Source organism: Microvirga rosea, assembly GCF_020595095.1.
Lineage (GTDB): Bacteria > Pseudomonadota > Alphaproteobacteria > Rhizobiales > Beijerinckiaceae > Microvirga > Microvirga rosea.
The window spans coordinates 681,175-737,228 of sequence record NZ_JAJDOP010000001.1; the positions used below are offsets into that span (position 1 = coordinate 681,175).

At 62.6% G+C, this 56,054-nt stretch carries 53 protein-coding genes (2 of these 53 only partly in view); 27 read left to right on the top strand and 26 right to left on the bottom strand.

All coding sequences use genetic code 11. The annotated features are described in order from the left end of the window. Both LJD17_RS03245 and LJD17_RS03250 read left to right on the top strand, forming a co-directional pair. A protein-coding gene (locus LJD17_RS03245; protein WP_227382694.1) for a YciI family protein crosses the window boundary here: on the top strand, nt 1–35 show its 3' end. The gene continues 253 nt to the left of window position 1, outside the view; the window shows 35 of its 288 coding nt (coding positions 254–288); its start codon lies off the left edge, out of view; its stop codon occupies nt 33–35. Nucleotides 36–73: 38 nt separating this feature from the next. Then, entirely contained in the window at nt 74–706 is a 633-nt protein-coding gene (locus LJD17_RS03250) for a DNA-3-methyladenine glycosylase I (RefSeq protein WP_227382695.1), read from the top strand. A 180-nt stretch (nt 707–886) separates the two neighbouring features. Here LJD17_RS03250 and LJD17_RS03255 read toward each other — a convergent pair whose 3' ends face one another. Genes LJD17_RS03255 through denD form a run of 3 tightly spaced genes read right to left on the bottom strand, consistent with a single transcriptional unit; the run spans nt 887 to nt 3,420 of the window. Continuing rightward, entirely contained in the window at nt 887–1,645 is a 759-nt protein-coding gene (locus LJD17_RS03255) for an SDR family oxidoreductase (protein ID WP_227382696.1), read from the bottom strand. A 23-nt stretch (nt 1,646–1,668) separates the two neighbouring features. Next, nucleotides 1,669–2,418, bottom strand: a complete 750-nt coding sequence (locus tag LJD17_RS03260) for an SDR family NAD(P)-dependent oxidoreductase (RefSeq protein WP_227382697.1) — start codon at nt 2,416–2,418, stop codon at nt 1,669–1,671. Nucleotides 2,419–2,436: 18 nt separating this feature from the next. Beyond that, nucleotides 2,437–3,420, bottom strand: a complete 984-nt coding sequence (gene denD, locus LJD17_RS03265; RefSeq protein ID WP_227382698.1) for a D-erythronate dehydrogenase — start codon at nt 3,418–3,420, stop codon at nt 2,437–2,439. Between the two features lie 406 nt (nt 3,421–3,826). On the opposite strand from denD, the gene LJD17_RS03270 reads away from it, so the two are divergent. From LJD17_RS03270 to LJD17_RS03285, 4 genes are all read left to right on the top strand, one after another. Next, entirely contained in the window at nt 3,827–4,879 is a 1,053-nt protein-coding gene (locus LJD17_RS03270) for an ABC transporter ATP-binding protein (RefSeq protein WP_319799667.1), read from the top strand. A gap of 72 nt (nt 4,880–4,951) precedes the next feature. Next, nucleotides 4,952–6,271, top strand: coding sequence for an ABC transporter substrate-binding protein (locus LJD17_RS03275; protein WP_227382699.1), 1,320 nt, complete (start codon nt 4,952–4,954; stop codon nt 6,269–6,271). A 155-nt stretch (nt 6,272–6,426) separates the two neighbouring features. Then, nucleotides 6,427–7,278 carry a carbohydrate ABC transporter permease gene (locus tag LJD17_RS03280; protein ID WP_227382914.1) on the top strand — a complete coding sequence of 284 codons (852 nt, stop codon included), beginning with the start codon at nt 6,427–6,429 and terminating at the stop codon, nt 7,276–7,278. Beyond that, on the top strand, nt 7,278–8,177 hold the full coding sequence (locus tag LJD17_RS03285) for a carbohydrate ABC transporter permease (protein WP_227382700.1): 900 nt from the start codon (nt 7,278–7,280) through the stop codon (nt 8,175–8,177). The genes LJD17_RS03280 and LJD17_RS03285 overlap by 1 nt, the downstream gene beginning before the upstream one ends. Before the next feature lie 21 nt (nt 8,178–8,198). On the opposite strand, the gene LJD17_RS03290 is transcribed toward LJD17_RS03285, so the two are convergent. Then, nucleotides 8,199–9,380 carry an aminotransferase class V-fold PLP-dependent enzyme gene (locus LJD17_RS03290; protein WP_227382701.1) on the bottom strand — a complete coding sequence of 394 codons (1,182 nt, stop codon included), beginning with the start codon at nt 9,378–9,380 and terminating at the stop codon, nt 8,199–8,201. A gap of 14 nt (nt 9,381–9,394) precedes the next feature. Next, nucleotides 9,395–10,255 carry a tryptophan 2,3-dioxygenase gene (gene kynA, locus LJD17_RS03295; RefSeq protein WP_264478229.1) on the bottom strand — a complete coding sequence of 287 codons (861 nt, stop codon included), beginning with the start codon at nt 10,253–10,255 and terminating at the stop codon, nt 9,395–9,397. Nucleotides 10,256–10,411: 156 nt separating this feature from the next. Between kynA and LJD17_RS03300 the strand changes: the two genes are divergently transcribed. Together LJD17_RS03300 and LJD17_RS03305 are read left to right on the top strand one after the other, a co-directional pair. Beyond that, nucleotides 10,412–11,218, top strand: a complete 807-nt coding sequence (locus tag LJD17_RS03300) for an MBL fold metallo-hydrolase (RefSeq protein ID WP_227382703.1) — start codon at nt 10,412–10,414, stop codon at nt 11,216–11,218. A gap of 70 nt (nt 11,219–11,288) precedes the next feature. Further along, entirely contained in the window at nt 11,289–11,609 is a 321-nt protein-coding gene (locus LJD17_RS03305; RefSeq protein WP_227382704.1) for an HlyU family transcriptional regulator, read from the top strand. Here LJD17_RS03305 and LJD17_RS03310 read toward each other — a convergent pair. The 6 genes from LJD17_RS03310 to LJD17_RS03335 form a co-directional block, all read right to left on the bottom strand. Beyond that, on the bottom strand, nt 11,606–12,568 hold the full coding sequence (locus LJD17_RS03310) for a DUF5996 family protein (RefSeq protein WP_227382705.1): 963 nt from the start codon (nt 12,566–12,568) through the stop codon (nt 11,606–11,608). The genes LJD17_RS03305 and LJD17_RS03310 overlap by 4 nt on opposite strands. Nucleotides 12,569–12,685: 117 nt before the next feature. After that, complete coding sequence (locus LJD17_RS03315; RefSeq protein ID WP_227382706.1) at nt 12,686–12,895, bottom strand: hypothetical protein; 210 nt, start codon at nt 12,893–12,895, stop codon at nt 12,686–12,688. Nucleotides 12,896–12,990: 95 nt separating this feature from the next. Next, a complete protein-coding gene (iolB, locus tag LJD17_RS03320; RefSeq protein ID WP_227382707.1) occupies nt 12,991–13,794 on the bottom strand; it encodes a 5-deoxy-glucuronate isomerase in 804 nt (267 codons plus the stop codon). A 12-nt stretch (nt 13,795–13,806) separates the two neighbouring features. Further along, on the bottom strand, nt 13,807–14,691 hold the full coding sequence (gene iolE / locus LJD17_RS03325; RefSeq protein WP_227382708.1) for a myo-inosose-2 dehydratase: 885 nt from the start codon (nt 14,689–14,691) through the stop codon (nt 13,807–13,809). A 24-nt stretch (nt 14,692–14,715) separates the two neighbouring features. Then, nucleotides 14,716–16,563, bottom strand: a complete 1,848-nt coding sequence (iolD, locus tag LJD17_RS03330) for a 3D-(3,5/4)-trihydroxycyclohexane-1,2-dione acylhydrolase (decyclizing) (RefSeq protein ID WP_227382709.1) — start codon at nt 16,561–16,563, stop codon at nt 14,716–14,718. Between the two features lie 73 nt (nt 16,564–16,636). Next, on the bottom strand, nt 16,637–18,550 hold the full coding sequence (locus LJD17_RS03335; protein ID WP_227382710.1) for a bifunctional 5-dehydro-2-deoxygluconokinase/5-dehydro-2-deoxyphosphogluconate aldolase: 1,914 nt from the start codon (nt 18,548–18,550) through the stop codon (nt 16,637–16,639). A 145-nt stretch (nt 18,551–18,695) separates the two neighbouring features. Between LJD17_RS03335 and iolG the strand changes: the two genes are divergently transcribed. Further along, nucleotides 18,696–19,685: an inositol 2-dehydrogenase gene (gene iolG, locus LJD17_RS03340; RefSeq protein WP_227382711.1), complete on the top strand. Its 990-nt coding sequence runs from the start codon at nt 18,696–18,698 to the stop codon at nt 19,683–19,685. Between the two features lie 84 nt (nt 19,686–19,769). Here iolG and LJD17_RS03345 read toward each other — a convergent pair whose 3' ends face one another. Beyond that, nucleotides 19,770–20,618, bottom strand: coding sequence for a MurR/RpiR family transcriptional regulator (locus LJD17_RS03345; protein ID WP_227382712.1), 849 nt, complete (start codon nt 20,616–20,618; stop codon nt 19,770–19,772). Nucleotides 20,619–20,903: 285 nt separating this feature from the next. Here LJD17_RS03345 and LJD17_RS03350 point away from each other — a divergent pair, with 285 nt between their 5' ends. The 4 genes from LJD17_RS03350 (at nt 20,904) to LJD17_RS03365 (ending at nt 24,980) form a co-directional block, all read left to right on the top strand. Continuing rightward, nucleotides 20,904–21,845, top strand: a complete 942-nt coding sequence (locus LJD17_RS03350; RefSeq protein WP_227382713.1) for a sugar ABC transporter substrate-binding protein — start codon at nt 20,904–20,906, stop codon at nt 21,843–21,845. Between the two features lie 75 nt (nt 21,846–21,920). Next, the gene (locus tag LJD17_RS03355; RefSeq protein WP_227382714.1) at nt 21,921–23,072 is read left to right on the top strand and encodes an ABC transporter permease; all 1,152 of its coding nucleotides are present in this window, start codon (nt 21,921–21,923) and stop codon (nt 23,070–23,072) included. Beyond that, entirely contained in the window at nt 23,072–23,857 is a 786-nt protein-coding gene (locus LJD17_RS03360; protein ID WP_227382715.1) for an ATP-binding cassette domain-containing protein, read from the top strand. The genes LJD17_RS03355 and LJD17_RS03360 overlap by 1 nt, the downstream gene beginning before the upstream one ends. Nucleotide 23,858: 1 nt before the next feature. Then, entirely contained in the window at nt 23,859–24,980 is a 1,122-nt protein-coding gene (locus LJD17_RS03365) for a Gfo/Idh/MocA family protein (RefSeq protein ID WP_227382716.1), read from the top strand. 166 nt (nt 24,981–25,146) lie between these two features. On the opposite strand, the gene recQ is transcribed toward LJD17_RS03365, so the two are convergent. Continuing rightward, a complete protein-coding gene (gene recQ / locus LJD17_RS03370; protein WP_227382717.1) occupies nt 25,147–26,949 on the bottom strand; it encodes a DNA helicase RecQ in 1,803 nt (600 codons plus the stop codon). Beyond that, the gene (locus tag LJD17_RS03375; RefSeq protein ID WP_227382718.1) at nt 26,946–28,241 is read right to left on the bottom strand and encodes a TIGR03862 family flavoprotein; all 1,296 of its coding nucleotides are present in this window, start codon (nt 28,239–28,241) and stop codon (nt 26,946–26,948) included. The genes recQ and LJD17_RS03375 overlap by 4 nt, the downstream gene beginning before the upstream one ends. Before the next feature lie 116 nt (nt 28,242–28,357). On the opposite strand from LJD17_RS03375, the gene LJD17_RS03380 reads away from it, so the two are divergent. Genes LJD17_RS03380 through LJD17_RS03390 form a run of 3 tightly spaced genes read left to right on the top strand, consistent with a single transcriptional unit; the run spans nt 28,358 to nt 30,911 of the window. Continuing rightward, nucleotides 28,358–28,816 (top strand): CAP domain-containing protein, encoded by a 459-nt coding sequence (locus LJD17_RS03380; RefSeq protein WP_227382719.1) that lies wholly within the window; start codon nt 28,358–28,360, stop codon nt 28,814–28,816. 60 nt (nt 28,817–28,876) lie between these two features. Next, complete coding sequence (locus tag LJD17_RS03385) at nt 28,877–30,655, top strand: SLC13 family permease (RefSeq protein WP_227382720.1); 1,779 nt, start codon at nt 28,877–28,879, stop codon at nt 30,653–30,655. Nucleotides 30,656–30,710: 55 nt separating this feature from the next. Then, nucleotides 30,711–30,911 carry a hypothetical protein gene (locus LJD17_RS03390; protein ID WP_227382721.1) on the top strand — a complete coding sequence of 67 codons (201 nt, stop codon included), beginning with the start codon at nt 30,711–30,713 and terminating at the stop codon, nt 30,909–30,911. Between the two features lie 51 nt (nt 30,912–30,962). On the opposite strand, the gene LJD17_RS03395 is transcribed toward LJD17_RS03390, so the two are convergent. Further along, entirely contained in the window at nt 30,963–31,229 is a 267-nt protein-coding gene (locus LJD17_RS03395) for a hypothetical protein (protein WP_227382722.1), read from the bottom strand. Between the two features lie 297 nt (nt 31,230–31,526). On the opposite strand from LJD17_RS03395, the gene LJD17_RS03400 reads away from it, so the two are divergent. The 4 genes from LJD17_RS03400 to LJD17_RS03415 all read left to right on the top strand — a co-directional run bounded on the left by LJD17_RS03400 (nt 31,527) and on the right by LJD17_RS03415 (nt 36,633). Continuing rightward, entirely contained in the window at nt 31,527–32,495 is a 969-nt protein-coding gene (locus tag LJD17_RS03400; protein ID WP_227382723.1) for a DMT family transporter, read from the top strand. A 164-nt stretch (nt 32,496–32,659) separates the two neighbouring features. Next, entirely contained in the window at nt 32,660–33,772 is a 1,113-nt protein-coding gene (gene ribA, locus LJD17_RS03405) for a GTP cyclohydrolase II RibA (RefSeq protein WP_227382915.1), read from the top strand. A 203-nt stretch (nt 33,773–33,975) separates the two neighbouring features. After that, a complete protein-coding gene (locus LJD17_RS03410) occupies nt 33,976–34,695 on the top strand; it encodes a DUF4198 domain-containing protein (protein ID WP_227382724.1) in 720 nt (239 codons plus the stop codon). 246 nt (nt 34,696–34,941) lie between these two features. Continuing rightward, entirely contained in the window at nt 34,942–36,633 is a 1,692-nt protein-coding gene (locus tag LJD17_RS03415; RefSeq protein ID WP_227382725.1) for an L-lactate permease, read from the top strand. 76 nt (nt 36,634–36,709) lie between these two features. Here the strand turns inward: LJD17_RS03415 and LJD17_RS03420 are convergent, their stop codons facing one another. The 6 genes from LJD17_RS03420 to LJD17_RS03445 all read right to left on the bottom strand — a co-directional run bounded on the left by LJD17_RS03420 (nt 36,710) and on the right by LJD17_RS03445 (nt 43,464). Then, nucleotides 36,710–37,879 carry a M20 aminoacylase family protein gene (locus tag LJD17_RS03420; protein WP_227382726.1) on the bottom strand — a complete coding sequence of 390 codons (1,170 nt, stop codon included), beginning with the start codon at nt 37,877–37,879 and terminating at the stop codon, nt 36,710–36,712. Between the two features lie 89 nt (nt 37,880–37,968). Then, complete coding sequence (locus LJD17_RS03425) at nt 37,969–39,180, bottom strand: peptide ABC transporter permease (protein WP_227382727.1); 1,212 nt, start codon at nt 39,178–39,180, stop codon at nt 37,969–37,971. 149 nt (nt 39,181–39,329) lie between these two features. Continuing rightward, nucleotides 39,330–40,214 (bottom strand): 3-hydroxyisobutyrate dehydrogenase, encoded by an 885-nt coding sequence (gene mmsB / locus LJD17_RS03430; RefSeq protein ID WP_227382728.1) that lies wholly within the window; start codon nt 40,212–40,214, stop codon nt 39,330–39,332. Continuing rightward, the gene (locus tag LJD17_RS03435; protein WP_227382729.1) at nt 40,211–40,663 is read right to left on the bottom strand and encodes a DUF4267 domain-containing protein; all 453 of its coding nucleotides are present in this window, start codon (nt 40,661–40,663) and stop codon (nt 40,211–40,213) included. Before LJD17_RS03435 ends, mmsB begins: the two co-directional genes overlap by 4 nt. A gap of 11 nt (nt 40,664–40,674) precedes the next feature. After that, entirely contained in the window at nt 40,675–41,829 is a 1,155-nt protein-coding gene (locus tag LJD17_RS03440) for an isobutyryl-CoA dehydrogenase (protein ID WP_227382730.1), read from the bottom strand. Between the two features lie 138 nt (nt 41,830–41,967). After that, on the bottom strand, nt 41,968–43,464 hold the full coding sequence (locus tag LJD17_RS03445; RefSeq protein WP_227382731.1) for a CoA-acylating methylmalonate-semialdehyde dehydrogenase: 1,497 nt from the start codon (nt 43,462–43,464) through the stop codon (nt 41,968–41,970). Nucleotides 43,465–43,568: 104 nt separating this feature from the next. Here LJD17_RS03445 and LJD17_RS03450 point away from each other — a divergent pair, with 104 nt between their 5' ends. From LJD17_RS03450 to LJD17_RS03460, 3 genes are read left to right on the top strand one after another with little or no spacing between them, the layout of a single operon-like run. After that, nucleotides 43,569–44,495, top strand: a complete 927-nt coding sequence (locus LJD17_RS03450) for a LysR family transcriptional regulator (RefSeq protein ID WP_227382732.1) — start codon at nt 43,569–43,571, stop codon at nt 44,493–44,495. A gap of 30 nt (nt 44,496–44,525) precedes the next feature. Then, the gene (gene tal / locus LJD17_RS03455) at nt 44,526–45,497 is read left to right on the top strand and encodes a transaldolase (protein WP_227382733.1); all 972 of its coding nucleotides are present in this window, start codon (nt 44,526–44,528) and stop codon (nt 45,495–45,497) included. Nucleotides 45,498–45,500: 3 nt separating this feature from the next. Beyond that, a complete protein-coding gene (locus LJD17_RS03460) occupies nt 45,501–46,073 on the top strand; it encodes a cysteine hydrolase family protein (protein WP_227382734.1) in 573 nt (190 codons plus the stop codon). Nucleotides 46,074–46,091: 18 nt separating this feature from the next. On the opposite strand, the gene LJD17_RS03465 is transcribed toward LJD17_RS03460, so the two are convergent. From LJD17_RS03465 to LJD17_RS03480, 4 genes are all read right to left on the bottom strand, one after another. After that, nucleotides 46,092–46,349: a YjhX family toxin gene (locus LJD17_RS03465; RefSeq protein WP_227382735.1), complete on the bottom strand. Its 258-nt coding sequence runs from the start codon at nt 46,347–46,349 to the stop codon at nt 46,092–46,094. 450 nt (nt 46,350–46,799) lie between these two features. After that, nucleotides 46,800–48,479, bottom strand: a complete 1,680-nt coding sequence (locus tag LJD17_RS03470) for a thiamine pyrophosphate-binding protein (protein ID WP_227382736.1) — start codon at nt 48,477–48,479, stop codon at nt 46,800–46,802. An 81-nt stretch (nt 48,480–48,560) separates the two neighbouring features. After that, nucleotides 48,561–50,126, bottom strand: coding sequence for an L-piperidine-6-carboxylate dehydrogenase (gene amaB / locus LJD17_RS03475; protein ID WP_227382737.1), 1,566 nt, complete (start codon nt 50,124–50,126; stop codon nt 48,561–48,563). Between the two features lie 225 nt (nt 50,127–50,351). Then, nucleotides 50,352–51,464, bottom strand: coding sequence for a saccharopine dehydrogenase family protein (locus LJD17_RS03480; protein WP_227382738.1), 1,113 nt, complete (start codon nt 51,462–51,464; stop codon nt 50,352–50,354). A gap of 116 nt (nt 51,465–51,580) precedes the next feature. Here LJD17_RS03480 and LJD17_RS03485 point away from each other — a divergent pair, with 116 nt between their 5' ends. Both LJD17_RS03485 and LJD17_RS03490 read left to right on the top strand, forming a co-directional pair. Further along, complete coding sequence (locus LJD17_RS03485) at nt 51,581–52,009, top strand: Lrp/AsnC family transcriptional regulator (protein WP_227382739.1); 429 nt, start codon at nt 51,581–51,583, stop codon at nt 52,007–52,009. Continuing rightward, the gene (locus LJD17_RS03490) at nt 52,006–53,211 is read left to right on the top strand and encodes an NAD(P)/FAD-dependent oxidoreductase (RefSeq protein ID WP_227382740.1); all 1,206 of its coding nucleotides are present in this window, start codon (nt 52,006–52,008) and stop codon (nt 53,209–53,211) included. Before LJD17_RS03485 ends, LJD17_RS03490 begins: the two co-directional genes overlap by 4 nt. 6 nt (nt 53,212–53,217) lie before the next feature. On the opposite strand, the gene LJD17_RS03495 is transcribed toward LJD17_RS03490, so the two are convergent. Next, on the bottom strand, nt 53,218–53,895 hold the full coding sequence (locus LJD17_RS03495) for a hypothetical protein (RefSeq protein ID WP_227382741.1): 678 nt from the start codon (nt 53,893–53,895) through the stop codon (nt 53,218–53,220). A gap of 208 nt (nt 53,896–54,103) precedes the next feature. Here LJD17_RS03495 and ugpB point away from each other — a divergent pair, with 208 nt between their 5' ends. Continuing rightward, nucleotides 54,104–55,414, top strand: coding sequence for a sn-glycerol-3-phosphate ABC transporter substrate-binding protein UgpB (gene ugpB / locus LJD17_RS03500; RefSeq protein WP_227382742.1), 1,311 nt, complete (start codon nt 54,104–54,106; stop codon nt 55,412–55,414). 121 nt (nt 55,415–55,535) lie between these two features. Then, on the top strand, nt 55,536–56,054 hold the 5' portion of the coding sequence (gene ugpA / locus LJD17_RS03505) for a sn-glycerol-3-phosphate ABC transporter permease UgpA (protein WP_227382743.1). Its footprint extends 363 nt past the window's final position; only the first 519 of its 882 coding nucleotides appear in the window; it begins with the start codon at nt 55,536–55,538; its stop codon lies beyond the right edge, outside the window.

A 56,054-nucleotide genomic window follows, 5' to 3' on the forward strand; every position in this document is an offset into this window, starting at 1 on the left:
TCACCGACGAGCGGCTGAGCTTCCTCGTGAACTGAATGCGCCGCCCACTCACCGGCAGAAAGACAATTGATCCATGAGCAAAACGGTCCCAGGGCCGGACGGCCGGCCGCGATGCCGCTGGTGTAGCGCCGCACCGGAGTTTTTCGCCTATCATGACACGGAATGGGGGTTTCCGGTCGGTGATGATCATCGCCTCTTTGAAAAGCTCTGCCTCGAAAGCTTCCAATCTGGGTTGAGCTGGCGCACCATCCTGGCCAAGCGCGAGAATTTCCGTGCGGCATTCCACAACTTCGATTTCAACAAGATTGCGCGGTTTACCGAACGGGATGTCCAGCGGCTGCTGAAGGACGAGGGGATCGTTCGGCACCGCGGCAAGATCGAGGCAGTAATCAACAACGCCAAACGGGCGCAGGAGCTTGTCAATCGGGAGAGCTCGCTGGCCGCTTATGTGTGGCGCTTTGAACCGGGCACCGGCGAGGCAGCCACGCCGCAGACGGCCTCGACCTCGCCCGCATCGATTGCGCTTTCGAAGGATTTCAAGAGACACGGCTGGAAGTTTGTTGGTCCCACAACCGTCTATGCTTTCATGCAAGCCATGGGCCTCATCAACGACCATGCCGAGGAGTGCTCAATCCGGCCCAAAGTCGAGCGCGCGAGAGCCGCGTTCGCGCGGCCAGGGAGCGTGCCGAAGACAATGTCCCGTTAGGCGCCTCCTCGCGTAGGACGTGGCGCCAAGGTTTGCTTTTGGCGCAACACGGACCTCGACCCACCGAAGTCGAAGCACATGTTCGAACCGTGCCGGGTGAGCCGTTCCTTTTTCACAGCAAAGCCTGACGTTACGACAGGTTGAGCCTCTCAGCGTGACGGTTCGAGTCCAGCCAGAGGTTTAACCTCGACCGACAAACGGCATCTTCGTGGCCATCACCGTCATCGTCAGAACGTTGGCCGTCAGAGGCAGGCCGGCCATATAGACCACCGCGTCCGCCACGTGCTCGGGGTCGATCGTCGGCTCCGCGGCGGTGGAGCCATCCGCTTGCAGGACGCCGCTCGTCATCCGGGCCGTCATATTCGTCGCGGCGTTGCCGATATCGATCTGGCCGCAGGCGATGTCATAGGCGCGGCCATCAAGGGATGTGGATTTGGTCAGGCCCAGGATCGCGTGCTTGGTCGCCGTATAGGGGGCGGAATGGGGCCTTGGAGCGTAGGCCGAAACAGACCCGTTGTTGATGATCCGCCCGCCCCGCGGGTCTTGAGCCTTCATGATTCGAAAAGCCTCCTGAGTGCACAGGAACGCCCCGGTCAGATTGGTGTCGACGACATTTTTCCATTGCTCGAAGGACAGGTCCTCCAGGGGGATTGCCGGCGTGTTGATTCCCGCATTGTTGACGAGAAGATCCAGACGCCCGAAGCGCTCCTTGACGGTTTCGAAGAGCCGGGCGACCGAGGCCTGATCCGCAACATCCGTCGGCACCACGAGGGTCGTCGCACCGGAGGTTGCAAGGTCTTGAGCCACGCCGTCGAGCGGATCCTTGCGTCGACCGGCAAGCACCACGCTGAAGCCCGCATTGGCCAGCCCCTTGGCGATTGCTTTTCCGACTCCGGTTCCGGCCCCCGTCACAAGAGCGATTTTCGCCTGTTCAGCCATGGATGATCCTCTTCGACAGCCCATCAATAAGTCGCGCGCCCGCCGGACACGTCGAACACCCCGCCCGTCGTGAAAGAGCATTCTGCGCTGGCGAGCCAGCAGATCAGCGCGACGACTTCGTCGACCTTGCCGAACCGCCCCATTGGAATCTTGGAGAGCATGAAATCGATGTGCTCCTGCGTCATCTGATCGAAGATTGCCGTATGCACCGCCGCGGGCGTCACGCAATTCACCGTGATGTTCTTCTTGGCCAATTCCTTGCCGAGGGACTTCGTCAGGCCGATCACCGCCGCCTTGGAGGCGCTGTAGGCGGAGGCGTTAGGGTTTCCCTCCTTGCCGGCGATGGACGCGATATTGACGATCCTGCCATATCCGCCCTTCAGCATCTCCGGCACAACGGCTCTGTTGCAGTAGAAGAGCCCGTTGAGATTGACGTCGATCACGCGTTGCCATGCGGCAACGGGATATTCCCATGTCGTGGTGTTGGGCCCGGTGATGCCTGCGCTGGCGACCAATATGTCGACGCCGCCGATGGCCGATACGGTTTCTTGCAGCGCTCTCTCGACTGCGGTTGGATCGGCGATGTCGACCCGGATCGCTGCCGGGAAGGGGCCGCTGGTGCGCTGCGCGGCCTCCAGAGCCTCGGCGCCCGCATCCCAGATGACGACCTTTGCACCTTCCGCGGCCAGCCGCGCGCAGACGCCGAGCCCAATGCCTGAGGCGCCGCCCGTCACAACGGCTTTTCGTCCCTCGAAGCGTCTGTCGCCGCCCATGGCTGCTTCCTTGCTGTTTCAGGTGACAATCGTTCCACCGAGCTCATCCTCAATGTGGATCCGGATGATCTCGTCAAAAGTCTCTTCCGCTTTGAATCCGAGGTTTTTGGCCCGCTCCGCGTCGAAACGACGGGGCCACCCTTCCACGATCCGCATGATGGTCGGATCGGGCTCCCGCCGGATCCGCGCCGCCACCTTTTCGCCGGCAATGCGGCGCAACGCGTCGATCTGCTCCGCCACGGTCACGGAAACCCCCGGCATGGTGAGACTGCGCCGGGATCCCAGTTGGGCTCCCGAGAGAGACGCCGCATGAATGAGAAAATTCACGGCCGAGCGCGGCGAGGCATGGGTATGTCGCACGTCATCAGGCACAGGGAGCACTGCGTCCTGTCCGCTCAGGGGCTCACGGATAATTCCTGAGAAGAACCCCGAGGCTGCCTTGTTCGGCTTGCCCGGGCGAACACAGATCGTCGGCAGGCGAATGCCCACTCCGTCGAGAATGCCTCGCCGGGTGTAATCGGCGAGCAGCAGTTCTCCGATGGCCTTTTGCGTGCCGTAGCTGGTGAGAGGCGTAAGGAAGAACTCATCGCCGATCGCATCGGGAAAAGGAGCGCCGAAGACGGCAATCGAGGACGTGAAGACGACGCGCGGCCGATAATCATCACCTGCGGCCCTGATCGCCTCGAACAACTCCCGGGTCCCATCCAGGTTGATCCGGTAGCCTTTCTCGAAATCGGCCTCGGCTTCACCGGAAACGATGGCCGCCAGATGGAAAATGATATCGGGGCGGCTCTCGATCAGGGCCTTTGCCTGTCCGGGCGCCGAAAAATCGGAGGTTTCTGTCGTGACGGAAAATGGCGCATTCGTCGGAGGCGCAGGCGCAACCACGTCGTGGAGAATGAGCCAGGAGATGCTGCGGCCGCCCACGTGTCCATCCCGTACCAGCCGCTCGGTGAGCTTGCGGCCGACCATGCCGGCGGCACCAAGAATGAGAACGTTCATCGACAAGCTCCCGTATGTGGAGGCAGTCTGACCGGCACGCCGGGGCTTGGCAATAAGTCTTGCGCAGCCGACCAAAGTCTAATGCCGCTATCGAGCGGCGTGGAGCGACGGTCACAGGCGCACCTTCCCCCGCATCGTTGTTTCCATTCAGGAAAATGTGTTCACGTTCTTCTGTTCGCCGGGACGCAACCCGTGACTTGATCTTCCTCACGTCCTGCAGGAATAATACTATTAATGATATCCGAGCTCGCGCCAGACGGGCCGGTTCGACAAACGGGGGCCGGGAGGAAGTGCATGGTTCAAGGCCGTGAAACGGCGTTGACGTGCCGGTTGCCTGGTATAGGCGGGCACCGGCTCTCTCATTCCGCAATGCACCTCCTCTCCTTTGGAACAGAGCAGGTGTCCCGTGGCTTCCGTTGACATTCGAGACGTTAGAAAAGCTTTCGGCACGACCCAGGTGATCCATGGGGTTTCCGTCGATATCCAGGATGGCGAGTTCGTCATTCTGGTCGGCCCTTCGGGCTGCGGGAAATCGACCTTGCTGCGCATGGTGGCAGGGCTTGAGAACATCAGCGGCGGCGAGATCCGCATCGGCTCGCGGGTCGTGAACAATGTCCCTCCGAAGGAGAGGGATATTGCGATGGTGTTCCAGAATTATGCCCTTTATCCGCACATGACGGTGGCGGACAATATGGCGTTTTCCCTCAAGCTGAAGAATGCGCCGCGGTCGGAGATCGACACAAAGGTCAATCGTGCCGCCGAAATCCTTGGACTGACCAAGCTTCTGGACCGCTATCCGCGCCAGCTGTCGGGTGGGCAGCGCCAACGCGTGGCCATGGGCCGGGCCATCGTGCGCGACCCGCAGGTGTTTCTCTTCGACGAGCCCCTGTCCAACCTCGACGCCAAGCTGCGCGTGCAGATGCGCACCGAGATCAAGGCGCTGCACCAGCGCCTGAAGACCACGACCGTGTACGTGACGCACGATCAGATCGAGGCCATGACCATGGCCGACAAGATCGTGGTAATGCATGACGGCATCGTCGAGCAGATCGGTGCGCCCCTCGACCTTTATGATCGTCCGGCCAACCTGTTCGTGGCCGGGTTCATCGGATCGCCCGCCATGAACATCCTTGAAGGACGGATCGGCGAAGGCGGATTCATGGTCGGCGACCTGACTCTTCCGGTGCAGAACGTCCCGTCCTCCTCGGTCGGGCGGCCTGCATATTACGGCATCAGGCCCGAGCACTTTCACCTTTCGGACCAAGGCATTCCGATCGAGGTCAGCGTGATCGAGCCGACCGGGTCGGAAACACAGGTCTTTGCCCGGCTCCAAGGGCGAGAAATTACGTGCGTCTTCCGTGAACGCATCAATGCCAAGCCCGGCGAGACAATCCGTGCTCAACCGGATCCTGCCCTGGTGCACCTCTTCGAGAAGGATACGGGACGACGCATCAACTGACTTCAAGGCCGCGACCCTGCCGGGAAGGCCGCGGCGTTTGTCAGAACTCCCGGGCTGCGGAGGAAAACGACGATGACATTGTCTAGACGTGACCTGCTTCTCGGGACTGCCGGCATCGCGGCGGGGGCGGCTGGGGCTCAGCTCCTGGGGACGGGACCGGCTTTCGCTCAAGCGGCGGCGCCATCCTATAAACCGGAACAGGGAGCATCCTTGCGCGTGCTGCGCTGGACACCCTTTGTCAAAGGTGACGAGGATTCCTGGCTGGCGAATACCAAGAAATTCACGGAAGCGACCGGCGTCGAGGTTCGTGTCGACAAGGAAAGCTGGGAGGACATTCGGCCTAAAGCCGCTGTCGCGGCCAATGTGGGATCGGGCCCCGATGTCATGCTCGTGTGGTTCGACGATCCATTCCAGTACCCGGACAAGCTTCTCGACGTCACCGACATCGCCAGCAGTTTCGCCAGCCGCTACGGCGGCTATTATCCCGGCCTGGAAGGCTACGCCAAGAAAGGCGACAAATTCATCGCCCTTCCGTTAGCGGCGATCGGCAACGGCATTCTTTACCGGGAAAGCATGCTTCAGCAGGCGGGCTGGTCGAAGTTCCCGGAAAAGACCGATGAGTTCCTGGAACTCTGCAAGGCCCTGAAGGCCAAAAGCAAGCCGGCCGGTTTTGCGCTCGGCAAGGCGGTCGGCGACGGCAACAACTTCGCACACTGGATCGTCTGGAGTCACGGCGGCAAGATGGTGGATGAAAGCGGCAAGGTCGTGATCAATTCGCCCGAGACGATCAAGGCGTTGCAATATGCACGCGAGCTTTATCAGACATTCATCCCCGGGACCGAAAGCTGGCTCGATATCAACAACAACCGTGTCTTTCTCTCGGGAGATATCTCGGTCACCGCAAACGGCGTCTCGCTTTACTACTCGGCCAAGACGGATCCCAAAATGGCGGAGCTGGCGAAGGATATCCGCTCGACGGTTCTCCCGACGGGTCCTGTCGGACAGCCTGTCGAATTGCATCAGACCACATCGGCCGTGATCTTCCAGTACACGAAGTTCCCGAATGCGGCTCGCGCGTATCTGCAGTACATGCTCGACAAACCGCAGATGGACGCCTGGATTACGGCCTCGAGCGCATATTGCTGCCCGCCCTTGAAAGGCCTGATCGAGAACCCCGTCTGGACCGCTGATCCTATCAACGAGCCGTATAAACGCGCGTCTTCGACGCTGCGCCCGAATGGGTATGCCGGCCCGCTTGGCTATGCGTCGGCAGCAACCATGGCCGATTATGTCATGGTCGATATGGTGGCGGAAGCGGCAACCGGGCAGCGGACCCCTGAGGAGGCCGCGAAACGTGCCGAGCAGCGGGCCAATCGCTATTACCGCGTCTAACGCGAGACCCAGGCGGCGCCAACCCGGCGTCGCCTGCCAACCCAGATAAACCGGAGGCGCTTATGGCCGGAGCCGCACTCACGCATAGGGAGACGCCTACCGTCGCTGTGCGCGAGCCTTTCCTGCAGCGCCGGGGATTTGTCGGTTTTCTGTTCATGCTGCCGGCAGCGGCATTTCTCCTGATCTTTCTGACCTATCCGCTCGGGCTCGGAGTCTGGCTTGGCTTTACGGATACGCGCGTCGGGCGGGCGGGTGTCTTCATCGGCCTGGAGAATTATCAGCTCCTATGGGAAGACAGCCTCTTCTGGCTCTCGGTTTTCAACACGATCCTTTATACGGTTGCCGCGTCGATCCTGAAGTTCGTTTTGGGACTGTGGCTCGCGCTTCTGCTCAACGAGCATCTGCCCTTCAAGGCAATCATCCGCGCGGTCGTGCTCCTCCCCTGGGTAGTGCCGACAGTCCTGTCCGCCATCGCGTTCTGGTGGATCTATGACACCCAGTTCTCGATCATCTCCTGGTCGCTGATGAAGCTTGGGCTCATTCAGTCCCCGATCAATTTTCTCGGAGACACGACCAATGCGCGCATCACGGTCATCCTGACGAACGTGTGGCGGGGCATTCCCTTCGTGGCCATCACGCTTCTGGCCGGGTTGCAGACCATCTCCCCCTCCTTGCACGAGGCCGCGACGCTCGACGGCGCCACGTCATGGCAGAGGTTCCGCTTCATCACCCTGCCGATGCTCTCGCCGTTGATCGCCGTGGTGATGACGTTCTCCGTCCTGTTCACCTTCACGGACTTCCAGCTGATTTATGTGCTGACGCGCGGCGGACCCCTCAACGCGACGCATCTGATGGCAACCTTGAGCTTCCAGCGCGCCATTCCGGGCGGGCAGCTCGGAGAAGGCGCCGCCATCGCGGTGGCCATGGTGCCGTTCCTTCTGGGGGCGATTCTGTTCAGCTATTTCGGATTGCAGCGCCGGCGGTGGCAGCAGGGCGGAGGAGACTGATGACTTATTCTGCTCGGCCTGCCGATCCCGCGCTCACCGACGAGAGCCTCGGCATGAGTTATCTGAACCGGCTCCCCCGCCGGATCGTAACGATTTACCTGCCGTTGGCCGTTTTCGTCTTCGTGCTGTTGTTCCCGTTCTACTGGATGACGATCACGGCCCTGAAACCCAATGCGGAGTTGACGAATTTCCGGGATTACAGCCCCTTCTGGCCTTCAAGCCCGACCCTGCAGCATATTCGCTATCTTCTGTTCGAGACGTCCTACCCCTCTTGGCTTCTCAACACGATGATCGTCGCGATAGGGTCGACCGTGCTGTCTCTCGCGGCGGCTGTCTTCGCCGCGTATGCTATCGAGAGAGTTCGCTTCCCGGGCTCCCGTTGGACAGGGCTCGCCATCTTCCTGGCTTACCTCGTTCCACCATCGATTCTTTTCATTCCTCTCGCGGTGATGATCTTCAAGTTTGGTATTTACGATACCAAGCTGGCGCTCATCTTCACCTACCCGACCTTTTTGATCCCATTCTGCACATGGCTGCTGATGGGCTATTTCCGCTCGATTCCCTATGAGCTCGAGGAGTGCGCCCTGGTGGACGGGGCTTCCCGGTGGCAGATCCTGCTCCGCATCATGCTACCCCTCTCCGTACCGGGATTGATCTCCGCGGGGATCTTCGCCTTCACCCTGTCGTGGAACGAATTCATCTACGCGCTCACGTTCATCCAATCATCCGAGAACAAGACCGTTCCGGTCGGCGTCCTGACCGAACTCGTCCGCGGCGATGTTTATGAATGGGGAGCCCTGATGGCGGGGGCGCTCCTCGGCTCGTTGCCCGTGGTGCTGCTCTACTCGTTCTTCGTCGATTATTACGTGTCATCCATGACGGGTGCCGTGAAGGAGTAGCGCCGGATGACAAACGGCGGATCAGGTTCCTGAAGCAGATGTGGCCGCCGCTGCGCCATTCCGATCGAGGCGGCGGATGAACTCATCCACTTCCGCAGCGGTCTGGTAAATTCCGAACCCGATGCGCAAACGGGTGCCGCGAACATCCGTTACGATGCCGAGGGCTTTCAGCCGATCATAGATTTGCGGCGCCTTCGATGTTTCGAACGTGAGAAAGTTGCCGCGTCGCGGATCGTCGAATGGGACCACGAGGGCATTTGCGGACAATCCGGTTCTCCCATCCAGGGATTCGAGTAGCCTGACTTGCAAAGACAGGACATGGTCGTGAATGGCGGAGATCGTTACTCCTGCCTCCTTCAGCCAGCGCATCACCGCATTGAAGCGGTAGAGTCCCGAAGGATCGAAGGTCGATCCCATGAAGCGCCAGCTGTCTTCGCTATAGGCGACTTGTCCGCCCTGAGCTTTCGCCAGATTTCCGAAGGCCGCGTACCAGCCCGTATCCCGTGGACGTGAGCCCCAGCCTGGCGGGCAGTGCATGAAACAGGCTCCCTCGCCGGCCATGGCATACTTGTAGCCACCCGCCACATAGAACGCACGCGCCGCGATGGACGACAGATCCGTCGGCCGCGCCATGAACCCGTGATAGCCATCGATAACCAGCATGGCGTCTCCTACGCCAGCAGCAACACGGTCGATATGGATTACGTACCCCGAATTGAAGAAAACCTGACTGACGAAAACGAGATCGAAGCCCTGCCGGGAGGCGGCGAGGAAGCGCTCTTCGAACGTCTCCAACGGCTGTGCCTCCACACGCGTGACCGTAACGAGCCCATCTTCTTCAAGGCGAGCGATCTGACGGCTGAACGAGTGAAATTCGCTGTCGGACGTCAAAACCCGAATCGGTTTCCCGGGCGCAAAACAAGACAGGATCCGTTTCAGGAACTCATGCGTATTCGGCGCAACCGCGACGGTTGCCGGATCGGGCAGGCGCAGATGATGAGCGACGTGACCCTGAAATTCTCCGAGAACAGCTCCCAGAACATGCTCCCATTTGTCGTCCATCAGACGGGCGGCGTCGTCCCACGCCTGCAATTGGGCTTCTCGCGTCACGTCCGGCCAGGGATGATGGCTGTGCGCTGCGAAATGCAAACGTCCCGGCTCCGCATGAAGGAAGCGGGAGAAATGATGGCGAAGGTCGAGCATGCGGCATCACCCTTTCAAAGCTTGGTTCTTACGGACCAGAGTTCGGGGAAAAATGACTTTTCCAATGCTCGCCTCAGATAAGCGACGCCCGCGCTTCCGCCGGTGCCTCGGCGCATGCCGATGATCCGTTCTACCGTCTTCATGTGGCGGAAGCGCCATTGCTGGAAAGCATCCTCAAGATCGACGAGTTCTTCGGCCAATTCATAGAGATCGAAGTGCTCCTCGGAATGGCGGTAGATCTCCTCCCAGACTGCCTCGACGGCAGGATGGGCGACATACGGTTGCGTGACGTCTCGATTGAGCACATCGCTGGGAATAGGATGCCCGCGCCGGGCGAGAAGGCGCAGAGCTTCGTCATAAAGCCCCGGCTCCCGATAAGCTTGCTCGAGCAGAGCCGCAGTTTCCGGTCGATGACGATGCGGCGCGATTTTCATTTCATCTTTGGCGCCGAGCTTGAATTCCACCAGGCGGTATTGCCAGGATTGGAAGCCCGAAGAGCGGCCCAGAGAGGGCCGGAACCGGAGGTAGTCGGACGGCGTCATCGTCGAGAGCACGGTCCAAGCCTGAATCAATTGCTCCTGGATCCGATTGATCCGGGCGCAGCATTTGAACGCAGGCTGCAGCTCATCGGCACGGATATGCCCCAAAGCCGTATCGAGCTCACGGTTGAGCAGCTTCAGCCACAGTTCCATGACCTGGTGTATGACGATGAAGAGCAGCTCATCATGCTCGCCGGTCAAGGGGGATTGGGCGAGCAGAAGCGTATCGAGCTGCAGATAATCTCCGTAGCTCATGCCGTCGGAAAAGTCGGTATGAATGCCTTCCGTCGTGGGGGAGGAATCATCTTGACCCGTCACCCGTTTCTCCTCTGACATGTTCATGGTCCTCTGTTTGAGGGGCATCCTATGAACTTGAAACCTGGATGTAAAACGGGCGCTTCCCATGGACCTGTCCGCAAGCGACGGGCGCTATCTTTGCAAGGGTGGACACGTTAGGATGCAACTCTTCATTGAAAACAAGCGACGATATTAATGCCGGTTTTTCTTTGCTCTGCCTGCGGGACCTCATTTCCGCCGCGCGATACACCTCCACCTGCCTGCCCGATCTGCGACGACGAGCGGCAATACGTACCGGCGGCGGGCCAGGCCTGGACAACGCGGGAAGCGATCGCCGCCAGTCACAGCAATGCATGGCGTTTGCATGAACCGGGGCTCTATAGCCTGCATACGTTTCCGGCCTTTGCCATCAACCAGCGCGCTTTCCTGCTTCAAACACCCTCCGGAAACATCCTTTGGGATTGCATTGCGCTCCTCGATGACGCCACCAAGGCCATTGTTCAGGCCCTCGGGGGCCTTTCGGCCATCGCAATCTCACACCCGCATTATTATACGACCATGCAGGATTGGAGCGACGCCTTCGGAGGCGTCCCGATTTATCTGCATGAGGGCGATCGGGAATGGATCATGCGTCCCTCCAAAACCATCGAAGCATGGAGCGGGGATACACGCGAGGTGCTCCCGGGAGTTAAGCTGATCCGGCTTGGCGGTCATTTCCCCGGCGGCACGGTTCTTCATTGGTCTCAGGCGTCCGATGGGGCGGAGATGATCCTCTCGGGAGACATCATTCAGGTTGCGGCGGATGTGCGGCGGGTCAGCTTTCTCTGGAGCTATCCCAACATGATGCCCTTATCGGCCCGGGAGGTTCTGCGGATCGGGGCCATTCTGGAAGAAGTTAACTACGAGCGTCTTTATGGCGCTTTCGCCGGAAAGGACATCAAGAGCGGTGCGAAGGCCGCCGTGACGCGGTCCATCAGGCGATATGTCGAGCTGCTGGCCTAAGGACACAATGGCGTGCTGATGATCATCCATGATATGACATCACCCGTGTCACAGAGGTTCAACCCGGCCGATGGCTTCCTTCTTATCCGATCTTTTCTCTCGTCTCGTCGGCAAAGGTTCGTCGCAAGATGGGGAAGGCCCGTCTGCTGAACCCGTTCTCTACAAGGATTATCGGATCCGGCCCGCTCCCTATTCGGCAAAAGGTCAGTTCCAGACCGCCGGCATCATCGAGAAGGACTTTCCCGATGGGGTGAGGGAGCACCGGTTCGTGAGAGCGGAGACGCACGCCAGCCGCGACGATGCGATGACGTTCTCGATCACCAAGGCCAAACAGATCATCGACGAGCAGGGCGACCGCATCTTCCCGGACAAGCCTGCCGCCACGTCTTAGGCCCGGACATGTCGAGGGCGGCCCAGGGCTCCAAAGGAGCATTCAAGGGTCTGGCGATCCCACTGCGCCGCCTCGGCGGCCGCCTCGTAGGTCGATTGCAGGAAGGACAACACGGCTTCATCCGGCTGTTCGGCTTGCCGGACGGCGTCGTATGGCAGGATGAACTCTCCGAGTTGCGTGTTGAAGGACGCTTCCGAAGGTTTCACCGATTTGTCCCTGAAGCCGGGAGGTTCGGGATAGGCGTAGGAGTAGAACGCCGCCTGTGGAAATGCATCGGAACCCGGCCAGAAGCCGGCGCTGCTCACCTCGTGTGAATAAGCCTCGCGGACAACGGCGTCCGGAAGTGACGGAACGCCGCCGGGATGCGGCGGTGCCTTGCGGCCGGAAAACCGCGTCACCGCCAGATCGAAGCTGCCCCAGAAAAAATGAACCGGGCTGCTCTTGCCGAGGAAGGCCGTGCGAAAGCGCTTGAACACGCGATCGGCTTGAATCAGCGCCCGCCAGAACCGATGGGCCGCCTCGGGATCATAGGCCCGGTGCTCCTCATCTGCGTCGAAGGGGATGGCCGGAACGACCTCGTTGGGGACCAGGTTGATTCGGGCCGTGAAGCCAAGTTCCCCAAGAGCCGCAAGATAGGACTTGTAAAAGGCCTTCACGCTTTGCGCCGCCAAAGGAAGCTGGCGCTGCTGGCCTGTGCTCGTACGAATGTGAAGAACCTGGTCGACGAAGTCGAACTCGACCTCCATGAGCTCGCCATCCACGTCGAACGGCGACGTGGTCAATCCCCGCGCCGATACATAGAAGACCACGTGCCAGGAATGGTTGAGCCATGGAGTCCGGGCCAGGCGCGTCTTGCCGACGATCTGCGTCCACAACTGAAGCGTGATGGCTGTGTCACGCCACTGGGAATAATCCAAAGCCGGCCAGCGAGAGCCTTCCCCTGATGATCTGATAGCCATGCACGCGATCCTTGTGAACGTTACCGGTCCCACGGGCATCCGCCCGGGGCCGTCATCCAAAGCTAGGGCTCAGGACACGGTTGAAGAAGGTCTTGACCGAAAGCGGTCCGCGCGATGTCAACGAAGGCCCTCCCGAACCGAGCCCGCAGCGCATGGCGTTGCGCCCATGCCGGGACCGCAGGCGACAGTTCCTTCCCATCGATCGGCCGTCACATGAGCCCGATCGCCCTGGACCTGCACGGTTGCCGTTTCGGCGGTGCCGTACACGGCGCAGCCGCTCGACAAAAGCGCGACCGCGCCGGCGAAAAGCCATCCAAGGCGTATCATGATGATATTCTCCCATGGGAATTCCATGCCGGTGGAAAGCCTTCACATGGGAATGTGAGCATATTTGGGTCGCAGGCGCTCAATCGTCCGCGATGTCAGGCCCGGGCGAGCATCCACTCATGGGCCGGGTCATTGTGGAACTTCCAGATCCGCTTCGGGCCCGCCATTACGTTCAGGTAGTAGAGCTCATAACCGTGCGGGGCGCCCACGGGATGGTACCCTTTTGGAACCAGCACAACGTCCCCGTCGCTGGCCGCGAGCGTTTCGTCGAGCGAACGGTCATCCGTGTAAACCCGCTGCAGGGCAAAGCCCGTCGGTGGGTTGAGCCGATGGTAATAGGTTTCCTCTAGCAGCGACTCGCTCGGCAAAGCATCGCGATCGTGCTTGTGGGGCGGATAGCTCGACCAATGACCGGAAGGCGTGATGACCTCGACCACCAGCAGGCTTTCCGCAGGCTCGGTCTCCGGCAGGATGTTGCGGACATGCCGGGTGTTCGTCCCCGCGCCCCGTGTTTCCTGGCCGACCTGTTCAGGCCGGATGACGCGAGCCGGCAGTTTTCCCTCGCCCGGCGCCGTGCAGACAGCCACCTCGCAATTGCCCTCGGCCGTCAAGGACCAGTGCGAGCGTGCCGGGGCATAAAGGGACCAGGGATCGGGCTCGAACGGGGACGAGCGCCCGCCGATGACGCCGAAATCCTGGCCTGAGGCCGACACGTGAGCACGGCCGGAGAGCATCACGATGCAAGCCTCCCGATCTCCTGTTTCCTGCCGCAGGCTTTGGCCCGCGCCGAGACGGAACACTTCAAATCCCACATATGTCCATCCCGCCGAAGCCGGCGTGATGGCGTGAATGCGGCCGTTGGAGTCGGGTTGCGACGGTTTGACCAGGAGGCGCGACATCGGTTTTCTCCTCTAGCGCAGCCCGGCTTCCTTCAGGAAGCGGGTGAGGTTGGCATAGCCCATTTTTGCATAGGTCAGGGGGTGAGCTTTTTTAGGGTCCTGCTCGGCTTCGATCACGACCCAGCCGCTGTAGCCGGGCAACTCCTTGAACACGGACACGAAATCCACCATGCCGTCGCCCGGAACCGTGTAGACGCCTTCGAGCACGGAATCGAGGAAGCTCCAGTTCCCTGCCTTTGACTTTTCCATGACGGCCTTGCGCACGTCCTTGGTGTGCACATGGCTGATGCGGTGGCGGTACCGGCGCGCAAGGTCGGCCGGATCAGCCCCGCCCCACGTGGCGTGGCCCGTATCGAGCAGGAGATGAGCGGCCTCGCCGGTGGCTTCCATGAAAGCGTCGATATCGGCCTGCGATTCCACAATGGTGCCCATGTGGTGATGGTAGACGAGGCGTACACCTTCCTTCAGGGTCTGTTCGGCGACCTGCGTGACCCGGCGCCCGAACTCGGCCCATTCTCCGGCCTTCATGACCGGTCGCTCTGACAGGGGCTTCGAGCGGTCGCCGTGGATCGCGTTCGAGGTTTCGGCGAAAACCAGGACATTGGACCCCATCGCCGTCAGGAGGTCGAGATGGGGACGAAGAGCCTTGAGCTCCGCATCCGCATCGCGGGTCAGGAGTTCGGCCGAGTACCAACCCGACACGCAGGCGAGGCCGAAGGGCGCGAGCGCCTTTTTCAACGGCTCCGGCTGGCGGGGAAACTTGTTGCCGAGTTCCATCCCTTCGAAACCGGCTTCCTTCGCCTCGGCGAGGCAGACTTCGAGCGGCGTCTCGCCACCCAATTCCAGCATGTCGTCGTTCGACCAGCCAATGGGATTTGCCCCGATTCGGATCGTCATACTCGTTCTCTCTCGTTGCTCTGATCAGTCGCCCACCCGCTGTGCGGCGAGTGCGGTTTCATAGGTCTTGCGCGCTTCGTTGACCTGGGGCCGCACCGATACCTCGGGCACGGCCACGTCCCACCAATGCCCGCCGGCATCGGTCGATTCCAGGGGATCGGTGTCAATCACGATCACCGTGCTGCGTTCAGCCTTGCGGGCATCCTTGAGGGCGTTCTCCAGCTCTCCGATTCCCTTGACCTTGATGGCCTCAGCGCCAAGGCTTGCGGCATGAGCCGCGAAATCGATATCCGGCAGCGTCACGTGACGGGTGTGCTGCAGCAGGTTGTTGAAGCTCTCGCCGCCGGTCGCCCTCTGCAGACGGTTGATGCAGCCATAGCCCCTGTTGTCGAGAAGAACGACCGTCAGCTTGAGGCCGAGCATCACCGAAGTGGCAAGCTCCGAATTCATCATCAGGTAGGAGCCGTCCCCGACCATGACGGTGACGTCGCGGTTCGGGTCGGCCATCTTCACGCCCAGGCCGCCGGCAATCTCGTATCCCATGCAGGAATAGCCATATTCCATGTGATAGCCGCCTGCCTGAGAAGCTTGCCAGTGCTTGTGGAGTTCTCCTGGCAGGCCTCCGGCCGCGCAGACCACCACGTCGCCTGGCGCAGCGTTGCGCTGGACAGCACCGATCACTTGCGCATCGGACGGCAACTCCGCGTTGGTCGGGTCCGTAAAGCGTGCGGCCTGGTCGAACCAGCGGGACTTTTCATCCTGCGCCTTTTTTGTCCATGCCTCGGGAGCCTTCCAGGAACCAAGAGCCTCACCCAGCTCCTCGAGACCGACTTTCGCATCCGTCACGAGACTCTTGGCGTTGTGCTTCGCGGCATCGAAGGCCTGCACGTTGAGAGCGACGATGCGACGGTTCGGGTTCTTGAACAACGCCCATGAGCCTGTCGTGAAGTCCTGCAGGCGCGTGCCGACGGCGATCACGACATCCGCTTCTTCCGCAAGGGTGTTGGCCGCACCCGTTCCGGTGACGCCGATAGCGCCAAGGTTTGCGGGCTCATCATGGGCAAGGCTCGATTTGCCGGCCTGGGTTTCACCGGCTGGAATTCCGTGCTTCGTCGCAAATGCCGCCAGAGTCTTTTCGGCGCCCGAGTAGAGGACGCCGCCTCCGGCCACGATGAAAGGCTTTTTGGCGTCACGGATGAGAGCCGCCGCCTCCGTGAGTTCCGTACGGTCGGCCCGAATGCGGCGCTGCTTCCAGACTTTTTCCGCAAAGAACGATTCCGGATAATCATAGGCTTCCGCCTGTGTGTCCTGACACAAGGCCAAAGTCACGGGACCACATTCGGCGGGATCGGTCAGCACGGCCATCGCCCGCTGCAAGGCCGGAATGATCTGTTCGGGTCTGACGATGCGGTCGAAGTAGCGCGATACCGGCCGGAAGCAGTCATTGGCGGTAGCGGTGCCGTCCGAAAAATCTTCGATCTGCTGCAACACCGGATCGGGACGGCGATTGGCGAACACGTCGCCGGGAAGAAGCAGAACCGGCAGGCGATTGACATGCGCGACAGCGGCGGCCGTCACCATGTTGGTCGCACCGGGCCCGATGGACGTCGTACAGGCCATCATGCGGCGACGGCGAGACGCCTTGGCGAAGGCGACGGCGGCATGCGCCATCCCTTGCTCGTTGTGGGCGCGATATGTCGGCAGCGTGTCGCGCACGGCGTGCAGCGCTTCCCCCATTCCGGCCACGTTGCCATGGCCGAAAATAGCCCAGACGCCGGCAAAGAGCGGCAGGATCTCTCCGTCGATGTCGGTTTTCTGCGCTGTCAGGAATCGAACGATGGCTTGTGCCATGGTGAGGCGGATCGTGCTCATGCAGGCTCCTGTTCAGATCGGCCGGTGTTCAAATGTGTGGAGGCAGAGCGTCGGCTCTGCCTGAAAACTCATGTCAGGCGGCCTTGGCGCGGCTGGCGACACGCTGCCATGCATCGACAAGGCGCTGGAAACGGCCGGCCATGTCCGCGACCGCATCGGCATCCGTCATCTGGCCCGCCAGCCAACGGCGTGCCGCATCATTAAAGATGGTTCGGCCAACCGCAAAGCCTTTCACCCAAGGCTCCTTGGCGGCCGCCGCGAAAGCGGCCTCAAGCTCGTCTTCCGGAGCTTCCAGGCCGAGCAGCACGATGCCGCGGCAATAGGGATCGTTCTTCGTGATCGTTTCGCCGATGGCGTGCCAGGCCGCGGGATCCGCCTGCGGCTCGAGCTTCCACCAATCCGGCTTGATGCCGAGATCGTAAAGGCGCTGCACGATCGCCGCGACGGTATCGGTGTGCAAGGGACCGTTCTTGCCGGCAATGATCTCCACCAGGAGTTCCCGGCCGATGCGCCGCGCCGCATCATGGAGACGGAGAAGCTCACGCTCCTGTTGGGTCTTCAGGTCCTGGGGGTCGTCGGGGTGGTAGAAGCAGAGGCACTTGATCGTATGGCCGACCGGCCATTCAACCAGCTGCGCGCCCAAGCTGCCGCCATTCTCGAAGTCGAGGGGACGCGAGCCGGGACGCTCCACCGGGCGGCCAATCCAGAACGGATGATCGGCGGCACGAAACAGGGCTTCGCGCCCATAGGTGCCGTCGAGCAGCATGCCGAACCCCGGCCGGCCATTCGCCACACGAGCCGCAGCTTGGACGGCGAGGACCTTGAAGTCGGGAATTTTGTCGGCGGAAGCGCCGACATCCTTCGCCATGACCTCAAGCTGCATGCGATGGTCGATGGCGAGCGCCATGAGGGTTTCGGGGCCGGGCCGACGGGTCGTCGCCCAGTGAATATGGTTGAGTGTTTCGTCGAAGCGCAGCGCTTTATGGCGGCTGCCGGTCTTGAGGAACTGCTGCAGTTCGGGAAAGCTCGGGATTTCCGGGGAGCAAAGCAGGCGCGAGACCGCGAAGGCACCGCTGGCATTGGCATACGCGCAGCAGGTCTCGAGGGCCTCGTCCTTAAGCCATCCGCGCAGAAAGCCGGACAGAAACGCATCGCCCGCACCGAGCACGTTATAAACTTCGACAGGAAATCCGGGGCCCTTGACCCCCGCGTCGAGACTGTCGGGGATCTCGCTGGGAAACACCACGCAGCCCATGGGGCCGCGCTTGCACACGATGGTGGCCGTCGAGACCGCGCGGATGTTGCGGATGGCCTGAAGGGTGTCCTCGGAGCCTCCCGCGATATGCAGCTCTTCTTCCGTGCCGACGACGAGGTCGCAATCGGCCAGGATAGGGCGGAGATGCTCCGTTACCGCATCGGAGCGGACATAGCGCGCATCACCGGCTCCATGGCCGAGCAATCCCCACAGGTTGGGCCTGTAGTCGACATCGAACACGACCTTGCGGCCGTGAGCCTTCGCGGCGCGAATCGCTTTCATTTGTGCCGCGGCAGTGCTTTCACGGGAAAAATGGGTGCCTGTCACGACGATGGCGGCCGCCGATCCGACGAAATCCGGATCGATGTCGTCCTCGCAAAGGGCCATGTCGGCACAATTGTCGCGATAGAAGATGAGCGGAAAGGAATCCTCGTCGCGGACACCCAGGATCACGAGCGCCGTCAGGCGGGTCTCGTCGGTCACGATGCCCTGCGTGGCGACACCTTCCCGCTCCATCTGCTCCCGGATGAAGCGGCCCATGGCTTCGTCGCCGACGCGGGTGATGAGGCCCGATTTCAGGCCCAGTCTCGCCGTTCCGATTGCGATATTGGCCGGGCAGCCGCCCACCGCCTTGGAGAACGACGCCATGTCCTCCAACCGGCCGCCGACCTGTTGACCGTAAAGATCGACCGACGAACGTCCAATCGTGATGACATCCAGACTTGGCTTCATGATAATCCTCCCAGGCCGGCCTTAGGGCCGGGCGAAGGCCTCTGACGGACCCTTGCGGCAATGGAACGTTTATTCTATTAGCAGCTTGGTCTGGAACATCAATTCCAAACTTGCTCATAGGCTGGCAAAACATCTCGGGGACATCATGATCAGGATCGCCGTTCTGGGCGCGGGCCGCATCGGCCGCATTCATGGCCGTAACGCCGCTAACAATCCGGATGCCCGCCTCGTGGCGGTGGCGGATCCTCACGCGCCCTCCGCGCAGGAACTTGCGGCAGCGACAGGCGCCGAAGTTTCGTCTCTCGATACGATCGTCGAGCGGTCCGATGTGGACGCCATCCTCATCTGCACCCCGACGACCACGCATGCGGATCTCATCGAGCGCGGGGCTCGGGCCGGGAAGGCCGTGTTCTGCGAAAAGCCGGTCGATCTCTCGAGCGACCGGATCGAGGCCTGCCTCGCGACCGTCGAGAAGGCCGGCACGCCGTTGATGATCGGCTTCAACCGCCGGTTCGATCCGAATTTCGCCAGCCTTCGCCGCCGTCTCGCCGATGGAGAGGCCGGAGAGGTCGAGCTGGTGACGATTCTCTCCCGCGATCCTGGACCGCCCCCCGTCAGCTACATCGCGACCTCGGGCGGCCTCTTCCGCGACATGATGATTCACGATCTCGACATGGCACGGTTCCTCCTGTTGGGAGACGAACCGGTCGAGGTCCATGCGGTCGGGTCCTCCCTTGTGGATCCCGCCATCGGCCAGGCCGGAGATGTGGATACGGCAGCGGTGATGCTGAAGACCGCGAAGGGCCGTATCGTCCAGATCTCCAACTCCCGACGCGCAACCTACGGCTACGATCAGCGCATCGAAGTGCACGGCTCGAAGGGAATGCTCCGCGCCGGGAACATCCATCGCACCACGGTGGAATTCGCGAATGCCACCGGCATCACGGCGGATCCCGTGCAGGATTTCTTCCTGGAACGTTATGCCGACGCCTATCGGGCGGAGCTCGATACCTTCCTGTCGTCCATCAAGAAGGGCACGGCCTGCGATCCGACCGGACACGACGGCCTGAAAGCGCAGCGCCTGGCGGACGCGGCGACGGAGTCGGCAAAGAGCGGAAAGCCGGTGCGGCTCTGACGAAACGCTTTTTCGCCAAAGCTGCCATTGCGTGATGATCGGCCGGGCTTACCCGGCCGTTATCATGACGGCGGTTGTCTTCCCTTAGGTTTCCGCGCGCTTTTCCGCGACCGCGACCACAAGCGCCATGGCCAGGGCAAAGGATGCCGAGAGGGAGCGGAAAGCCCCGAAGTCCGCTTCGGCGATCTCTAGCCAGACATCCGCGCTGCTGACCAGGGGCGAGAAGGGCGAGTCGGTGACGGCAACCACGGGAATGTTGCGCCGTGCCGCAGTGGCGGCCAAATCGATCGTGATCGGTGCATAAGGGGTGAAGCTGATGGCCAGGACCGCATCCCTCTCGTGCGCGGTCGCCAGCTGCTCCGGACCAAGCTGCGCGATATGGTCGATCAGCATCGACCGCACCCCGAGCTTGCCGAACGCATAGGCGCAGTAAGCCGAAACCGGAAACACCCGGCGCGCCCCGAGCAGGTAGATGGTGTCCGCGTTCGCGAGAGTTGTGACGGCGCGCGCGAATTCTTCCGGCCTTACCGAATTCCGCATGCGGTCGAGCGAGATGGCGGCTGCTTCCGCGAAGCCATCCAGGAGTGCCGTTGCGTGAACGTGCTGGCCCTCGGACGTGCGCAGCCCTTGCAGGCGCTCCCGATAATCCGGGAACCGTTCGCGCAGCCGGTCGCGAAAGATCTGTTGCAGATGGGAAAACCCATCGTAGCCGAGCCCCTTGGCGAAGCGGATCAGGGTCGATGGCTGCACCCCCGCATGCTCCGCAATACCGGCCACGGTTCCGAACGCCATTTCCTCGGGATGCTCCAGGGCGAAGGCCGCCAGCTGCTTGAGGCGCTTGGGCAAACTCTCGCGGCGCTGAAGCAGGACGAGCTTCAGGCTCTCGAAGTCTTCGGGGACGACGTCCCGTGCCGCCTGAGAGGGGGCCTCCATGCTTCTTTTGATCCTCCGACGCCCTATCTCCACCAGGGCAGACGGGACCTTGACATCGATCTGCAACAAATGGAATAAAAATTCTACAAGAAATAACAAAAGGTTTGGTCGTTCTGTTTTGACGATCCGACTGGCAGAGGAAACGCCGCGCTTTCAGCCAATTCGATGATGGGATTGGCTGCCAACCTTCTGCGGAACTCCATCGCGCGGCGGTCAAGCCGTACCGACATCGCCGGACCGGTCCTCGGTCGCGATGAACAACGAGACCCTTTGGGAGGGACACCTATGAAATCCTTTATTACCGGTCTTGCTGCCGCAGCAGCCTTGACCCTTGCCGCCGCCGCGCCCGTCGCGGCCCAGCAGAACAGCCGCATCATCGTGGTGAGCCACGGCCAAGCGAACGATCCCTTCTGGTCGGTGGTCAAGAATGGCGTGACCGCGGCCGGCCAGGACATGAAGGTGCAGGTGGACTACCGCGCGCCGGAAACCTTCGACATGGTCGCCATGGCTCAGCTGATCGACGCCGCCGTCAATCAGAAGCCCGCCGGTTTGATTGTGTCGATCCCGGATGCTTCGGCCCTCGGCCCATCGATTCAAAAGGCGGTGGCCGCGGGAATTCCGGTCATCTCGATGAATTCGGGATCGGACGTGTCCAAGAAACTCGGGGCTCTCCTCCATGTGGGGCAGGACGAGCTGGATGCCGGCAAGGCCGCCGGCGCGAAACTCAAGGAGATGGGCGGCAAAGTCGGCCTTTGCGTCAACCACGAGGTCGGTAACGTTTCCCTCGATCTTCGCTGCAAGGGCTTCGGCGAGGGCTTCGGCGGCAAGGTGACGGTGCTTCCGGTCTCCAACGATCCGTCCGACATCCGCGCAAAGGTCAAGGCTGCACTCGCGTCCGATACGTCGATCGACACCATCATGGCACTGGGTGCGCCGCTCTCCGGAGAGCCGACGGTCGCTGCCGTGAAGGAGGCCGGTAAAACCGGCTCCGTGAAGATCGCCTCGTTCGATCTCTCCGCCAATTTCCTGAAGGCGGTGTCCGCAGGCGAAGCAGCGTTTGCCATCGACCAGCAGCAGTACCTGCAGGGCTATCTTCCCGTCACCTTCCTGGCGCTCAATGCGAAATATGGCCTCATCCCCGGCGGGGACGTGCCCTCGGGCCCGAACCTGATCACCAAGGACAAGGCCGCGCAGGTGGTCGAGCTGTCGGCCAAGGGCATCCGTTAACTCAAAGCCAAAAGCCCACGGCCCCCACGGGCCGTGGGCTTCTTTTTCTTGAAAAGAGTTTGAAGGGAGGTTTCCATGACGGACGTCAGCCATTCGACTGCGCCAGCAGGGCCCGTTCCTCCCGGGCCGGCAGTGAAGCCCTCTCAGGACGAGCGCCTGAAGGAAGTCTCCGTCCTGACAAAGATCATGCGCCGGCCCGAACTCGGCGCGCTGGCAGGCTTGGTGCTGGTCACGATCTTCTTTCTCTCCACCGCCGATTCATCGATGTTCACCCTCGCGGGGGTCATGAACATCCTGGCTCCCGCGTCACAGCTGGGAATCCTGGCGATTGCGGCCGCTTTGCTGATGATCGGCGGCGAGTTCGACCTCTCGATCGGTTCGATGGTGGCCTTCGCGGGATTGATTTTCGGTTCGTTTCTGACCCTGACGGGGTGGCCGCTGCTCCTTGCCATTGCGGCGACCTTCGTGGTGGCGGCCCTGCTGGGGGGGCTCAACGGGCAGCTCGTGATCCGGACAAAACTGCCGTCGTTCATCGTGACGCTGGCGTTCCTGTTCATCCTGCGGGGCCTGTCCCTCGTCGGGCTGAAATGGGCGACCGGCGGGTCGACGCAGATGCGCGGCATCGGCGAGAGCGCGGGCGAGGGTTTCGTGCGGGAGATCTTCTCCGGAAACGCGCTTGAATCTCTCTTCAGCTGGCTGGCCGCCCACGACATCATCGGGAAGTTCCCCAACGGAATGCCGACCGTGACGGGCGTTCCTGTCTCCATCGTGTGGTTCGTGCTCTTTGCCCTCGTTGCCACGTGGATTCTTCTACGCACACGCGCCGGCAACTGGATCTTCGCGGCGGGAGGCGATCCGAATGCCGCCCGCAATTCCGGCGTGCCCGTCGACCGGGTCAAGACGGGCCTGTTCATGCTGACCGCCTGCGCGGCTGCGCTCGTTGCCGTCCTGACCGTGCTCGACGCCGGTTCGACTGATTCCCGGCGCGGCTTTCAAAAGGAATTCGAAGCCATCATCGCGGCGGTGATCGGAGGCTGTTTGCTGACCGGCGGCTACGGGTCCGCGATCGGTGCCTTCTTCGGCGCCATCATCTTCGGGATGGTGTCGATCGGCCTCACCTATACGCGCTTCGATTCCGACTGGTTCCAGGTCTTCCTGGGGGCCATGCTGCTGTTGGCCGTGCTGTTCAACAATTTCATCCGCCGCAAGGTCACGGGAGAGCGCTGATGGCTACCAATGCGCCGCTCATCGAAATCCGCAGCCTCGTCAAGCATTTCGGCTCGGTCATCGCGCTCTCGGGCGTGTCGCTGTCCGTTCATCGCGGGGAGGTGATGTGCCTGCTTGGCGACAACGGTGCGGGCAAGTCAACGCTCATCAAGACCCTGTCCGGTGTTCACAAGCCGACGTCGGGCGACTTCCTGGTGGAAGGCCAGCCCGTGACCTTTGCGAGCCCGCGCGATGCCCTCGATGCGGGGATCGCCACGGTCTACCAGGATCTCGCCATGATCCCGCTCATGTCGGTGACGCGCAATTTCTTCATGGGCCGTGAGCCGATCAAGGGTGTCTGGCCGTTCCGCTATGTGGATTTCGATCATTGCGATACGGTCACCCGTGAAGAGATGCACAAGATCGGCATCGACGTCCGCGACCCCAATCAGGCGGTCGGCACGCTTTCCGGCGGCGAGCGTCAATGCGTGGCCATCGCCCGCGCGGTCTATTTCGGCGCGAAGGTGCTGATCCTCGACGAGCCGACCTCGGCGCTTGGCGTCGCGCAGACCTCGATGGTGCTGAAATACATCCACCAGGTGCGCCAGAAAGGTCTCGGCGTCATCTTCATCACGCACAACGTGCGCCACGCCTACGCGGTGGGCGATCGGTTCACCGTGCTCAATCGCGGCAAGACGCTGGGCACCTACACGAAATCCGAAATCCAGATCGACGAGCTGCAGAACCTCATGGCCGGCGGCAAGGAATTGCAGGCCGTGTCGGAAGAGCTGGGTGGAATGGTGTGAAATGAAGGCACTCGGCATCGGCCTCATCGGAACCGGCTACATGGGCAAATGCCACGCATTGGCCTGGAACGCCGTCGCGCCCGTTTTCGGCGACGTGCTCCGGCCGCGCCTCGCGGTTCTCGCGGAAGCCTCAGAAGCGCTTGCCGAACGCAAGGCTCAGGAGCTGGGCTTCGAGAGATCCACGGGCGATTGGCGCTCGCTCGTCAGCGATCCCACGGTCGATGTGGTGTCCATCACAACGCCGAATGCCTTTCACCCCGACATGGCCATTGCGGCCCTGGAAGCGGGCAAGCACGTCTGGTGCGAGAAGCCCATGGCCACCAGGCTCGTCGATGCGGAGCGCATGCTCGCCGCAGCGCGTGCGTCGGGCAGGGTCGCGGTCCTGGGCTACAACTATATCCAGAATCCGATCATTCGCTTGATCCGCCGCATCCTGGAGGAGGGGCAGATCGGCGAGGTGAACCATGTCCGCCTGGAAATGGACGAGGACTTCATGGCGAACCCGGAAGACCTCTTCTATTGGAAAAGCGAGGCTTCCTCGGGCCACGGCGCGCTTGACGATTTCGGCGTTCACCCCCTGAGCCTGGTTTGGACGCTCCTCGGCGGCGTCAAGCGTGTTTGCGGCCACATGGCCAAGCCCTATGCGGACCGACCGGCGAGGGAGGGCGGACGCCGGGACGTCGAAACCTGTGATATCGCAACAGTGCTGATGGAGCTCGAGAACGGCGCATCGGGCGTGATGGCTCTCAATCGTTCCGCCTGGGGGCGCAAGGGCCGTATCGTGCTCCAGCTCTTCGGCTCCAAGGGCACCGTCGCGTATGATCAGGAGCGCATGAACGAGGTGCAGCTCTACACCGCCGAGGGCGAGAGGGAGACACAAGGCTTCCGCACGATTCTCGCCGGGCCGCAACACGCGCCTTACGACACGTTCATCCCCGCGCCGGGTCATGGCCTCGGCTTCAACGATCTCAAGATCATCGAATGTCGCGAGCTGATGCGGCGCATTGCGGGCGAGGGAGCGCATCTCATCGATTTCGAGGACGGCATCCGCATCGAGCGAACGGTCGACGCGATGGCGAAGAGCGCGCATGAGGGGCGGTGGGTCGAGGTCTATTCGGGATGAATATCCTACCGTTGTCATTCCGGGGCCGCGCAGCGGAGCCCGGAACCCATAACCGCTAGCGGGGCAGAAAAGGGAGCGGCAGTCGGTGCGGTTTCTCTTGGATCGTCAGTGTTTATGGGTTCCGGGCCCGGCCCTTTGGGCCGTCCCGGAATGACGGGCGTGTGTTCTAACCTACATGCGCCATGAGCACTTCAAGAAATGCATCGGCGTAGCGATCGAGCTTGGCCTGACCCACCCCATGGACTTCCCCGAATGTGCGGGCTGAACGCGGCTTCTTGGCCACCATGTCAATGAGGCTGCGATCCGAGAAGATCACGTAGGCGGGAACGCCTTCTTCCTTCGCAAGGCGGGTGCGCAGCGCCTTGAGTTCGAGAAGCAGCGGATCGTCCGAGGGCACCACGGATTCCGCTTCCATGCGCGAGCGGCGGCGGCGGCGGTCGGCCGGCTTCATGAGAACGTCCGAGCGCAGCTCGATTCGCTCCTGACCCTTGAGCACCGCGATCCCTTTGTCGGTGAGCGTCCAGCGGCCGTATTCCGCAAGCTCCAGGCTCACAAGCCCTGCCGCGTAGATCTGGCGCAACAGGGAGCGCCACTCGGTCTTGGAGCGATCCGCTCCGACCCCGAAGGTCTTGAGTTGCCCGTGGCCGAAGCGACGAACCGCATCGGTTTCTTCGCCGACCAGGATGTTGATCAGATGCTCCGTGCCGAAACGCTCACCGGTTCGCACAATGGCGGAAAGCAGCTTCTGCGCCTCGACCGTACCGTCGAACGACATCACGCCGTCGATACAAAGGTCGCAGTTGCCGCAAGGCTCCGTGCTTTCGCCGAAATAGGCGAGCAGCGTCTGACGGCGGCAATGCGGCGCCTCGCACAGGGCCACGAGCGCATTGAGACGCTGGCGTTCAACCCGCTTCTGCTCGTCGGACGATTCGCTCTCCTCGATCTGGAGGCGGCGCAGACGCATGTCGTCGAGACCGTAGAGCGTGAGGGTGTCGGCGGCCGCCCCGTCGCGGCCGGCGCGGCCGATTTCCTGGTAATAGGCCTCGATGGATTTCGGTAGGGCCGCATGCGCGACGAAGCGCACATCCGGTTTGTCGATCCCCATACCGAAGGCCACCGTCGCCACCATGACGATCCCATCCTCCTGAAGGAAGATGTCCTGGTTCTTGGCGCGCTCCCCCTGCGCCATGCCCGCATGGTAGGGGAGGGCGCGGTAGCCTGCCTGGGAGAGGGAATCGGCCAGGCGTTCCGTTGCATCCCGCGACGAGCAATAGACGATCCCGCTCTCGTGGCGATGCTTGTCGAGAAAGGTGAAAAGCTGGCGCTTGGTGTTCTCTTTCGCCTGCATGGCAAGGCGTAGGTTGGGCCGATCGAAACCATGGATGAACAGCCGCGGCTCCGCCTCGAACAGGCGATCCATGATATCGCCGCGCGTCGCGACATCGGCCGTCGCGGTCAGGGCGATTGTCTGGACACCGCCGAGGCGGCGACGCACCTCGCCGAGCATCGCATATTCCGGCCTGAAATCGTGCCCCCATTGCGAGACGCAATGGGCTTCGTCGATCGCCAGAAGATTGACCCCGGCACGTGCCAGCCATTCGGTCGCGGCCGTGTTGGCGAGGCGCTCGGGCGAGGCATAAAGCAGGCGCATGCGCCCGTCCCGGATGGCGTCCGTCACGCGGCGGTTTTCTTCCGCATCGTTGGCCGAGTTCAGGCTTCCGGCCTCGATGCCGAAATGGCGCAGGGCCGCCACCTGGTCGCGCATGAGGGCGATCAGGGGCGAGACCACCAAGGTCAGACCTTCGCGCGCCAGGGTCGGAAGCTGGTAACACAGGGACTTGCCCGCCCCGGTCGGCATGACGGCCAAGACGTCCTCGCCCGCCAGCACGGCGCGCACGATCTCCTCCTGTCCTTCGCGGAAGGACGGGAATCCGAAGACGTCATGGAGAATCTGTTGCGGGTCGATCACGGATGCGGTGTGGCCGAAGGTCTGGATTCGGTCAATGCGGCATCGGGAATCCGCAGATAGCGCAGGATGCCTCGGGCCGCCCCGATCCCGGTGGCAAAGGTCGCCTGGAGCAGGTAGCCGCCGGTCGGCGCTTCCCAATCCAGCATCTCCCCGGCCAGAAAGACCCCCGGGAGTCCGCGGAGCATGAGGTGCTCATCGACCTGCGAGAATGCGACGCCCCCGGCCGTCGATATGGCTCGATCGAGCGGCTGGGTTCCCGTCAGCGTAAGGGGAACCGATTTGACGAGGGACGCCAGACCGTCCGGATCCGTTGGAAGCGCGGCCGGTCCTTCCCTTAAGAGAGCGATCCCGAGGGGCGAAAGCCCCGCCGCCTTTCGCAGGAAGGTGGAAAGGGATTGGCTTTTTCGAGGGCTCTTGAGGCGGTTCACAAGGCTTTCGACCGTAAGGTCGGGCCGCAGGTCGATTCGCAAGACGGCGCGGCCGTCACGGGCGATAGCCTCGCGCAGGGGAGCCGACAGGGCATAGAGGGCCCCGCCCTCGATGCCGTTGGCCGTGACGATGGCCTCGCCCCGCACATGAAACGTCTCGAAACTCAACGCAATCCGCTTCAGCGGCTCGCCTTCGAACCGGCTGCGGATCGTGTCCGACCATCCAACGAGAAACCCCATGTTGGAGGGGCGGAGAGGATTTACCTCGACGCCGCGCCCGGCCAGGAGCGAGACCCAGCCGCCATCCGATCCGAGCCGGGGCCAGCTGGCTCCGCCGAGGGCCAGAAGCGTCGCGTCGGGGCTGTCGGTGATGGATGCTCCCCCCGGGCCCGAAAAACGGAGCAGCCCATCCGCGTCCCACCCGGTCCAGCGATGGCGCAGGGCAAAGCGCACGCCAAGCCCCTCAAGGCGCCTCAGCCAGGCTCTCAGGAGGGGTGAGGCCTTGAAAGCCTTGGGGAAAACCCGCCCGCTCGAGCCGACGAAGGTGTCCTGGCCCAGGTCCTGGCTCCAGGCGCGAAGATCCTGGGGTGAAAAGGCCTCGATCAACGGCCGTAAGGGAGGTTCGGCGGCCGCATAGCGACCGATGAAGGGCGCGAAATCCTCGCTGTGGGTCAGATTGAGGCCGCCTCGCCCGGCCATGAGCAGCTTGCGCCCGACCGAGGGCATATGATCGTATACGGTAACCGCAATCCCGGCCCGTCCAAGCGTTTCAGCCGCGATGAGTCCCGCAGGGCCGCCGCCGATCACGGCGACGCGCGGAGCGGAGGGATGCGGAGGTATGCGGTGAGCTGACGCGGAAGGCATTCTGGACCCTCGACCGAGGACATGGCATGCAGAGCCGTCGGTCCGGTCGTGCTCCACATGACCGGTAGAACTGGATTTTTCAAGGGGAGCGGCGTCGAACGCCGCCAGGGGATTCCATGCGGGCGTTTTTCCTTTGCATTTTGACGGCGCTGACGCTTGCCGGCTGCGCGACCGAGCTGCCACGCACGAGCGACGTGCTCTCGAGCTCCACGAAGGATGCCGCCGCTGCGGCATCGCTCATCTCGGCTTACCGTGTTTCCAAGGGTTTGAGCCCCGTTGCGGTCGATCCACGGTTGAACGAGGCGGCGGAGCATCAGGCGCGGGCCGTGGCGGCGGCCGGCAGCCTGAGCCACGGCAATTTCGCGGGCCGGATGAACGAGTTCGGGGTCCGCGGCTATTCCGCCGAGAATCTGTCGGCAGGCTCGTCCTCCGTGGAAGGGGCGATCAAGCGCTGGCAGGCCTCCGCAGGCCATAATGTGAATCTGCTGATGCCGCAGGCCCGGTACATCGGATTGGCGCGGGCTGACTCAACCAGCCGCTACGGGCGCTACTGGGCCCTCGTCCTGAGCCAGTAAGGCGAACGGCACAAAGGCGGATGTCGCGCGTTAAGGCCGTGTCCTTACCGTGCGTTCTTCATGACATATCCGCAGATACTCGCCTTTGCCATCGTCGCCGGGATGATGGCTCTCTTCGTCTGGGGCCGCTTCCGCTATGACGTGGTGGCGGCCAGTTCTCTCCTGGTCGCCGTGCTCGTCGGCATCGTCCCGGCCGACAAGGCCTTTACGGGCTTCAGCGACGATATCGTCATCATCGTTGCGAGCGCGCTCCTGGTCAGCGCCGCCGTGGCGAAATCCGGCGTGCTTGAGGCCGGACTGAACCGTGTCGCTCCCTATTTGCGCACGACGCAGATCCAGGTGGTGGTGCTTGTCGGCGTCGTGACGGTGCTTTCCGCGTTCGTGAAGAATATCGGCGCTCTTGCGATGATGATTCCCGTCGCGTTCCAGATCGCGCGGCGCACGAACACGCCTCCTTCCAGCTTCCTGATGCCGATGGCCTTCGGCTCTCTTCTGGGCGGGATCGTCACCCTCGTGGGCACGTCACCGAACATCATCGTCTCAAGGGTCAGGGGGGAACTGCTCGGCGAGCCCTTCCGGATGTTCGACTTCACGCCGGTCGGAGCGGGAATCGCGATTGCAGGGGTGATCTTTCTGGCCTTCGGATACCGGCTTCTTCCAAAGGGCCGCAAGGGAGCCGCTTCCCTCGACGAGGCCCTCAACATCACGGATTACGTGACCGAGGCCAAGGTTCTGCCGGAATCCGACGTTGCCGGACGGACGGTGGCCGAACTGCGGCAGATGGCGCATGGCCAGGTCAAGGTCGCGGCCATCATCCGCGATGAGACGCGCAGCCCAACCCCGCTGCCCGATGCCTCGATTCGGGAAAACGATGTGCTGATCCTGGAAGGCGAATCGGATGCTCTGGAAAGCGTCGTCGCTCGGGCGGGCCTGAAGCTCAGCCGTGAGCACCGTCCTCCCGAAACCGACGAGGTGACCGACGAGATCGGCGTGATCGAGGCGATCGTCGGACCGAATTCCGTGTTGACCGGCGTTTCCGCCGAGCGCATCGCGCTTTATGAGAAATTCCAGGTCAATCTTCTCGCGGTCAGCCGCAGCGGCATGCGGATCAAGGAGCGGCTCCGCGCCGTGACTTTGCGGCCGGGCGACGTCATCGTTCTCCAGGGCAATCTCAAGAAATTGCCGGACACCTTGAAAAACCTTGGTTGCCTTCCTCTCGCAGAACGGGAAATCCGCCTCGGCAGTGCCCGCCGCAGCCTCCTGCCCATCGCTATTCTGGCGGGAGCCATGGTGCTCGTGGCCTTTAACGTGCTGCCTGTCGCAATCGCCTTCTTCGGTGCCGGGGTCCTGCTGGTTCTCTTCGGATCCATCACCCTGCGCGAGGCTTATGAGACCATCGAGTGGCCGATCATCGTGATGCTCGGCGCCCTTATTCCGGTCAGCGAGGCGATCCGCACGACGGGCGGAACGGACCTGATCGCCACGTGGCTGTCGTCCGTGGCGCACATGCTTCCTCCGACAGGTGCGCTCGTTCTCATCATGGTCGCTGCCATGGCGGTGACACCCTTCCTGAACAACGCGGCGACGGTTCTCGTCATGGCGCCGATCGCCGCGAGCTTCGCGACCCAGCTCGGGTTCAGGCCCGATGCGTTTCTCATGGCGGTCTCCATCGGGGCGGCCTGTGATTTCCTCACCCCGATCGGCCATCAGTGCAACACGCTGGTGATGGGACCGGGAGGCTATCGCTTCGGTGATTACTGGCGTCTCGGCCTGCCGCTTTCGGTCATCGTCGTGGTGATCGGCGTTCCGCTGATCATGCTGTTCTGGCCTCTGCGGTGAGGAACGGACGGGAGAGCCGTCCGTTAGCGTTGCAGATGATCAAGGAGTGCGCGTCATGACCAGAGGACCCGGTCCCTACGACCCTCAGCCCCAACCGACGGTTCCGTCTCCCGATCCGGTGCTCCCGGGCCATACCCCGACCGAGGTGCCGGGCGGAGAGCCGACGGAAATTCCCGCAACGGACCCGGATCTTCCTCCGGCGGAGCCGGGTGTTCCCAACCCGGGAAGCCCGCCAAATCCTGGCCCCGTCGCTTAACCGGGCAAACAGCTCGGACGTCGCTTTTTTCTGGGCTGTTTTATCGAACCTTCATTGAAAAGCTGCGGTCAGAAGCAGCGTAAGGCCTGTGGCTGAGGATACGAGCGCCACGATCAGCGACCAGCAGTGCAGGCGATCGCGCTCTTCCTGGTTGAGCAGGGATCTGAGCCTTGCATCGGAGCGTCCGAGAATGAAGCTGTGATGACGGGCAGGGCCAAGCGTCGTGCGATGCGAGCCCGTGCCCCCGAGAGCGGGCCGGTACCTCCGAGGGACGCCCGCGTTCGAGAAATGATGGTCAGGAGACAGATCCGAGTTCATGGGGTCACGACGTTCGGGGAGCAGGTCATGCCCAACCCTGCCTGCGAGGAATGAACGGGGAGTAAAGTCCGACCGAAACCGAAATTCGTCGTAAATCAAACCTTTCCGCCTGGACGGCGGACCGGCGCTTGCGAAATTTCCCTATTGTTATCATAGAATTAACGGGACCGTCGCGACCAGGCACGTTGCCTTGATGCCGGTGATGTACTTGGATTGCCGGCTGTCGCTTCTCAACAGCAGAAAACGGGTCGAGGCTTGGTGCGCATCATGCCATCACCCTCTCGACAGGGGGAAAAGATGGCGCAGGGCTCTATTCACAAAACCATGGCGGCGTCCGATTGGTTGCTGCTCATTGCTCTCTCGATCATCTGGGGAGGGTCATTCCTTTTCATCGGCGTCGCGGTCAAGGAGCTTCCTCCCCTGACGATCGTGGCGCTGCGCGTCATCCTGGCCGCCGTAGCCCTGAGGCTTGTCTTGGCCGTCATGGGAATAGCGGTTCCCAGGGGGTGGCGGATTTGGGCGGCCTTCTTCGTCATGGGAATTCTCAACAACGCCATTCCGTTCACGCTCATCGTCTGGGGACAACGTCACATCGCCAGCGGGCTGGCCTCGATCCTGAACGCCACCACCCCGCTCTTCACCGTCATCGTCGCGCATTATTTGACGACCGACGAGCGCCTCACCCCGCAGCGCCTGTCGGGAATCGTCGTCGGATTTCTCGGTGTTGCCGTCATGATCGGCGCATCGGCTTTGTCCCTCGGCAATGCGGACGTCTGGGCGCAACTCGCGGTCCTCGGAGCCGCGCTGTCCTATGGCTTCGCGGGGGTCTTCGGGCGGCGCTTCAAAGCCATGGGAATTCAGCCGCTCGTCATCGCGACCGGCCAGGTCACGGCGTCCAGCGTCCTTCTGCTGCCGATGGCTCTGCTCGTCGACCGGCCGTGGACTCTCTCGCTGCCGAGCCTTCCTGCCATCCTGGCTATCGGGAGCCTCGCGCTCATCTCCACGGCCTTTGCCTATATCCTGTTCTTTCGCCTGCTTGCCCGGGCGGGCGCCACGAATGTCGGCCTCGTGACCTTTCTTATTCCTATCAGCGCCATCCTGTTCGGCGTCCTGATCCTTGGAGAAAGGCTGGAGCTTCGGCAGATAACCGGCATGGGGCTGATCGGAATCGGCCTCATTCTCATCGACGGCAGGCTCGTCACAGCGCTCAAGCGCCGCTTTCTTCCGGCGGAGGCTCCGGTTCAGAGGAGCGAACCAGGCCGTTGAACCTGCATGGCTGACATCCCATCTGCGGCATTAGTGAGTTCAAAAGGGGTGTGTTAAGGTTCCCTTGACCTTTAAAAGCTTGGCCAGGGCGCGGAAGCTGACCCTAGACTTGATTCCGTGGGAGCCTTAGCCAAGGCGGCCGGCCCGCCTGAGTTCAACCAATGATGCGTCTTGTCTTAAGCCTATCGGACGATCCCGCCATCACGGCCGTGGAACGTGCCATCATGGAATTTCGCAGCGCGCGGCCCGTCATCATTGATGGGACTTCCGGCAGCGCGCTGGTTCTCGGAATCGAGGATCTCGATGAGGTGATGGCCGAGCAGATCGAAGCACTGGCGGGAGGGCATGCCCACCTGGTTCTTCCGCCGGCGCGTCTGCGTCGTCTCGGGCTGGAGCGGGACACGGCCGGCATCATTGCGCTGCCGGCTGTTGATCGGGAACGTATCGAGGCTCTGGCACTCAAGATCGACGGTCGTATCGATGCTCCCGTCAGGGCGGCCGGTCCGATTGACGAAGAGGCCCTTGAGCTGGCCCGTCTGTCGTTGGTTCTCCCGGCCGTGATCGTCATTCCGTTGGCCGCGGGAATCGAGGTGGATCCATCGCTGATCCGGGTCTCCGGCCCGGCGATCCGCAGCTACCGGCGCGCGAAGACCCTCGACCTCAAGATCGTCAGCCGGGCCCCCGTGCCTCTCGAAGGAGCACCGTCGAGCGAATTCGTCGTGTTCCGCGGAGGCGAGGGGATGCGCGATCAGGTGGCCATCATCGTCGGCTCTCCCGATGTGGCAAAACCCGTGACGGTGCGCCTGCATTCCGCGTGCCTGACCGGCGACCTGTTCGGAAGCCTCAAATGCGATTGCGGAGATCAGCTGCGGGAAACCGTCCGCTTCATGGCCCAAAATGACGGCGGCATTCTTCTCTACCTCGACCAGGAGGGCCGAGGAAACGGAATTGCCAACAAGATCCGTGCCTACAAGCTGCAGGCCCAAGGCTACGATACCTACGATGCGGATGAGGTCCTGGGCTTTTCCGCCGACCAGCGCCACTTCGACTTCGCGGCCGTCATGCTGCAGAAGCTTGGCGTCTCGTCGGTCCGCCTCATGACGAACAACCCGGAAAAGATCGAGGCCCTGAAGGCGGCCGGCCTCGACGTCGCCTCCGATCATCGCGTGCTCGGACGCCCCACGGCGGAAAATGTCAGCTATCTCGCGTCGAAACGCGACCGCGCAGGGCATTATATCGATATCGAGGGTCTGCTGGCGGCATCCGCAAAGGATTGACGCCCCTCGGTTGCTGCGGACAGGCCCCCCTGCCGCGTCCAGAATACCCATCAGCGTCTCCGGAGCCGGCCCGTTTGCTTTCATGAAGCGGCGGCCGGGGCCTCGATCATTGCCTTTTCACGGCCCTTTCCCCTTAGAGGAAAAGCTTTGCGGTGCACAGTATAGTATACTATACGGTGATTCTCATTCAGGAGGATTGCCGCATGTTTCGTTCCATCGCCCTCGCGGGTATTGTTCTGGGCACCACCGCGCTAAGCGCTCAGGCTCACGGGATCTGGGTTGCCGAACGCCTCGGTGACCTCGCCATCGTCTACGGCCACGGGGCGAGCGACGAGGCGTATGATCCGCACAAGGTCAAAGCGGTGGTCGCCTACGGGAAGTCCGGAGAGCCGTCGGATGGAACGATTACCCGGCAATCGAAGAACGCTCTTGTCCGGCCGCCCGAGAATGCCGCAGCCCTGACGGTGGTGTTCGATAACGGCGTATGGACCAAGGGACCCGATGGGAAGTCCGTCAATCGACCGAAGCGGGAGGTCCCGGGAGCCGCATCGGCCAGCCACTCCATCAAGATCAACAAGACGATTCTGTCGGCAGGCAGCTCTTTGAAGCCTGTGGGCCTGGATCTGGAGATCGTCCCTCTGGTTGATCCCATGACGCTCAAGATCGGTGACGACCTTCCGGTGCAGGTCCTGTCCCGGGGAAAGCCTTTGCCGGGCGTTTCCCTCAACGCCGATTACGTCAATGACGGGCATGGAAAGAGCGACAAGACGGACGAGAGCGGAAAGGTCATCCTCACGGTCAGGAACGACGGTCTCAACGTCATCGGAGTGGGAAACACGCTCAAGACGCCCGATAACCCCGATGCGGATCAGATCAGCTATTTCGCGACCCTGTCGTTCATGCTCCCCCACGCCGAGGATTGAGCGTGACGTAGGGTAAGTGCCTGCGGGGGAGGGCAGCCCATGGGCGTCCGCCCCGCTTGGCCGGCCCCGGGGTCGAACGCTCTGAACCGTTGCTGCGGCGCCCGCAATCCGTTGCGGGCGTGCGCCTTAAGTCCATATTGTCGCGTATGTCCGCTGCCCTAACCTTGTTACGGGCGGAATGACCGCTGTGGCCTGACCGCCTCAACCATATGCCGGCATTGGCCGACAGGTTCAGGGGAAACGCTCATGTGGAGCCAGGTCTATAATCCGTTCGGGAGCGCCGTACTCTCGACTCTCGTCGCCGCCTTACCGGTCGTCTGTCTGCTGGGACTTATCGCCTTTGCGAAAATGCAGGCGCATTTCGCCGCGATCATTGCCCTTATCGTGACCCTGCTGATCGCGGTCGTGGGCTTCGGCATGCCAAGCGGCATGGCGCTCGAAGCGGCGGGGCTCGGAGCCCTCACGGGTCTTTTTCCGATCGGCTGGATCATTCTGAACGTCATTTTTCTTTATCGCCTGACCGTCGAAAACGGCTCGTTCAAGATCCTCCAGGATTCCATCGCCGGCATTACGGCGGATCGGCGCCTGCAGCTTCTTCTGGTGGCATTCGCGTTCGGGGCGTTCTTTGAAGGCGCCGCCGGCTTCGGCACCCCGGTCGCGGTGACCGGCGCCATCCTGATCGGCCTCGGCTTCTCGCCCCTGGCCGCATCCGGCCTGTCCTTGATCGCCAACACGGCTCCGGTTGCTTATGGGGCCCTTGGAACGCCGATCGTGACGCTCGGCGCCGTCACCGGCCTCGATCCGATCGCACTCGGAGCCATGGCGGGCCGGCAATTGCCGTTCTTCTCGCTCATCGTGCCGTTCTGGCTCATTTGGACCTTCGCGGGCTTTCGCGGCATGCGACAGATCTGGCCTGCAATTCTGGTCTGCGGCGTTTCGTTCGCCGTGCCGCAGTTTCTCGTGTCCAACTTCCACGGGCCGTGGCTGGTGGACGTGGTTGCGTCCCTCGTCTCGATGGCATGTCTGTTCGGTTTTCTGAGAATCTGGCAGCCGGCGGAAATCTGGACGAGTCCGGCTCTGCGCAGCGGCGAAACGGAAGCGACCTTGGCAAGCCGCCCGGCGTCCCTCGGCGCCGGTGCGACGGCAGAGCTCACGGGCGTCCCGCGCCATCCTTCCAGCGACGTCTTCAAGGCCTGGCTGCCATGGATCATTCTGTGCGCCGTCGTCTTCGTCTGGGGAACGCAGACTTTCAAGGACCTCGTCAATCCGCTCTATTTCCCCAAATTGACCTTCGAGGGCTTGCACAACTTGGTGCAGAAAGTGCCGCCTGTGGTGCCGAAGGCGACACCCGAGGCTGCGATCTATCCCTTCAACATCCTCACCATGACCGGAACCGGCATCTTTTTGGCGGCTCTCATCTCCGGCTTCGTGATGAAGTATTCGCCTCTCCGCCTGATCCAGGCCTATGGCGAAACCCTGTGGGTGGTCCGCTATTCGCTGATCACGATTGCGGCGATGCTCGCCCTCGGCACCCTCACCCGCTATTCGGGCGTCGATGCAACCCTGGGGCTGGCTTTTGCCCAGACCGGCTGGTTCTATCCGTTCTTCGCGGCGCTCCTCGGCTGGCTCGGTGTGGCGCTCACGGGGTCGGACACGGCCTCGAATGTGCTCTTCGGCAATCTGCAGAAAATCACTGCCGGGCAGCTGGGCCTTTCCGAAATTCTCATGTGCGCCTCGAACTCCAGCGGTGGCGTCATGGGCAAGATGATCGATGCCCAGTCCATCGTGGTGGCATCGACGGCCACGAACTGGTTCGGCCACGAGGGCACCATCCTGCGCTTCGTGTTCTGGCACTCGATCGCCCTGGCGTCTCTCGTCGGCGTGCTGGTGATGCTGCAGGCCTACGTCTATCCGTTTACCGCCATGGTCGTTCACTGAACGTGACGCAGACCGGACACGACGTCGCCGCCGATGGGTCCATCGGCGGCGATGCTATTTCTCGAGAGTGGTGGCTTCAGCGCGCGGGCATGCCCGTTTCGACGATTTTCGCCCAGAGTGACACGCCATAGGGCGCAGCTTCATCGTCGAAGTTGTATGCCGGGTGATGCAGACCGGCCGTATCGCCGTTGCCGACGAAGATATAGGCGCCGGGGCGCTGGTTCAGCATGAAGGAGAAGTCTTCCGAGCCCATCATCGGCTGGACCGTGGCGTCAACGGAGCCCTCGCCGGCCACCTGCTTGGCGACGTCGACGATGAAGGACGTTTTCTCCGTGTCGTTGATCGTCACCGGATATCCGCGCCAATAGGTCATTGTCGCTTTGGCGCCGAAGGCGGCGCAGACGCTGTCCACGATGGCGCGAATGCGCTCTTCCGCAAGATCCTGGACGGCCGGCGAGAGGGTCCGCACGGTGCCCAGCAATTCCGCCGTTTGGGGAATCACGTTGAAGGTCTCGCCGGCCTTGATGGCGCAAACGGACACCACCACGGATTCCAGGGGATCGACATTGCGCGAAGCGATCGATTGCAGAGCCGTCACCACGTGGCTTGCGACCAGAATGGTATCGATGCCGTCGTGCGGACGCGCCGCGTGGGCTCCCTTGCCTTCGATTGTAATGCTGAAACGATCGGCCGCGGCCATGATCGGGCCTGGCCTGATCGCAAACTGGCCCACGGGAAGTCCCGGCATGTTGTGCATGCCGTAGACCTCCTGGACGCCGAACCGCTCCATGAGGCCGTCCTTCACCATGGCATCGCCGCCCCCGCCGCCTTCTTCGGCAGGCTGGAAGATCATGATGGCGGTTCCGTCGAAATTCCGTGTCTCGGCGAGGTATTTTGCGGCGCCGAGCAGCATCGCCGTGTGGCCGTCATGACCGCAGGCATGCATCTTGCCGGGCGTCTTGGACTTGTAGGGCAGGTTCGTGGCTTCTTCGATGGGAAGAGCGTCCATGTCGGCCCGCAGGCCGATCACCTTGCCGGATCCGTTGGTGCGGCCCTTGATCACACCCACCACACCGGTCTGGCCGATTCCCGTCACGACCTCGTCGCAGCCGAAAGCCTTCAGCTTGTCGGCGACGATCCCGGCGGTGCGATGCACGTCGAAGAGAAGCTCCGGATTCTCGTGGAAGTCCTTGCGCCAAGTGGCGATTTCATCGGCGAGATCGGCGACACGGTTGATGATCGGCATGGATGATCCTTGCGGCATTGAGCAAGAACCAAGCGAAGCAGAGGAGGCCCTTGTCCGTCAATCGTTTCGAGCGGCCAAAGGGCTTTTTGTCAGCGGGTGCGATGGAGGGTTGCCTTGGGGCGCGTGGTCCGGAACTGCCCGCGCTCGATGGCCACGAAGATCAGCACGACCACCACAAGCGCGGTGAACCACCATATCTGGGCTGTGCCGATGCCGAAGCAGCCGAACGCATAGGCTGTCGCAAAGGCCGCCATGATGCCAGGTTCGAGAACCGGCCTTTGTTCCCTTGATTTCATCACGGTGGAGTAAACCAGCACCGCGCCTGCGATCGCGCCGACAAGACCAAGCTCGTACCAGATCTCGAAAAGAATCGTGTAAGGCGCATCAACCGACAGGAGGTTGAAGAACCGGCCGCGAAGGGCCGTTTCCAACCCGTGTCCCGTAATCAGCCGCAGGGGTTCGGTGGTGACCACGTGCCGCCAGACATCGAGGCTCGCCAGGAGAGGCGAGTCCAACCCGGTCAGCGCCGCCACGATAGGCTTGAGGACAAAAGGCAAGAGGGGCGCGAACAGGAGCAAGCCCGCCATGATTCCCGCCATGAGCCGGGCTCCAGCCCGCGGCGCGATGGCGGTGACCGCAAAGGCGATCGCCCCGACAGCCAGACCTTGGAGCGCCAATGTCTGTTCCGCCATGAGAGCGCCGAGGGCGACCAGAATCGCGACCAGGAAGGCCTCGAGGTTACGGCCCCGGGAATGAAGCCAGCTGATCGCCGGCCACACCAGCAGGGCCAGCACGATCATGCCGCGCTCTAGGCTCTGTCCGTCCGGATCGAACCCGAGGTCGCCCTCATAGGCGATCAGCATGCCCAGGAGCGCCGTCAGCCCGACGCCGACGGGGAGGATATAGAGATTGGCCGAGCGCATGCGGTCCGGCAGCGCCAGATAGCCCGCCAGGCCCAGGAGGGACATGCTCGCGATGTTGAGCAGCCGCTCGGACGCTTCGTCGACGAAAGGGGTCCAAATCAGCGAAAGGGCGATCCAAAGCAGCAAAAGGATGCCCGAGAGCCCTCCGGGCGACCACAGGACAGCCAGGAGCTTGTCCCGCGGATTTCGGCTGCCGCCATCGATGAAGGCCGCCAGGACGAGCAGGGCAACGGCCAGAGGAGCCAGCACCACGACTGCGCGCCGTGTCAGAAGAGCCGCCATGGGAATCGCGAACAGAAGAAGCGCGAAGCCGAGGCGGCGCAGAACAGCGGCGGCGTCTGTGGAGGGATCGGCCGCAAGGGCAGGCGAACGGGCCATGTCAGCGTCGACAATCGTGGGTTGAGACGGGTCGAAGACGAGCCTAATCGACGACACGGCCGAAAGCTGTAGGTTCGGTGCAACACCCTCCCAAGCTTTCGTGTTGCCTCGGATGGAATCAGCCCATGGAGGGCCGTTCCGGCCGTTGCTCAGTGCTTGGGACCGCGAAGGAAATTGATGATCCCGGAAAAATCGTCGCCGTCGTGACCCGCGCCGTTGAACAAGGCATAGAGCTGCGCCGCCTCGGCCCCTAAGGGGGTTGCGGCTCCCGAGGCGAGCGCCGCTTCCTGCGCAAGCTTCAGGTCCTTGAGCATCAGGGCAGCCGCAAAGCCCGGTTTGTAATCGTTGTTGGCCGGAGAGGTCGGGACCGGGCCGGGCACGGGACAATAGGTCGTCAGGGACCAGCATTGCCCGGACGATGTGGATGCCACGTCGAAAAGGGCCTGGTGGGAGAGGCCAAGCTTTTCGGCCAGCACGAAAGCCTCGGCGACACCGATCATCGAAATTCCGAGGATCATGTTGTTGCAGATTTTCGCCGCCTGGCCCGAACCCGCCTCGCCGCAATGAACCACCTTCTTGCCCATGCGGGACAGAATCGGCTCCGCCTGACGGAAAGCCTCGGCCGTGCCGCCCGCCATGAAAGTGAGGGTTGCGCCCTTGGCGCCGCCGACACCGCCGGAAACCGGCGCGTCGAGGGAGCCGAGGCCCTGTTCCTTGGCCAGGGCGTGAGCCTTTCGGGCACTTTCCACATCGATGGTCGAGCAATCGATGACCAGGGCGCCGGGTGTGACCTGCGGAAGGATCTCGGCCCAGACGGAAAGGACATGCCTGCCTGCCGGGAGCATCGTGATGACGATCTCCGCCTCCCGCACGCTCTCCTGGGCCGAACCCGCAATGGCAACGCCGTCCGCCCGCGCCTGATCGCAGGACGTCGGCGAAAGATCGAAGCCTTTGACCGAGTGCCCGGCCTTGACGAGATTGGCGGCCATGGGGCCACCCATGTTTCCGAGGCCGATAAAGGCGATGGCGGTCATCGAATTCCTCCCGTGTCGGTGTGTGGTGTTCTGTTGGCGCGAAGGTCGGTGAACAGCAGCCAAAGAGCCGTTCCACTCATGACCAGTGCGCTGGTGCCGTGCAGGACGAGGGGCCACATCGCTGTCGCTCCTCGCCATGCCGCCACAATAACGAGATCGCCGATCGGAATCACCAGTGTGGCGGCGAGGATGAGGGCGAGGACGCGGGGCGTGGCGGTTCTGGACAGGATCAGAAGGTAAAGGCCGAAGGCGAGATCGCGCAGCCCGATCGCCGGCAGGTAGCCGAAGGCATCCCCCTCAGGCGGTGCAAGGCCGAACAGAACCGCCCCCGCACGGGGCGCCAGAAGAAACAGCCATCCGAGACCGATGAACACGAGGCCCAGCAGCGTCACGAACCATGGGCGTGTCCGATGTCGTCGAAGACCTGCCTGACGCGCGCTGCCGGACATGTTCGGCGGCCCTATGGGCGATTGCCGCGTCCGACGAGATCGCGCGCCACGATCAGGCGCATGATCTCATTTGTCCCCTCGAGAATCTGGTGGACCCGAAGGTCGCGCACGATCTTTTCGATCCCGTAATCGGCCAGATAGCCATAGCCGCCATGGATCTGAAGCGCCTGGTTCGCGACTTCGAATCCCGTGTCGGTGGCGATCCGTTTCGCCATCGCGCACAGCTTGGTCGCATCGAGCGCCTTGGCGTCGAGGGATGCTGCGGCACGCCACAGGAAGGTGCGCGCGGCTTCAAGTTCGGTCGCCATGTCGGCGAGTTTGAACTGAAGCGCCTGCAGATCGGCGATGCGCTTGCCGAAGGCCTTACGGTCGTTCGCATAGGCCAGGGCCTTGTCGAGGGCGGCCTGCGCGCCGCCCAGAGAACACGCGCCAATGTTGAGACGTCCGCCGTCAAGGCCCGACATGGCGATCTTGAAGCCCATGCCTTCATCCGAGAGCCGGTTGGCGACGGGTACGCGCACGTCCTCGAAGATCACGGCGGCGGTGGGCTGCGCGTTCCAGCCCATCTTCTTCTCCTGCGCGCCGAAGGAGACGCCGGGCATGTCTTTCTCGATGACGAGGGTCGAAATTCCGGCAGGACCTTCCGCGCCGGTTCGGACCATGGTGACATAGATGTCCGAGACGCCGGCGCCGGAAATGAACTGCTTCACCCCGTTCACCACGTAATGGTCTCCGTCCCGCACCGCCTTGGTCTTGAGGGCGGCCGCGTCGGAACCGGAGCCCGGTTCGGTCAGGCAATAACTTGCGATCAACTCCATGGTCGCAAGCCGGGGAATGAAGTGCCGGCGCTGCTCCTCCGAGCCGTACCGGTCGATCATCCAGGTCGCCATGTTGTGGATCGACAGATAGGCGGAGATCGCCGGGCATCCCGTGGCCAGGGCCTCGAAAATCAGCGCGGCGTCGAATCGCGTCATGCCGGATCCGCCCACGTCGTCCCGGGTGTAGATCGCCGCCATGCCGAGCGCCGCCGCCTCGCGCATCACGTCAACGGGAAAGTGCTTTTTCTCGTCCCATTCGAGCGCATGGGGAGCAAGATTCTCGGCCGCGAAGGCGAGAGCCATGTCGCGGACGGCGATTTGGTCGTCAGTCAAAGAAAACTGGGTCATGATCCGGGGATGTTTCCCACCTCTTTCGTTGCCGCCCCATGCCTGGGAAGCGCAACGGAAAGCTCCAATCGAGATGGCCGGGACAAGCCCGGCCATGAGGGATAATGGATCAAAGTCCGCCCAAGTCCAGGGCGTTCCTCACTTCATCGTCGGAATGGAGAATTCCGCGCCTTCCTTGATGCCGGACGGCCAGCGGGAGGTGACCGTCTTCGTCTTGGTGTAGAAGCGCACCGCGTCCGGGCCGTGCTGGTTGAGATCACCGAAACCCGAAGCTTTCCAGCCGCCGAAGGTGTAGTAGGCAAGCGGCACCGGGATCGGCACATTGATGCCCACCATGCCCACATTCACCTTGGAGGCGAAGTCGCGGGCGGCGTCGCCGTCACGGGTGTAGATCGCAACGCCGTTGCCGTACTCGTGGTCGGACGGCAGACGCAGGGCCTCGTCGTAGTTCTTGGCGCGCACCACGGAGAGCACGGGACCGAAGATCTCTTCCTTGTAGATGCGCATGTCCGGCTTCACGTCGTCGAACAGGCAGCCGCCCATGTAGAAGCCGTTCTCGTAGCCTTGCATCTTGAAGTTACGGCCGTCGACCACGAGCTTGGCGCCTTCCTGCACGCCGAGATCGACATAAGAACGTACCTTCTCCATATGGGCCTTGGTGACGAGCGGGCCGAAATCGGCGCTCGGGTCCGTGGACGGGCCGACCTTCAGGCTTTCCACGCGCGGGATCAGCTTGTCCATGAGGGCGTCCGCGGTCGCCTTGCCGACGGGCACGGCCACCGACACCGCCATGCAGCGCTCGCCCGCCGAGCCGTAGCCCGCGCCGATGAGCGCGTCCGCCGCCTGGTCGAGATCGGCGTCTGGCATGATGATCATGTGGTTCTTCGCGCCGCCGAAGCAGTGCGCACGCTTGCCGTTGGCGGTGGCGCGGGAATAGACGTATTGCGCGATCGGCGAGGAGCCCACGAAGCCGACGGCCCTGACGTCCGGATCATCGAGGATCGCGTCCACCACTTCCTTGTCGCCGTTGACCACGTTGAGGATCCCGGCGGGCAGACCTGCCTCGACCATCAGCTCGGCGAGACGCATGGGCACGCCCGGATCGCGTTCGGAGGGCTTGAGGATGAAGGCGTTGCCGCAGGCGATGGCCGGGGCGAACTTCCACATCGGGATCATGGCCGGGAAGTTGAAGGGTGTGATGCCGGCCACGACGCCGAGCGGCTGGCGGATCGAATACATGTCGATGCCGGGGCCCGCGCCTTCCGTGAACTCACCCTTGAGGAGGTGCGGAATGCCGCAGGCGAATTCCACCACCTCGATGCCGCGCTGGATGTCCCCCTTCGCGTCCGGAATGGTCTTGCCGTGCTCGCGGGCCAGGAGCTCTGCGAGGGCGTCGTTTTCACGGGCGACGAGATCGAGGAACCGCATCATCACGCGGGCGCGGCGCTGGGGGTTCGTGGCAGCCCAGGCGGGTTGCGCGGCGCTGGCATTCTCAACGGCCTGACGCAGCTCGTCCTTGGACGCAAGTGCAACCCGCCCGATCACCTCGCCGGTCATCGGCTGGAAAACCTCCGCCGTACGACCGGATTTGCCGGGAACGTGCTTGCCGCCGATGAAATGTCCGATCTCGCGCATGGCGTCTTTTCCTTCCTCAGGTTTGTTGATGCAGCTTGGTGTACCATTGTCAAAATCGCACGACTATGGGTGATATTGAGGTCACGTTGTGCGAAAAGGCCAATATGGACACTTTCAACTGGGATGACCTGCGCTTCTTTCTGGCCGTGGCACGGGCCGGTCGCTTGACGGCGGCCTCGCGCCAGCTCGAAGCGGATCATACCACCGTGTCCCGCCGGATCGCGGCCTTGGAGAAGGCCCTCAAGGCGAAGCTGTTCGAGCGCAGCCCGCAGGGCTATGCCCTGACCGAGCAGGGGGAGCGCCTCCTGATCAAGGCCGAGACCATGGAAACGCAGGCCCTCGCCGTCGCGAGCGAGGTGGGCGGATCGGATCTGGCTCTTTCGGGCACCGTCCGCATCGGCGCGCCGGACGGGTTCGGGACTTACTTCCTCGCCCCCGAGCTTGGAGCCTTGGCCGAGCGGCATCCGGATCTCACGCTCCAGCTCGTCGCCCTGCCGCGAACGTTCTCCCTTTCGAAGCGGGAGGCCGACATCGCCATCACGCTGGAGCGGCCGACGGAAGGGCGGCTCGTTTCCCGCAAGCTCACGGATTACCGCCTGAGGCTCTATGCGTCGGATGCTTACCTGCGCCGCCACGGGCCGATCGAGGAACCGGCGGACTTGGCCGGAAAGACCCTCGTCACCTACGTGCCGGACCTGCTTTACAGTCCGGTTCTCGACTATTTTTCGGGCTTGGAAAAATACACCTCCCGTCGCTTTGAGTGTGCCAGCGTCGTGGCGCAGGTCGAGGCCGTACGCGCAGGCGCCGGTATCGGAATCCTTCACGATTATGCGTTGAGGCCGTTCCCGGAGCTGCGCCTCATCGTCCCGAGCATCTCCTATACCCGGACCTATTGGCTGGTAACGCACGCGGAAGCCCGCAGCCTGCGCCGGGTCGAAGAGGTGCAATCCTTCATTCTGGAGCGGGTGAGGGCGAACCGCGGCCTTTTCGAAGGGACGCTCGGACTTCACGCAGCACGCGAGACGGTCTAAGGCTGATGCCAACACATCACGGAGTTTCCGATGCCCTCAAAGCTTGACCAGCTCCGCGCCATGACGGTCGTCGTCGCCGATACGGGTGACCTCGACGCGGTGCGTCGCCTGAAGCCGCAGGATTGCACGACCAATCCCACGCTCCTCCTCAAGGCCGTCGAGAACCCGGCCTATGCGTCCATCGTGGACGAAGCCCTGCATTGGGGCCGTGCCCAGGGCGGCAGCCGCGAGGGCGTCGTTTCGGCCATCTGCGACCGGCTCGCGGTCGCCTTCGGGGCCGAACTCGCCGGTATCGTGCCGGGGCGCGTTTCAACGGAAGTCGACGCCGACCTGTCGTTCGATACGGATGCGACGCTCGGGAAGGCCCGTGCCATCATCAAGGCTTATGACGAGCGTGGAATCGGACGTGATCGGATCCTGATCAAGATCGCTTCCACGTGGGAGGGCATTCGTGCGGCGGAGATCCTCCAGAAGGAAGGGATCGACTGCAACCTGACGCTTCTGTTCAGCCAAGTTCAGGCCCAGGCCTGCGCGGAGGCGGGCGTGTTTCTCATCTCACCGTTCGTCGGACGCATTCTCGACTGGCACGTGAAGGCGGGCGGCGGTCCCTATACGGGGGAGACGGATCCGGGTGTGCTCTCGGTTCGGCGCATCTACGAATCGTACAAGGCGCAAGGGATCGCGACCGTGGTGATGGGCGCATCCTTCCGGAACATGGGTGAGATCGAAGCGCTCGCCGGATGCGACAGGCTGACGATTTCGCCCGCGCTTCTGGATGAACTGGCGAAGGCCGAAGGTGATCTGCCGCGGAAGCTGTCGCCCGATCATGTCACGAAAACGCCCGCGCTGCCCCGGCTTGACGAGAAGAATTTCCGCTTCTCCTTGAACGAAGATGCGATGGCGACCGAAAAGCTCTCCGAAGGCATCCGTTCCTTCGTGAAGGATCTCCGGTCCCTGCGAACGCTTGTCGCGAAGCATCTCGAAGAAGCAAAGGCCGCGTGATCCATGCCGAAGGCGCTCGTGATCATTGACGTGCAGGAGAAGATCCTCGCGGTTCCGGGGGCACAGCGCCCGGCTGTCCTGCAACGATTCGACGACGTGCGTCGCCGCATCGCCCATCTGGTCGCGGAGGCGCGGCGCCATGGGGCTCCGATTGTGTTCGTCCAGCATGACGGCGCCCCGGGCCATCGCCTGGAAACCGGAACGCCGGGCTGGGACATCTGTGGCGATCTCAACCGTGATCCTGCGGATATTGTCGTGCGCAAGACCGCCTGCGATTCGTTCCATGAGACAGAGCTGCAATCCGTGCTTTCGAGCCGGAAGGTCGACCACCTCGTGGTTGCCGGCCTGATGACTCAGTATTGCGTCGACACCACGTGCCGGCGCGCGGTGAGCCTGGGCTATGATGTGACTCTCGTGGCGGACGGCCACACGAGCGCGGATGCGGGTTCCCTCACGGTCGAGCAGATCGTCGCGCATCACAATGCGCTGCTTGACGGCTTTGACGCGGGAACGGCTGCCGTCACGGTTGTTCCCGCGGCCAACATCCGGTTCGATGAGACGAGGGAGGCCGCCTGAGGCCTCCCTGTCCAAGTATCAGCGGTTGTCGGGTCTGCTCCTCACCGCCGACAGGCCCAGTCGCGTGATGCGATAAGGACCGCCGTTCGATGAGGCGACCAGTCCCTTGCGGCGGAGCATCTTGAAAAGATCCATGGTGCAGAGGGAGAGAAGCCACCCTTCACGGGTGAGGCACTCGACTTCCGAAAAGCGGCCGTTCTCGTCCTTGTAAAGACGGATGACGCCGCCCTGAGCAAGCGCGTGGAGCACGCGCTGTCCATTGCGTGAAACGTTCACGGGAAAACCTGAGAATTTTTGAAAGTGTCAGAGAGTGCGCGCACATGCGCGTTCGGCTGATGAACAGCCGTCGCCCGCCTATCCTGTGGCGGGCCTTACCGGGACTCGGTCTCTCTGCGCATAAAAACTCCGGGCGATATGCCGGCAGCCTTATAGGGGCCGTTCCGTTAGGACGTCAATCCTGCGGCAGCTTCAAAAGCGGCCGGATTGGCGAGTCTGAGGATGGAACGTTCCCGGGTCGTCCTGCCAGCGATGGCGCTTCGTTTCAACGCCGACGGCTTCCATAGAGTGCATGGAAGCCGACTGAAGGCGGAGACGATGCGATCATTACCGACATGATCCGCAAAGCATGGCGGAGCGATGCCTGGATGAGCCTATTGATGCCCGGTCGGCCGCCGCCAGCGCACGCCGGCAATGGGACGTCCGAGATCGATCATGGCAGTCCGCACGTCACGCGCGTCCGGCCAGCGCCTTCTCGCGGATGGCGGAGAGCGACATGGCAGGCGTGATGGCTTCCGGATCGAGAATGCAATGCAGGATCGCGGGCTTGCTGGACGTCAGCGCGCGCTCCAGGGCCGGGCCGAATTGCTCGGTGGTTTCCACGCGCTCGCCGTAGCCTCCGAAGGCCTTCGCATAGGCGGCGAAGTCCGGATTCTTCAGCATGGTTGCCGAAACCCGCCCCGGATACTCCCGCTCCTGGTGCATGCGGATTGTGCCGTACATGCCGTTGTCGATGAGAATGACCAGGATCGGAAGATCGTACTGAACGGCGGTGGCGAATTCCTGTCCGTTCATGAGAAAGTCGCCGTCGCCGGCAAAAACCACCACCGGGCTGGTGGGTTGAATCCGTTTCGCACCCACGGCAGCCGGCACTCCATAGCCCATGGAGCCTGAGGTCGGCGCGAGCTGCGTGCCGTAATGGCGGAACGGCCAGAAGCGGTGGATCCAGGTGGCGAAATTGCCTGCGCCATTGCAGAAGATCGTATCGGCCGGAAGGGCATCGCGCAGGAAGGCCATGACCTCGCCCATCTGCAAATGTCCGGCATGGCGGATCTTCGACGGGTCGCTCCAGGCAAGATAGCTCGCATGTGCCGCCGCGGTCTCCTCGCCCCATCGGATCGTCGAAGGAGCCTTCAGATCCTTGAGGAGCGACGTGAATGCCGTCGGTGACGCGTTGATCGCCAGATGCGGGCTGTAGACGCGACCGAGCTCGCTCGAATCCGGATGGATATGAACGAGTTTCTGCTGCGGGGCTGGAATATCCAGAAGGGTGTAAGCCTGGCTCGGAACCTCCGACAGGCGGCCGCCGACCATCAGGATGAGATCCGCATTCCTGATGCGTTCCAGAAGCTTCGGGTTCACGCCGAGACCGAGATCGCCCGCATAGGACGGATGGTCGGCGGAAAAGAGCATCTGGCGGCGGAAGGTGCAGGCGACCGGCAGGTTGAAGGCGGCGGCGAACTGCCCGAAAGCCTCGACCGCGCTCTTCGACCAGCGGCTGCCGCCGATCAGCGCGATGGGCCGCTCCGCCTTGTGAAGGAGATCCTGAAGCTGGGCCATCTGCTCCGGTGCCGGATAGCTCTCGATCACCGTGTAACGCGGCGCGTCCGCGACCGCCGCGACTTCGGTGAGCACATCTTCCGGAAGCGCAATGACTACAGGACCCGGACGGCCCGACGTGGCGACATGGAACGCACGGGAAACGATCTCCGGGAAGCGCGCCGGGTCGTCCACTTCGGTCGCCCATTTGACCATCGCCCCGAAGGCGGCGCGGTAGTCGAGTTCCTGGAAGGCCTCGCGCTCGCGCATGCCGCGTTCGATCTGGCCGACGAACAGGATCATCGGGGTCGAATCCTGCTTGGCGATGTGCAGGCCCGGCGACGCGTTGGTCGCGCCGGGACCACGGGTCACGAAGCAGATTCCCGGACGTCCCGTCAGTTTGCCATAGGCCTCCGCCATCATCGCAGCCCCGCCTTCCTGGCGGCAGACCGTCACGTCGATGGCGGCGTCGTGCAGCGCATCGAGAGCCGCCAGATAACTTTCTCCCGGAACGCAGAAGATGTGATCCACTCCGTGGACAAGGAGTTGATCCACGAGGATCTGGCCGCCGGTGCGGGAGGGCGCTGTCATGGAAGGCTCGCGATGTGAGGAAAGTCCGAAAGGAACAGGAGGGCGAAGGTCGCCCTCCCGCGATGAGGCTTGAAACGCCGCTTAAGCGTCGACGTCGAACTTCACGCCCTGGGCCAGCGGAAGGGTCGTGCCGTAGTTGATGGTGTTGGTGGCACGGCGCATATAGGCCTTCCAGGCATCGGATCCCGCCTCGCGGCCGCCGCCCGTTTCCTTCTCGCCGCCGAAGGCCCCGCCGATCTCGGCTCCGGATGGGCCGATATTGACGTTGGCGATGCCGCAATCCGATCCCGCCACCGAGATGAAGCTCTCGGCCTCGCGCATGTCGAGGGTGAAGATCGACGACGACAGGCCGGCGCTGACGGCGTTGTGCTGCTCGAGCACTTCGTCGAAGCTGGAATAGCGCATCACGTAGAGGATGGGTGCGAAGGTCTCTCGCAGCACGGGCCCCTTCTGTTCAGGCATTTCCACGAGGGCGGGCCTTGCATAGAAGCCGTTGGCGCATTCGCCCTCCGTGAAGCGACCGCCGCCGTGGACGACGCCGCCCGCAGCCCGCGCCTCGTCGAGGGCGCGCTCCATGCCGTCGAAAGCGGCCTTGTCGATCAGCGGACCGACGAGGGTGCCTTCCGCGCGCGGATCGCCGATCTTCACGCCGGAATAGACTTTCTTCAGACGCGGAACCAGCTTGTCGTAGACGCTCTCGTGGACGAAGAGGCGGCGGAGGGTCGTGCAGCGCTGTCCCGCCGTGCCCATGGCGGCGAAAGCGATGCCGCGGAGCGCGAGATCGAGATCCGCCGAAGGAGCGACGATGGCCGCGTTGTTGCCGCCGAGCTCCAGGATCGCACGGGCGAAGCGGGCCGCCAGCTTGGGGCCGACCTGCCGTCCCATGGCGGTCGAGCCGGTCGCGGAGAGGACCGGCACCCGGTGATCATCCACCAGAATCTCGCCGATCTCGCGACCGCCGAGAAGAACCTCGGACAGGCCCTCCGGCACGCCGCCGAAGCGCTTGGCGGCCCGTTCGACGATGGCCTGGGTGGCAAGGGCGGTCAGAAGGGTCTTTTCGGATGGCTTCCAGACGACGGAATCGCCGCAAACGAAGGCAAGAGCGGCGTTCCACGACCAGACGGCGACCGGGAAGTTGAAGGCGGAAATGACGCCGCAGACGCCGAGCGGATGCCAGGTTTCCATCATCCGATGATCGGCGCGCTCGGTCGCGATCGTCAGACCGTAAAGCTGGCGGGAGAGACCGACCGCGAAATCGCAGATGTCGATCATCTCCTGAACTTCGCCCAGGCCCTCCGAGGTGACCTTGCCGGCCTCCAGGGTAACGAGGCGGCCAAGGTCGTCCTTGGCCACGCGGAGCTCTTCGCCGATCAGGCGCACGAACTCGCCCCGCTTGGGAGCCGGGAGCTTGCGCCAAGCCTTGAAGGCTGCATCGGCGCGAGCGATTGCGGCCTTGGCCTCGTCCGGCGTCGTCTCACGGACGTGGACGAGGGTTTCGCCGGTGATGGGCGAAAGGGCCGGACGCCCGGACGGCGCGAAGGCGCTGTCGGGCACGCCCAGGCGGGAGAGAATGGAGCGGGCTTCCTCGGCGACGCTCGAAGGAGCGGCTGGAACGGCCTTGAGGGCGGCTTGGTCGCGGGCGGACATCTGCAATCTCCCATGGGAACGGGTGTATGGGCCGGTTGAGCCCGCCACCTCCGTTGGTACTGAGACAAATCGGGGTGGCATCATGTGCCACCGTCTTTAAAGCAAGTTCGGGAAAAGCGAGAACCGCTTTTCCCGAATAAGATCATGCGTTTTCGGAAAGACTCGGGCCATGGCCCCGATCATCGCAGGATCGGGCGGCCTCGAGCCTTCAAGCCAAGCGAGCCTTCAAGCCACGGCGGCCAGAGAAGCCTTGCCGTCCAGGCGCTCGCCCGCATAGACCTTTCCGAAACGGTTCGACAGGAAGGTGTCGAGACTGACTTCCTCCTGCCGGCGGAATCCCTTCTTCTCGATCTTGCCGGCCACAAGCAGATCGAGCATGGCGCAGATCCCGGCCGCCGTGGTCACCTGGATCGCCGTGCGGGCCTTGCCGGCAACGGTTTGGCCATAGATGCTCCGTGCATAGGTTTCCTGCACGTGGCGTCCGCCGCGCTCGCCGGTCACCGTGACGAACACGATGACCATGTCCTGCATGGTGGACGGAACGGCCTGTTCGAGGATGTCCTTCAGGACTTCGCGGCGGTTGCGCAGCTGCAGGTCGTTCAGAAGAACCCGCATCAGGGCGCAATGGCCCGGATAGCGGATCGTCTTGTAATTGAGCGCCCGAACCTTGCCTTCCAGGGTTTCGCACAGGGTGCCGAGGCCGCCGGAAGTGTTGAACGCCTCGTAGCGGGTGCCGTCCAGGGAAAACTCTTCCAGTTCCTCCATGGCCGGGACCTCCCGGAGCTTTCCGTCGACCACGGCCTCGCAGCGCTCGATATATTCGTTGATGACGCCGTCGGTGCTCCAGGTCAGGTTATAGGAGAGGGCGTTCGACGGATATTGCGGCAGGGCGCCAACGCGCAGGCGCACCGTGTCGAGCTTGTCGAAGCGGCTTGCGATGTCGTGGGCAACGATGGAAATGAAGCCGGGCGCCAGACCGCATTGCGGAATAAATGCCGTGTCCGCTCCTTCGGCCAGGTCCTTCACCATGCGGGTCGTCGCCACGTCCTCCGTCAGGTCGAAATAATTCACGTCAGCCAGCCGGGCGGCCTGCGCGACATGGCCGGTCAGGTGATAGGGCGCAGCGCTGAGGACCGCGTAGTGGCCTTTCAGAGCCGACTGAAGGGCGACGGCATCGTTGAAGTCGAGCTGGATCGTCTTGATGCCATCCTTTGCCACCGTCGCGAGAGCCGCCGCAGAGACATCCGCGACCGTGACGGCATAGTCGCCTGTCTCGTGCAGCATGTCTGCAATCGTGGACCCTATCTTGCCTGCGCCGATGACGAGAATGGAATGCATAGCCTGACCTCCGGTTGTTTAAGGCAGAAAAGGGCAGATTGCCGCAGAACGCCATAGACAAGCTGACGGAAAGACGAGTAGTTTTCGGCATTTCGCCGTTATGATTGGCCATAGTGATGCTTGATGCTCTTGATCGCGCGTTGATTGCGCTTTTGCGGGAAAATGCCCGTATCGGTCACGCGGAGGCTGCGCGGCGCCTCGATCTTTCGCGCACGACCGTTCAGGCTCGCGTCGAAAGCCTCGAACGGCGCGGCATCATCGTCGGTTACACGGTCAAGCTTGCGGAGGACGTGACCCGTCGCATGGTGCGCGCCCATGTGACGATCGTGGTTGCCCCCAAGGCTTCCGCCAGCGTCGTTTCCGCTTTGCAACGCATGCAGGAATTGCGGGCGCTGCATTCCGTCGCTGGTGTATTCGACCTCCTGGCGGTGGTAGAGGCTGAGGATGTTCCCTCTCTCGATACGGCCATTGACAGGATAGGCGCCATAGAGGGAGTTGAGCGCACGCAGTCCTCCATCATTCTCTCAACGAAATTCGAACGATGACCTCTCCCGCAGAAAATTTTGCCGATGTCGTGATCGTCGGAGGCGCCGTCATGGGCTCCTCCACGGCTTTTCACCTGTTGTCCGATCCGGGCTTCAAGGGGCGCGTCGTCGTGATCGAGAAGGATCCGACCTACCGCCTGTCCGCTTCCGCCCTGTCGGCAGCCTCCATCCGCCAGCAATATTCGAGTGCGGTGAACATCCGCATCTCTCTTTATGGAATTCAGTTTTTGCGCCACATCGGCGAGCGTCTGGCGGTCGACGGAGAGCGGCCGGAGATCGACCTCAAGGAGGGCGGCTATCTCTATTGCGCCACCGAAGCCGGCGCGAGCATCCTGAGGGATAACCACGCCCTGCAGACCGCCGAGGGAGCCGACATTCTCCTGATGGACCCTCCGGCGCTGCGCGAGCGCTTTCCCTGGCTCCATGTGGAGGACCTCGCGGCCGGGACCTGGGGCCGCAGCGGAGAGGGGTGGTTCGACGGGTGGGGCCTGCTTCAAGCCTTCCGCAAGAAGGCCCGTTCCCTCGGGGCGAACTACGTGAAGGGGGAAGTGGCAGAGGTGGAGCGGGAAGGGCGCCGGATCGTCGCCGTCCGGCTGACCGACGGCACACGGATTGCCTGCGGCGCTCTCATCAACTGCGCGGGATCCGGGGGAAGGTCCGTGGCCGCCATGGCCGGGCTCGATATTCCGGTCCAGGCGAAGCGGCGGTACGTCTTCACGTTTACCTGCCGCGACAAGGTCGAGAACTGCCCGCTGCTGATCGACACATCGGGAGCTTATGTGCGCCCGGAGGGCGACGGCTTCATCTGCGGCGCATCGCCGGAGAGGGACCTTGATCCCGACTGGCACGACGAGGATCCGTCCTCCCAGGAAATCGACTTTTCGTTCTTCGAGGAATTCATCTGGCCGTCTCTCGCCCACCGGATCCCGGCTTTCGAGGCCATCAAGACCGGCCGCGCTTGGTCTGGGCCTTACGACATGTCGCTTCTGGATCACAACGCGATCGTCGGTCGGGCCGGCGACCTGGAGAACTTCTATCTCTGCAACGGCTTTTCAGGTCACGGCCTGCAGCAATCCCCGGCGATCGGGCGCGGACTTGCCGAATTGATCCTTCACGGCGGGTACCGGACCCTGGACCTGTCCGAGCTCGGCTATGAGCGCGTTCTGGCCAACCGCCCCCTCCTGGAGCGCAATGTGATCTGACGTGGCTCAGCCGCTTCGATAGGAGCGGACAGGGCCACTGCGGTTCGGGTCCCGGAGCAAGGTCCGGCCTGTCGCCGATGTTGCGTTCGGGCTCAGTTCGTTGACGCCGGGCCGCTCCTCGCGCGCCTCGGCGGACCGTCCGGCCGGGAGGGTGGTGCCGCCGCCCAACGGAGCCGCGGCTCTGAGATCCGATGTGCCAAGATCGTCGCCGCCGGTAAGGGCGTCCATTCCCGGCAGCGCGCCGGTGTTCGTCATGCCCTCGGCCGTCCCGCCTGTGATGCCGGCGGCCAGAGGAGTCCCGGCATCGCCGCCTCCCTGAGTGCCGGCGCTGTCGCCTTGCGCGGTGGTGCCCTCGAAATCGTCGGGCCCGAACATCTCCAGAATGCGAACGGTTTCGTCTTGCTCCGCCGCGCCGACCTGCGCCGCCACGAGAGCGCAGCCTTCCCTCAACTTGACCTCAAAGGCATTGAACTCGTCTTCTGGTAGGGAAAGTCGCCTGAGTTCTCCTGCCAGATCCGTTTCGAGAGAAAGATCGCGGAAGCCGGAGATCGATGAGATCTCCCGTCCCTTGGGGAGGCCGGCCATCGTGATCCGGGACGGAGCAACTCCCATTTCGAGCAGTGCCTGTACGGCCTGTTGAGCCTGACCGAGGTCCTTGAACAGGGCTGTAACCAAATGGGGCATGGAATCCATTCCGTGAAAGACTGTTTTTCCAACGAATACCGGGTCCGGCCGTTCCCGGTTTTCCCATTAAGCCTGACAAAAGAAAGGGCTTCCATTTTGAAGCCGGCTATGCTTGTCATGTTTTTGTCATAAACCCGTCATCCCACCTTCGCGTCGGGGTGATGAACGACAACAACGTCCCGATGGGATGATATGGGAGAGATCGGTTATGAAGCATAAATCGTTCCTCGCCGCGCTGGCCATTGGCTTCGCGACGAGCACCTCGGCCTTTGCGCAGACGGAGATCCAGTGGTGGCACGCCATGACGGGCGCCAACAATGACGTGATCAATCGTCTCGCGGAAGAATTCAACGCCAGCCAGAAGGACTACAAGGTCGTTCCGAGCTACAAGGGCAACTACGCCGATACCATGAACGCCGGTATCGCAGCCTTCCGGGCGGGCAACGCTCCTCATATCATCCAGGTCTTCGAAGTCGGCACCGCCACCATGATGGGCGCCAAGGGCGCGGTTAAGCCGGTGTATCAGCTGATGGCCGAGGCCGGCGAGAAGTTCGAGCCGACCGCCTATCTGCCGACGATCACGGGCTATTATTCGACCGCCAAGGGCGAAATGCTCTCCTTCCCGTTCAACTCGTCCTCGATGGTCATGTGGGTCAACAAGGACGAGCTGAAGAAGGCCGGCGTCAACGAGATCCCGAAGACCTGGCCGGAAGTCTTCGACGCCGCCAAGAAGCTGAAGGCCGCCGGCCATAACACCTGCGGGTTCAGCTCCGCCTGGACGACCTGGGCGATGATCGAGCAGTTCTCGGCCTGGCACAATGTGCCCCTCGCCACGAAGGCGAACGGCCTCGAGGGTTTCGATACGGAGCTGAAATTCAACTCGCCTCTGCATACCAAGCATCTTCAGACGCTGATCGATCTGCAGAAGGACAAGACCTACGACTATTCGGGCCGTGACAGCCGCTCCGAAGGCCGCTTCACCTCGGGCGAATGCGCGATCTTCCTGAACTCGTCGGGCTTCTACGGCAACGTGAAGGCCAATGCGAAGTTCGACTTCACCTCGGTCCCGATGCCGTATTACCCGGATGTGAAGGACGCTCCCCAGAACTCCATCATCGGCGGCGCTTCGCTGTGGGTCATGGGCGGCAAGAAGCCGGAAGAATACAAGGGCATCGCCAAGTTCTTCACCTTCCTGTCCGACACGGATCGCCAGGCTCGCCTGCATCAGGAATCGGGCTATCTCCCGATCACCAAGGCGGCTTACGAGAAGACCAAGGCTTCGGGCTTCTATGAGAAGAACCCCGTCCTGCAGACTCCTCTGATCGAGCTGACGACCAAGGAGCCCACGGAGAATTCCCGTGGCCTGCGTCTCGGCAACATGGTGCAGATGCGCGATGTGTGGTCGGAAGAACTCGAGGCGGCGCTTGCCGGCCAGAAGTCCGCGAAGGACGCTCTCGATGCGGCGGTTTCCCGCGGCAATCAGCTTCTGCGTCAGTTCGAGCGTACGGTCAGCCGTTAAACTCAATCGACAATCGAGAAAAATCCCGGACGGCGCAAGCCGTCCGGGATGATCTTATGAACAGCCTCGCAGACCGGTCGATGCCGTCATCTGCCGCCCATCACCGGATATTTTGAGCGCGATGGAAAAACGAGCGATTTTCTCAAGTCGGACGCTGCCTTATCTGCTGCTCCTGCCGCAGATGGCGATCACGATCATCTTCTTTTACTGGCCGGCATCCCAGGCCATCTGGCAATCCTTCCTGATGGAAGATGCCTTCGGCATGTCGTCGGAGTTCGTCGGGTTCGAGAACTATCGTCTGCTGTTCGAGCAACCCGAATATTACCGGGCGATGGTCACCACGATCATCTTCTCGTCGTTCGTCGCCTTGTTCTCCCTGGCCTGCTCGCTTTTGCTCGCAACGCAGGCGGACAAGAATCTCCGTGGCGGCGAAACCTACAAGACCTTGCTGATCTGGCCGTACGCGGTCGCTCCTGCGATCGCGGGCGTCTTGTGGATCTTCATGTTCCATCCGACCATGGGAACCCTGTCGCGCCCGATCCGGGTCATCGGGATCGACTGGAACCCCATGCTCAACGGCACACATGCCATGATCCTGCTTATCCTGTCGGCGACCTGGAAGCAGATCAGCTACAACTTC

Coding starts and splice junctions, on each gene's coding strand:
- LJD17_RS03250 (WP_227382695.1), top strand. CDS start 74: ATGAGCAAAACGGTCCCAGGGCCGGACGGCCGGCCGCGATGCCGCTGG.
- LJD17_RS03255 (WP_227382696.1), bottom strand. CDS start 1,645: ATGGCTGAACAGGCGAAAATCGCTCTTGTGACGGGGGCCGGAACCGGA.
- LJD17_RS03260 (WP_227382697.1), bottom strand. CDS start 2,418: ATGGGCGGCGACAGACGCTTCGAGGGACGAAAAGCCGTTGTGACGGGC.
- denD (WP_227382698.1), bottom strand. CDS start 3,420: ATGAACGTTCTCATTCTTGGTGCCGCCGGCATGGTCGGCCGCAAGCTC.
- LJD17_RS03275 (WP_227382699.1), top strand. CDS start 4,952: ATGACATTGTCTAGACGTGACCTGCTTCTCGGGACTGCCGGCATCGCG.
- LJD17_RS03280 (WP_227382914.1), top strand. CDS start 6,427: ATGCTGCCGGCAGCGGCATTTCTCCTGATCTTTCTGACCTATCCGCTC.
- LJD17_RS03285 (WP_227382700.1), top strand. CDS start 7,278: ATGACTTATTCTGCTCGGCCTGCCGATCCCGCGCTCACCGACGAGAGC.
- LJD17_RS03290 (WP_227382701.1), bottom strand. CDS start 9,380: ATGCTCGACCTTCGCCATCATTTCTCCCGCTTCCTTCATGCGGAGCCG.
- kynA (WP_264478229.1), bottom strand. CDS start 10,255: ATGTCAGAGGAGAAACGGGTGACGGGTCAAGATGATTCCTCCCCCACG.
- LJD17_RS03300 (WP_227382703.1), top strand. CDS start 10,412: ATGCCGGTTTTTCTTTGCTCTGCCTGCGGGACCTCATTTCCGCCGCGC.
- LJD17_RS03305 (WP_227382704.1), top strand. CDS start 11,289: ATGGCTTCCTTCTTATCCGATCTTTTCTCTCGTCTCGTCGGCAAAGGT.
- LJD17_RS03310 (WP_227382705.1), bottom strand. CDS start 12,568: ATGGCTATCAGATCATCAGGGGAAGGCTCTCGCTGGCCGGCTTTGGAT.
- LJD17_RS03315 (WP_227382706.1), bottom strand. CDS start 12,895: ATGATACGCCTTGGATGGCTTTTCGCCGGCGCGGTCGCGCTTTTGTCG.
- iolB (WP_227382707.1), bottom strand. CDS start 13,794: ATGTCGCGCCTCCTGGTCAAACCGTCGCAACCCGACTCCAACGGCCGC.
- iolE (WP_227382708.1), bottom strand. CDS start 14,691: ATGACGATCCGAATCGGGGCAAATCCCATTGGCTGGTCGAACGACGAC.
- iolD (WP_227382709.1), bottom strand. CDS start 16,563: ATGAGCACGATCCGCCTCACCATGGCACAAGCCATCGTTCGATTCCTG.
- LJD17_RS03335 (WP_227382710.1), bottom strand. CDS start 18,550: ATGAAGCCAAGTCTGGATGTCATCACGATTGGACGTTCGTCGGTCGAT.
- iolG (WP_227382711.1), top strand. CDS start 18,696: ATGATCAGGATCGCCGTTCTGGGCGCGGGCCGCATCGGCCGCATTCAT.
- LJD17_RS03345 (WP_227382712.1), bottom strand. CDS start 20,618: ATGGAGGCCCCCTCTCAGGCGGCACGGGACGTCGTCCCCGAAGACTTC.
- LJD17_RS03350 (WP_227382713.1), top strand. CDS start 20,904: ATGAAATCCTTTATTACCGGTCTTGCTGCCGCAGCAGCCTTGACCCTT.
- LJD17_RS03355 (WP_227382714.1), top strand. CDS start 21,921: ATGACGGACGTCAGCCATTCGACTGCGCCAGCAGGGCCCGTTCCTCCC.
- LJD17_RS03360 (WP_227382715.1), top strand. CDS start 23,072: ATGGCTACCAATGCGCCGCTCATCGAAATCCGCAGCCTCGTCAAGCAT.
- LJD17_RS03365 (WP_227382716.1), top strand. CDS start 23,859: ATGAAGGCACTCGGCATCGGCCTCATCGGAACCGGCTACATGGGCAAA.
- LJD17_RS03375 (WP_227382718.1), bottom strand. CDS start 28,241: ATGCCTTCCGCGTCAGCTCACCGCATACCTCCGCATCCCTCCGCTCCG.
- LJD17_RS03380 (WP_227382719.1), top strand. CDS start 28,358: ATGCGGGCGTTTTTCCTTTGCATTTTGACGGCGCTGACGCTTGCCGGC.
- LJD17_RS03385 (WP_227382720.1), top strand. CDS start 28,877: ATGACATATCCGCAGATACTCGCCTTTGCCATCGTCGCCGGGATGATG.
- LJD17_RS03390 (WP_227382721.1), top strand. CDS start 30,711: ATGACCAGAGGACCCGGTCCCTACGACCCTCAGCCCCAACCGACGGTT.
- LJD17_RS03395 (WP_227382722.1), bottom strand. CDS start 31,229: ATGAACTCGGATCTGTCTCCTGACCATCATTTCTCGAACGCGGGCGTC.
- LJD17_RS03400 (WP_227382723.1), top strand. CDS start 31,527: ATGGCGCAGGGCTCTATTCACAAAACCATGGCGGCGTCCGATTGGTTG.
- ribA (WP_227382915.1), top strand. CDS start 32,660: ATGCGTCTTGTCTTAAGCCTATCGGACGATCCCGCCATCACGGCCGTG.
- LJD17_RS03410 (WP_227382724.1), top strand. CDS start 33,976: ATGTTTCGTTCCATCGCCCTCGCGGGTATTGTTCTGGGCACCACCGCG.
- LJD17_RS03415 (WP_227382725.1), top strand. CDS start 34,942: ATGTGGAGCCAGGTCTATAATCCGTTCGGGAGCGCCGTACTCTCGACT.
- LJD17_RS03420 (WP_227382726.1), bottom strand. CDS start 37,879: ATGCCGATCATCAACCGTGTCGCCGATCTCGCCGATGAAATCGCCACT.
- LJD17_RS03425 (WP_227382727.1), bottom strand. CDS start 39,180: ATGGCCCGTTCGCCTGCCCTTGCGGCCGATCCCTCCACAGACGCCGCC.
- mmsB (WP_227382728.1), bottom strand. CDS start 40,214: ATGACCGCCATCGCCTTTATCGGCCTCGGAAACATGGGTGGCCCCATG.
- LJD17_RS03435 (WP_227382729.1), bottom strand. CDS start 40,663: ATGTCCGGCAGCGCGCGTCAGGCAGGTCTTCGACGACATCGGACACGC.
- LJD17_RS03440 (WP_227382730.1), bottom strand. CDS start 41,829: ATGACCCAGTTTTCTTTGACTGACGACCAAATCGCCGTCCGCGACATG.
- LJD17_RS03445 (WP_227382731.1), bottom strand. CDS start 43,464: ATGCGCGAGATCGGACATTTCATCGGCGGCAAGCACGTTCCCGGCAAA.
- LJD17_RS03450 (WP_227382732.1), top strand. CDS start 43,569: ATGGACACTTTCAACTGGGATGACCTGCGCTTCTTTCTGGCCGTGGCA.
- tal (WP_227382733.1), top strand. CDS start 44,526: ATGCCCTCAAAGCTTGACCAGCTCCGCGCCATGACGGTCGTCGTCGCC.
- LJD17_RS03460 (WP_227382734.1), top strand. CDS start 45,501: ATGCCGAAGGCGCTCGTGATCATTGACGTGCAGGAGAAGATCCTCGCG.
- LJD17_RS03470 (WP_227382736.1), bottom strand. CDS start 48,479: ATGACAGCGCCCTCCCGCACCGGCGGCCAGATCCTCGTGGATCAACTC.
- amaB (WP_227382737.1), bottom strand. CDS start 50,126: ATGTCCGCCCGCGACCAAGCCGCCCTCAAGGCCGTTCCAGCCGCTCCT.
- LJD17_RS03480 (WP_227382738.1), bottom strand. CDS start 51,464: ATGCATTCCATTCTCGTCATCGGCGCAGGCAAGATAGGGTCCACGATT.
- LJD17_RS03485 (WP_227382739.1), top strand. CDS start 51,581: ATGCTTGATGCTCTTGATCGCGCGTTGATTGCGCTTTTGCGGGAAAAT.
- LJD17_RS03490 (WP_227382740.1), top strand. CDS start 52,006: ATGACCTCTCCCGCAGAAAATTTTGCCGATGTCGTGATCGTCGGAGGC.
- LJD17_RS03495 (WP_227382741.1), bottom strand. CDS start 53,895: ATGCCCCATTTGGTTACAGCCCTGTTCAAGGACCTCGGTCAGGCTCAA.
- ugpB (WP_227382742.1), top strand. CDS start 54,104: ATGAAGCATAAATCGTTCCTCGCCGCGCTGGCCATTGGCTTCGCGACG.